General features: G+C 49.3%; 41 protein-coding genes, 2 tRNA genes, 1 other RNA gene and 1 pseudogene (1 of these 45 cut by a window edge). 8 read left to right on the top strand and 37 right to left on the bottom strand.

What is annotated here, in order from left to right; translation table 11 throughout:
- Positions 1-472: 472 nt before the first annotated feature.
- From DXB70_RS10455 to ffs, 8 genes are all read right to left on the bottom strand, one after another.
- Positions 473-1,207: a CvpA family protein gene (locus DXB70_RS10455; protein WP_107001682.1), complete on the bottom strand. Its 735-nt coding sequence runs from the start codon at positions 1,205-1,207 to the stop codon at positions 473-475.
- The gene (locus tag DXB70_RS10450) at positions 1,192-2,016 is read right to left on the bottom strand and encodes an HAD family hydrolase (protein ID WP_118673259.1); all 825 of its coding nucleotides are present in this window, start codon (positions 2,014-2,016) and stop codon (positions 1,192-1,194) included. Before DXB70_RS10450 ends, DXB70_RS10455 begins: the two co-directional genes overlap by 16 nt.
- Before the next feature lie 120 nt (positions 2,017-2,136).
- Positions 2,137-4,383 (bottom strand): hypothetical protein, encoded by a 2,247-nt coding sequence (locus DXB70_RS10445; protein WP_118673258.1) that lies wholly within the window; start codon positions 4,381-4,383, stop codon positions 2,137-2,139.
- Between the two features lie 90 nt (positions 4,384-4,473).
- The gene (gene recR / locus DXB70_RS10440; RefSeq protein WP_022359051.1) at positions 4,474-5,073 is read right to left on the bottom strand and encodes a recombination mediator RecR; all 600 of its coding nucleotides are present in this window, start codon (positions 5,071-5,073) and stop codon (positions 4,474-4,476) included.
- Positions 5,074-5,076: 3 nt separating this feature from the next.
- Entirely contained in the window at positions 5,077-5,430 is a 354-nt protein-coding gene (locus DXB70_RS10435) for a YbaB/EbfC family nucleoid-associated protein (protein WP_118673257.1), read from the bottom strand.
- Positions 5,431-5,587: 157 nt separating this feature from the next.
- Positions 5,588-7,207 (bottom strand): DNA polymerase III subunit gamma/tau, encoded by a 1,620-nt coding sequence (dnaX, locus tag DXB70_RS10430; RefSeq protein ID WP_118673256.1) that lies wholly within the window; start codon positions 7,205-7,207, stop codon positions 5,588-5,590.
- 17 nt (positions 7,208-7,224) lie between these two features.
- Positions 7,225-8,304, bottom strand: a complete 1,080-nt coding sequence (locus tag DXB70_RS10425; RefSeq protein WP_117796688.1) for an ATP-dependent 6-phosphofructokinase — start codon at positions 8,302-8,304, stop codon at positions 7,225-7,227.
- A 336-nt stretch (positions 8,305-8,640) separates the two neighbouring features.
- Positions 8,641-8,903: signal recognition particle sRNA large type (gene ffs, locus DXB70_RS10420), an RNA gene on the bottom strand.
- Between the two features lie 272 nt (positions 8,904-9,175).
- Here ffs and DXB70_RS10415 point away from each other — a divergent pair.
- On the top strand, positions 9,176-10,201 hold the full coding sequence (locus DXB70_RS10415) for a branched-chain amino acid aminotransferase (RefSeq protein WP_118473062.1): 1,026 nt from the start codon (positions 9,176-9,178) through the stop codon (positions 10,199-10,201).
- A gap of 55 nt (positions 10,202-10,256) precedes the next feature.
- Here the strand turns inward: DXB70_RS10415 and tadA are convergent, their stop codons facing one another.
- The 17 genes from tadA to DXB70_RS10330 form a co-directional block, all read right to left on the bottom strand.
- On the bottom strand, positions 10,257-10,745 hold the full coding sequence (gene tadA / locus DXB70_RS10410) for a tRNA adenosine(34) deaminase TadA (RefSeq protein WP_117796687.1): 489 nt from the start codon (positions 10,743-10,745) through the stop codon (positions 10,257-10,259).
- A gap of 217 nt (positions 10,746-10,962) precedes the next feature.
- On the bottom strand, positions 10,963-12,324 hold the full coding sequence (locus tag DXB70_RS10405) for a DUF6128 domain-containing protein (protein ID WP_118673255.1): 1,362 nt from the start codon (positions 12,322-12,324) through the stop codon (positions 10,963-10,965).
- A 139-nt stretch (positions 12,325-12,463) separates the two neighbouring features.
- A tRNA-Leu gene (locus tag DXB70_RS10400) sits at positions 12,464-12,549 on the bottom strand.
- 33 nt (positions 12,550-12,582) lie between these two features.
- Positions 12,583-12,664, bottom strand: a tRNA-Tyr gene (locus tag DXB70_RS10395).
- Positions 12,665-12,820: 156 nt separating this feature from the next.
- Entirely contained in the window at positions 12,821-14,986 is a 2,166-nt protein-coding gene (locus tag DXB70_RS10390; RefSeq protein ID WP_118673254.1) for a glycoside hydrolase family 13 protein, read from the bottom strand.
- 587 nt (positions 14,987-15,573) lie between these two features.
- Positions 15,574-17,382, bottom strand: coding sequence for an ATP-dependent zinc metalloprotease FtsH (ftsH, locus tag DXB70_RS10385; protein WP_333490970.1), 1,809 nt, complete (start codon positions 17,380-17,382; stop codon positions 15,574-15,576).
- 57 nt (positions 17,383-17,439) lie between these two features.
- A complete protein-coding gene (gene hpt / locus DXB70_RS10380) occupies positions 17,440-17,964 on the bottom strand; it encodes a hypoxanthine phosphoribosyltransferase (RefSeq protein ID WP_022360393.1) in 525 nt (174 codons plus the stop codon).
- Positions 17,957-19,300 (bottom strand): tRNA lysidine(34) synthetase TilS, encoded by a 1,344-nt coding sequence (gene tilS / locus DXB70_RS10375; RefSeq protein WP_243099947.1) that lies wholly within the window; start codon positions 19,298-19,300, stop codon positions 17,957-17,959. The genes hpt and tilS overlap by 8 nt, the downstream gene beginning before the upstream one ends.
- A gap of 161 nt (positions 19,301-19,461) precedes the next feature.
- Positions 19,462-20,880 carry a SpoIIE family protein phosphatase gene (locus DXB70_RS10370; protein WP_118473059.1) on the bottom strand — a complete coding sequence of 473 codons (1,419 nt, stop codon included), beginning with the start codon at positions 20,878-20,880 and terminating at the stop codon, positions 19,462-19,464.
- A 165-nt stretch (positions 20,881-21,045) separates the two neighbouring features.
- Positions 21,046-21,390, bottom strand: coding sequence for a septum formation initiator (locus DXB70_RS10365; RefSeq protein ID WP_182426218.1), 345 nt, complete (start codon positions 21,388-21,390; stop codon positions 21,046-21,048).
- A 7-nt stretch (positions 21,391-21,397) separates the two neighbouring features.
- The gene (gene yabQ, locus DXB70_RS10360) at positions 21,398-21,796 is read right to left on the bottom strand and encodes a spore cortex biosynthesis protein YabQ (RefSeq protein ID WP_118570757.1); all 399 of its coding nucleotides are present in this window, start codon (positions 21,794-21,796) and stop codon (positions 21,398-21,400) included.
- Positions 21,797-21,806: 10 nt separating this feature from the next.
- On the bottom strand, positions 21,807-22,091 hold the full coding sequence (gene yabP, locus DXB70_RS10355) for a sporulation protein YabP (RefSeq protein ID WP_022360387.1): 285 nt from the start codon (positions 22,089-22,091) through the stop codon (positions 21,807-21,809).
- Positions 22,092-22,176: 85 nt separating this feature from the next.
- Positions 22,177-29,097: a carboxypeptidase regulatory-like domain-containing protein gene (locus DXB70_RS10350; protein WP_118673253.1), complete on the bottom strand. Its 6,921-nt coding sequence runs from the start codon at positions 29,095-29,097 to the stop codon at positions 22,177-22,179.
- The gene (locus DXB70_RS10345; RefSeq protein ID WP_118556377.1) at positions 29,067-29,333 is read right to left on the bottom strand and encodes a hypothetical protein; all 267 of its coding nucleotides are present in this window, start codon (positions 29,331-29,333) and stop codon (positions 29,067-29,069) included. Before DXB70_RS10345 ends, DXB70_RS10350 begins: the two co-directional genes overlap by 31 nt.
- Before the next feature lie 234 nt (positions 29,334-29,567).
- On the bottom strand, positions 29,568-30,233 hold the full coding sequence (locus DXB70_RS10340; RefSeq protein WP_118673252.1) for a TetR/AcrR family transcriptional regulator: 666 nt from the start codon (positions 30,231-30,233) through the stop codon (positions 29,568-29,570).
- Positions 30,234-30,271: 38 nt separating this feature from the next.
- Positions 30,272-30,511, bottom strand: coding sequence for an RNA-binding S4 domain-containing protein (locus DXB70_RS10335; RefSeq protein ID WP_118673251.1), 240 nt, complete (start codon positions 30,509-30,511; stop codon positions 30,272-30,274).
- Positions 30,512-30,642: 131 nt separating this feature from the next.
- Positions 30,643-30,918 (bottom strand): HU family DNA-binding protein, encoded by a 276-nt coding sequence (locus tag DXB70_RS10330; RefSeq protein WP_022360642.1) that lies wholly within the window; start codon positions 30,916-30,918, stop codon positions 30,643-30,645.
- 571 nt (positions 30,919-31,489) lie between these two features.
- Between DXB70_RS10330 and DXB70_RS10325 the strand changes: the two genes are divergently transcribed.
- Positions 31,490-32,818 (top strand): Na+/H+ antiporter NhaC family protein, encoded by a 1,329-nt coding sequence (locus DXB70_RS10325; protein WP_117796660.1) that lies wholly within the window; start codon positions 31,490-31,492, stop codon positions 32,816-32,818.
- A gap of 424 nt (positions 32,819-33,242) precedes the next feature.
- Here the strand turns inward: DXB70_RS10325 and spoVT are convergent, their stop codons facing one another.
- The 4 genes from spoVT to DXB70_RS10305 all read right to left on the bottom strand — a co-directional run bounded on the left by spoVT (position 33,243) and on the right by DXB70_RS10305 (position 37,286).
- Complete coding sequence (gene spoVT / locus DXB70_RS10320; protein WP_118469437.1) at positions 33,243-33,791, bottom strand: stage V sporulation protein T; 549 nt, start codon at positions 33,789-33,791, stop codon at positions 33,243-33,245.
- A 125-nt stretch (positions 33,792-33,916) separates the two neighbouring features.
- Positions 33,917-35,305 carry a uracil-xanthine permease family protein gene (locus tag DXB70_RS10315; protein ID WP_118673250.1) on the bottom strand — a complete coding sequence of 463 codons (1,389 nt, stop codon included), beginning with the start codon at positions 35,303-35,305 and terminating at the stop codon, positions 33,917-33,919.
- Between the two features lie 866 nt (positions 35,306-36,171).
- Positions 36,172-36,747: a chromate transporter gene (locus DXB70_RS10310; protein ID WP_347559615.1), complete on the bottom strand. Its 576-nt coding sequence runs from the start codon at positions 36,745-36,747 to the stop codon at positions 36,172-36,174.
- Positions 36,744-37,286: a chromate transporter gene (locus tag DXB70_RS10305; RefSeq protein ID WP_118673249.1), complete on the bottom strand. Its 543-nt coding sequence runs from the start codon at positions 37,284-37,286 to the stop codon at positions 36,744-36,746. Before DXB70_RS10305 ends, DXB70_RS10310 begins: the two co-directional genes overlap by 4 nt.
- A gap of 228 nt (positions 37,287-37,514) precedes the next feature.
- Here DXB70_RS10305 and DXB70_RS10300 point away from each other — a divergent pair, with 228 nt between their 5' ends.
- The 6 genes and pseudogenes from DXB70_RS10300 (at position 37,515) to DXB70_RS10275 (ending at position 44,718) form a co-directional block, all read left to right on the top strand.
- Positions 37,515-38,453, top strand: a complete 939-nt coding sequence (locus DXB70_RS10300; RefSeq protein WP_118673248.1) for a LysR family transcriptional regulator — start codon at positions 37,515-37,517, stop codon at positions 38,451-38,453.
- A gap of 148 nt (positions 38,454-38,601) precedes the next feature.
- On the top strand, positions 38,602-39,219 hold the full coding sequence (locus DXB70_RS10295) for a TetR/AcrR family transcriptional regulator (RefSeq protein ID WP_182448448.1): 618 nt from the start codon (positions 38,602-38,604) through the stop codon (positions 39,217-39,219).
- A gap of 301 nt (positions 39,220-39,520) precedes the next feature.
- Complete coding sequence (locus DXB70_RS10290) at positions 39,521-40,789, top strand: amidohydrolase family protein (protein WP_118673246.1); 1,269 nt, start codon at positions 39,521-39,523, stop codon at positions 40,787-40,789.
- Between the two features lie 42 nt (positions 40,790-40,831).
- Positions 40,832-42,250 carry a sodium:solute symporter family protein gene (locus DXB70_RS10285; RefSeq protein WP_182429154.1) on the top strand — a complete coding sequence of 473 codons (1,419 nt, stop codon included), beginning with the start codon at positions 40,832-40,834 and terminating at the stop codon, positions 42,248-42,250.
- A 94-nt stretch (positions 42,251-42,344) separates the two neighbouring features.
- Entirely contained in the window at positions 42,345-43,532 is a 1,188-nt protein-coding gene (locus tag DXB70_RS10280) for an amidohydrolase family protein (protein ID WP_118673245.1), read from the top strand.
- 445 nt (positions 43,533-43,977) lie between these two features.
- Positions 43,978-44,718, top strand: a pseudogene (locus DXB70_RS10275) (ABC transporter substrate-binding protein).
- Positions 44,719-44,779: 61 nt separating this feature from the next.
- Here the strand turns inward: DXB70_RS10275 and DXB70_RS10270 are convergent.
- From DXB70_RS10270 to DXB70_RS10235, 8 genes are all read right to left on the bottom strand, one after another.
- Positions 44,780-46,276: a Na+/H+ antiporter NhaC family protein gene (locus DXB70_RS10270; RefSeq protein WP_107001699.1), complete on the bottom strand. Its 1,497-nt coding sequence runs from the start codon at positions 46,274-46,276 to the stop codon at positions 44,780-44,782.
- A gap of 155 nt (positions 46,277-46,431) precedes the next feature.
- Entirely contained in the window at positions 46,432-46,716 is a 285-nt protein-coding gene (gene spoVG, locus DXB70_RS10265; protein WP_107001781.1) for a septation regulator SpoVG, read from the bottom strand.
- A 36-nt stretch (positions 46,717-46,752) separates the two neighbouring features.
- The gene (gene glgD, locus DXB70_RS10260; RefSeq protein WP_022359575.1) at positions 46,753-47,874 is read right to left on the bottom strand and encodes a glucose-1-phosphate adenylyltransferase subunit GlgD; all 1,122 of its coding nucleotides are present in this window, start codon (positions 47,872-47,874) and stop codon (positions 46,753-46,755) included.
- Positions 47,871-49,145, bottom strand: coding sequence for a glucose-1-phosphate adenylyltransferase (locus tag DXB70_RS10255; RefSeq protein WP_118473001.1), 1,275 nt, complete (start codon positions 49,143-49,145; stop codon positions 47,871-47,873). Before DXB70_RS10255 ends, glgD begins: the two co-directional genes overlap by 4 nt.
- A 257-nt stretch (positions 49,146-49,402) precedes the next feature.
- A complete protein-coding gene (locus tag DXB70_RS10250) occupies positions 49,403-50,377 on the bottom strand; it encodes a LysR family transcriptional regulator (RefSeq protein WP_118524749.1) in 975 nt (324 codons plus the stop codon).
- A gap of 138 nt (positions 50,378-50,515) precedes the next feature.
- Entirely contained in the window at positions 50,516-51,805 is a 1,290-nt protein-coding gene (locus DXB70_RS10245) for a TRAP transporter large permease (RefSeq protein ID WP_207722853.1), read from the bottom strand.
- Positions 51,802-52,302: a TRAP transporter small permease gene (locus tag DXB70_RS10240; protein ID WP_118482238.1), complete on the bottom strand. Its 501-nt coding sequence runs from the start codon at positions 52,300-52,302 to the stop codon at positions 51,802-51,804. The genes DXB70_RS10245 and DXB70_RS10240 overlap by 4 nt, the downstream gene beginning before the upstream one ends.
- A gap of 23 nt (positions 52,303-52,325) precedes the next feature.
- Positions 52,326-52,508, bottom strand: partial view of a TRAP transporter substrate-binding protein gene (locus tag DXB70_RS10235; protein WP_118673244.1) — the final stretch only. It continues 897 nt past the right edge of the window; 183 of the gene's 1,080 nt are visible here — the last part of the coding sequence; its start codon lies off the right edge, out of view; the stop codon is at positions 52,326-52,328.

Raw genomic sequence — 52,508 nt, 5'->3', positions numbered from 1 at the left:
TTTGTCAACAACTTTTTTATTTTATTTTTCGCAACTGAGCTTTCGCTCAACAGCTTGAATATCATATCATAGGCAGTTGTCGTTGTCAACTATTTTTTCTTAATTTTCAAAACATTTTCGCAAATAAGAAAACCTGTGATATTCGATTTTCCCTGCATATGCAGACCAACGTCAAAACACGTTAGAGTTAAAGTCTACCATTTCAGCATTAACTTGTCAAGGGATTTTCACTTGTTTTTTTCGCCTTGTTTTTTCGCTGATATATTCCATACAGAATCATTGCGCATCCTCGCGGAGCATTTATCTCAGTCGGAGACCCAACTCCCACTGAGACAAATTTGCTATTACTCGCCACCTAAAAAGGTGGGAGTCTTCTCGACTGAGATAAAAAATTTGGCACACCTAACTCATCACTAAGTAGCGAGAATGCGGTGTGCCGTTTTTCAATATCACAGTTTTTCTCTATAAGCTTTTAAATAATCCGTTTCACAACACCCATCAGGATGCTTCCAAGCATATTGTGGTCATACAGCCAGGTCAGCCAGATATTGCTTTCTATCTGGTTCAGGAAAAGTTCACCAATCGCCGTTGCCGAGAACAGTGTAATAAGCAGTGCTGCAATCCAGACGAAAAAGATCCCTTCCGCGCCCCCCAGCACGGCACCTGCCAGACGGTTCAGCCCCGATATGATCGGCAGCCGGGAGACCACATTGAGCGATACGGACAGAACACGCAGTCCGCCGAACACGGCTGCAAACAGCAGAAAAAAACTTATAATATTGATCAGGCTGTTTGCCAGATAACGGCTGACGTAGTGGGTAAAGCTGCTTACACCCAGCGCCTCGTAAACTTCGCTGTTATTATTCTCCAGAAGCGCATCCTTTAACTGTTCCGGAAGCTCCATTTCTTCAATAATACTGCGCTGTACGGATGGCGGCGCCGCGTCAGCTGCCTCATTTTCCGCCTCATCGTCCTTTTGGATAAATTTCGTCACGCTGTCCTCCACCGCCTGATAGACCACCTCATTGCTGCGAAGCAGATTCGCGACAGACGGCGCACCAAAATGAACCACCCCCAGCGACAGCACCAGGGAAACGGCTGAGACTGCCAGGCGGACGAATCCGCGGTAATGCCCGTACAGTACCATGGAAACCAGATAGACTGCCACCACCACGAACAGCCAGTTTTCTTTTATATAAGCACCCATTGTCTGATCGCCTCCGCTACGCCCTCTTCCCGGTTCGAAGCGGCAATCCGGTCTGCGCGTTCCTTTAAAAATGGGGCGCCATTTTCCATCGCCACGCCGACTCCTGCTGCCTCCAGCATGGGCCAGTCGTTTTCGCCGTCTCCAAATGCCATCGTCTCCTCCGCTTCAATTCCCAGATACTGACAGAGATTCCGCAGCCCGCTCCCCTTTGTGATGCCCGCCGCGTTGAGTTCCAGATTCCACGGAAGCGAGGAGGTCACCAGAACCTCCGGCATCGCTTCCAGCTTTGCCCGGACTGCCTGTTTGCTCTCCCGGTCCTTAAAATTTAAATTCATCTTCTGCACCGGGCATTTTTTCTCCCGCAGATACTCCACCATGTCAGTAACTGCCCGGCGCGTCGCCCGGATATAGGCGCATTCACGTTCCGGTATCCCGTATTCTTCCAGCTGTGCCAGCAATCGCGTCTCGCTGACGCCGCCCTCCGATACATACATATCGTAAATAACCGGATGCCGGCGCAGCACCTCAATCACCCGGATCGTCTCTTCCCAGCTCAGGCAGCTTTCCGACACCCAGGTATTTTTCCCGAAATCCCGGACGACCGCCCCATTTGTAAATATGCCATAGTGGACGCCCGGCAGGCTCAAAACCTCCTCTGGCACTGCCGGGAGCGCGCGCCCGGTCGCCGGGACAATCTCAATCCCCCGCTGCGCGCACAGTTCCATCACCTGTCTTGTTTTTTCCGACACGTGCATTTTTTCATTTAACAGTGTCCCATCTAAATCGAGGGCTATTAACCGTGTTCCCATCTTTCTCTCCCGTATCTCTTTTTACTGTCCACTACCAGAAAACGCTGCCGGGAAGCATTCCCCCGCAGCGCTCTCTTTTACTAATTAGTTTTAATTTTAAAATTTCTCGAATTGTTTTAATTAATCAAAGAAATGTTTCTCTTTCAGAATCAGAAGTCCATCCTTATCATATTTCGATGAGAACAGTCCGCTGAAGGATTTCTTCTCCGCCTTATCTGCAGCTTCCTCGATCAAATCTTCGGCACTTGTCTTGGTAAGCGGTTCTCCGTCCTCCTCCATCATCTCAGCGCGCTCGTACAGAGCCAGCATGCTCTTTCCCGAAATACTGCAGTCGATCTCCGATGCATATTTGCAGGCGTACTGAACAAACTCCTCAACATCCATATCGCCGGACTTTTTGGACGGTTTCTCTTCCGGCTCATCCTCTGGATAATTGGAATACTCGTCGTCCTCGCGTTCGTCTTTATAGCTGTCTTTGTAATCGTCCTTATAATCATCACGATAGCCGCCACGCGCATAATCATCCTCCGGCTCATACTCGTCCTTCTCGTAGTGATCTTCTTCGTCTTCATACTCTGGCTCGTCATCGCGTCTTGCCTCTTCCTGACGGCGCAGTTCTTCTCTCTGCTGCTCTGCCAGACGGCGATCTTCCTCCGCTTTACGCGCTTCTTCTGCCTCTTTGGCTGCCAGTGCCTGTGCTTCTTCCTTGGCGCGCTCTTCTTCCTCACGGCGGGCTGCTGCTTCCTGCTGTCTGCGTTTTTCCTCTGCCTCTTTTTCTGCCTGACGGCGGATCTCCGCTTCACGCTCTGCCTGGCGTTTTCTGGCTGCTTCTGCTTCCTGCTGCGCCTGCTGGCGTTTCAGCTCTTCCTCGCGCGCCTGTGCCAGCTTCGCTGCATCGTCTTTCTGGTTTTCACAGCCGATATACTGGAAACGCTCTGCTAATGCCGGATATGCGCGGTGCATCTGCTCTAAACGTGCCTGCGTATCAATCAGAACAACGACCATGCCGGTTTCATCCTGTGTCATCAGTTCTTCCAGCTCTTCCACCGTCAAATCGTCCAGATCAGCTGCATGCTCGACCACCAGATCCTTGCCTGCCAGGCGCTCCGCCACCGATGCGATGCCGCGATGGGAAAGGTTTGCACCGCTGATCTTGGCAACCGGATGCTTGGTTCCCAGCTCGCGGTGAATCTTTTTCAGGGAATCAAGTGCCATCGCAAGACCGGCTGCCGGATCTTCCGCCTCGATCATCAGATGATTTGATTCCTTGATCTCCTCTTCTTCCTCTTCCGGTTCGAAATCCCAGTCTTCCACTATGGTTTCTTCTTCCTCTTCAAATTCATGAATCGGAGCTTCCTCGCTCTTTTCCTCTGCCTCTGCCGGTTCCAGGTCGCGGAGATTCCTGAAAACACGTGTCTCCCCTTCGGATGCGCCCTCTTCCTCATCGTAAGGCTTGATCTTGGACACTTCTTTTGCCAGCGCTTCTTCCGCCTGTGCTTCATGAAGGCTTGCTACTACATCCTCGTCCAGCGCAGCCTTTTCTACTTTCTCGTCCGCCGGTTTTGTCTCAGCTTTCGGTTTTCCAGCCTTCTCTTCTGGCTCTGCCTGCTCCGGCTGTCCCTCCGGCTCGTTCTCCGGTTCGTCGTCCAGCTCTGCCTCCGGCTCATCCGTATCCAGATACTCTCCTTCCGGCTCTGGCTTGCGGTATGTACCGTTCTTGTACTCTTCTTCCACCGCACGCAGCTTTTCTTCGTACTTCTCGCGGTTTTCCACCAGATCCATCTGATATTTCGTCAGCGGCGCATACTGAAGTTTCAGTTCCATTGCCTTGTCCACATATTTGCCAAGACCGAACATCAGCATGATCTTGTCGCAGATCCGCACACAGTCGTCCGCCTGGTTCGCCTGATGATAAAGCTCTGCCAGGTGGTACAGCCATTTCTCATCCAGCTCTTCCTGACAATATCTCTCCAGAGAATTGATCTGCTGCTCTAACGGCGCATCCTTCGCCTCCAGAATCAGGAAACGAAGCAGGTACTGGCGCGGGTCATCGCCGGACAGCTCACAGAACTCCCGGTAATATGCCTCTGCCTCCTGAATATTATTTTCACGCAGTGCAAGGTCGGTCAGCTTATATAAAAGCCCCTTTCCAAGCGGCGCTCTCTCATATGCCAGCAATAAAATATCCTTGGCATCCTGATACTCTGCATTTTTCTCATAAATCTGGGAAATCATCGTAAGCAGGCTGGTGCTGCGTACACGACGCCAGTCGATGGTATCGGCGATCTTCATCGCCGTCTCGAAATCTCCCTTGTTAACCAGTTTCTTAATCTGCTCTACCTTGATGTTAAACTCGTATTTATCCATCTTATGCATCTCCTAACTTCCTGCCGCGGCAGAAGTTTTATTGTTACTGTTCACGCATACGTGCCCAGTAACGTTTTATTTGCTCACCGGCTACAGCTCTGTACGCCCATCCAGCGCGCGCAGAAGCGTTACCTCATCAATATATTCCAAGTCGCCCCCGACCGGAACGCCGCTGGCGATTCGCGTCACCCGGATCCCTGTCGGCTTAATCAGCTTGCTCAAATACATCGCGGTCGTCTCGCCCTCCAGGCTTGAGTTGGTTGCGATAATGACCTCACGAACCTCCTCTTTCTGCAAGCGAGTCATCAGCTCCTTGAGCCGGATGTCGCCCGGCCCGATCCCCAGCATCGGGGAGATCGCCCCATGCAGCACATGATAGACCCCGTTGTATTTTCCTGTCTTCTCATATGCCGCCAGATCGCGCGTATTTTCCACCACCATGATCGTCTCATGATCACGCCGGTCGCTGCTGCAGATCGGGCACAGTTCCTTATCAGTCAATGTGCAGCACTCCTTGCAATAACGCACATTCTGCTTGGCTTCCAGAATCGCGCCGGACAAGTGCCTGACCTGTTCTTCCGGCATATTGATGATATGAAATGCAAGACGCTGCGCCGATTTACTTCCGATTCCGGGAAGTTTTGACAATTCTTCGATTAGCTTGCTAATCTGGCTACTGTAATAATCCATCGCTTAAAACGGGAATCCGCCTCCCAGACCGCCAAGGCCACCGGTCAACTGGGACATCATCTGGCTGCTGTCCTCTTCCGCCTGACGGAATGCCTCGTTGGTCGCCGCCACGATCAGATCCTCTAACATCTCGATATCATCCGGATCCACTACTTCCTCAGACAGTTTCACGGAAAGAACCTCTTTTTTACCAGATACGGTCACGGTTACAGCGCCGCCGCCCGCGGATGCGCTGTACTGCTTCTCCTCCAGCTCTCTCTGCTTCTCTTCCATCTGGCGCTGCATTCTCTGCGCCTGCTTCATTAAATTGTTCATATTGCCCGGCATACCGCCTGGGAAACCGCCACGTTTTGCCATGGTGTCATTCCTCTCTTTCACTTCTTTTTATTTATATTCAGACTGGCTGCCGATTGCAGCCGGTTCTATATATCATATAAACCCACTAATATCATTTATCTGCATTTAATCACAGCTTCTTGCATTACAAAACAAGGCTCATCTTTGGCAAGCTCCACTACACAGGATCATCCTCTTCGACAATCACATCGGTATGGATTGCGTTCTTTAAATCCTCATCACTGACATAAACCGTTCTTTGCGGCACAGCAGATGATTCTAAACGGACTTTAAATTGCAGAGTCTTTTTGTATTTTTCTTGCACTACTTCCTGCAAATTCTTAAGCTCAGGCTCCCGATTGATAATTCCAAACGTATTTTCATCTGTACACACAATGCAAAGGCAGCCTTCGCCCGCCGGTTCTACACTTGTCTTGGGAAGACTGAGTCTAATCGAACCCACAAGCTGGCTCAGGGACGCAATCCGTCCCCATTCTTTCCGCATCAGCATCAGATCTTCGTACTGTGCCGGTGGAAGGGATACCTTCTTCGGCTCAGGCGGCGTTTCCACCACAGCCGTTTTGGAGGATGCCGCCTGCCCCGCTGCCGGTGCAAGGGACGCCAGTTTCTGTAGATTGTCCGGCATTTCCTGCATTTTCTGCTCTAATAGCGTAATCCGCTGTAAAATGGAATCAAGATTCTGTTCCATCGACGGCGTCGTCAGCTTGATAAAGGCAATCTCCACCAGAATCCGCTTCTGTGACGCGTAGCGCAGCTGCCCGGAAAGTTCCGAGAAAATACGGATGTAACGCATCAGCGTTTCCGTATCAACGCCTGCCGCCTCTTCCTTTAAAACTGCCAGATTTTCCTCCGACATATCGAGCATATCGCCCGGTTCGTCGGTCGTCTTGGCAATCAGGAGATTTCGCATATACCAGACGAAATCGTTGACAAGCTGCGAAAGATCGCGCCCCTGGATGATCATTTCCTCAATCTCACGGATGCACGCCTTCGTATCACTTGCAAGCACCGCCTGAAACAGCTTGCTGAACACGCGGTTATCGACCGCGCCCAACACCTCGAGCACATTGTCATACGTCAGCTTTTCCCCGAAATGGAACGCCACGCACTGATCGAGAAGACTTAACGCATCTCGCATCGAGCCATCCGCCGCACGTGCCACATACCTAAGTGCCCGATCGTCTACATCGATCTGCTCCGCCTGCGTCAGCTCCGCCAGCCGTCCCGCGATGGTATCGATCGAGATCCGCTTGAAATCATATCTCTGGCACCGGGACAGGATCGTGATCGGGATCTTGTGGACCTCCGTCGTCGCCAAGATAAATATAACGTAGGACGGCGGTTCTTCCAGCGTCTTTAAGAGCGCATTGAACGCGCCGATCGAAAGCATATGAACCTCGTCAATGATGTAGACGCGGTAGCGCCCATCCGTCGGCGGGTACTGCACCTGCTCCCGGATATCACGGATATTTTCCACACCATTGTTGGATGCCGCATCGATCTCCACCACATTGAGGGAAGCTCCTTCCGCAATCTGGCGGCACATACTGCACTCGCCGCAGGGGCTGCCGTCCACCGGATGTTCACAGTTGACTGCCCGTGCAAAGATCTTGGCAATACTCGTCTTACCGGTTCCGCGCGTCCCGCAGAAGAGGTACGCGTGCCCGATCCGCCCGGAGTTGATCTGATTTTTCAGGGTCTTTACGATATGGTCCTGACCCCGGACCTCTTCAAAGGACGTCGGACGCCATTTTCTGTACAGTGCTGTATATGACATAAACCACTACTTCCTTACTATTCGTCGCCGAAGCTGATGCCTACATCCTTAGCTTCCCGGATAATATCGCTCTTCGGATCGACCATCTTTAATTTACCGGCAATGTCCGCGAGCGGAATTTTTTCAATCTTATTGTTGTTTAAAGCGACCATATAGCCGTATTCTTTGCGGCGGATCATCTCTGCTGCCTCCGCGCCGAGGCGCGTCGCAATCACACGGTCATACGGGCATGGCTCGCCTCCGCGCTGCATATGCCCCGGAACCGTCACACGGATCTCCTGTCCCGTCCGCTCGGAAATCTGGGCGCCCAGCTCGTAAGCGACCGACGGATAAACCGGTCCATTTTTCTTCTTTTCTTTTAATTCTTTTTTGGTCAGGGCTGCATTTTCCTTGGAAATCGCGCCCTCTGCGACCGCCAGAATCGTGAAATTCTTGCCATTTTTAGTACGGCTGCGGATCGCATTTACCACCACATCAATATCATACGGGATCTCCGGCAGGAGAATGATGTCAGCTCCGCCCGCGATGCCTGCATAGAGCGCCAGCCATCCCACCTTGTGGCCCATGATCTCCACGATGAAGACTCTGCCATGAGACGCCGCCGTCGTATGAATACAGTCGATGGCATTGGTCGCTACATCAACCGCACTATGGAATCCAAACGTAAGATCGCTGCCCCAGAGATCGTTGTCTATGGTCTTCGGAAGAGAAACGATATTGAGTCCTTCCTCCCGCAGCAGATTTGCCGTCTTCTGGCTGCCGTTGCCGCCTAAAATGACGAGGCATTCCAGTTTCAGCTTGTAATAGGTGTGTTTCATCGCTTCCACTTTATCCAGACCGTTCTCGTCCGGCGTCCGCATCAGCTTGAAAGGCTGTCTGGAAGTTCCCAGAATCGTACCTCCGCGTGTCAGAATCCCGGAAAAATCCGACTGTTTCATAATCCGGTAGTCTGCATACATAAGACCTTTATAGCCGTCTTCAAATCCAACTATCTCTATGTCATCGAACATCTTGTACAGCGATTTTGCCACGCCTCGCATCGTCGCATTTAAGCTCTGGCAGTCGCCGCCGCTGGTTAACATACCGATTCTTCTCATGAGCGCTTTCCCTTTCTTCATAACCGTCCAGTACCTTCACAGTTACCCTTATTCTAAGTTTCCAACAACCCCCATATCAGGATAAACTACACCCATTTTGTAATTATAATACAATCATATCCCGCGGGCAAGAAAAAATTCCTTACAAATATCATAGACATAAAAATACCGGGATACGCGCTTTTAATCTGCTCCGGCACGGTATTCCTACCCCTTGGCAAATCAAATTCCACATATCCCGGCTATATTCACACACCTGCAAAAATGCTTGTTTCTGTATCTATTATTTTCTATTTTTTATTTCATAGGAAGCAATTTCCTATGAAATAAAAAAATCCGCACGCCCGGCTTCGAACGTATGCCATGGACGTTACCCTGACAGTTAACTCGGTCCAGGCTGCCTTGCGGCACACAGAAGCTTCTGCTTAGTGCTGCTGCATTCCTGCCCTGACACGGTTCACAGATTTCTGTTGCGCAAGACCCAGACTTCAACGCCACTTTTCAGGGGCAGCCCCACAGTAAAAACGCCCTCGGTCGGACAACACCCCTGCTATAGCGGATTGCAGGTACAGGGCACCGCTAACTCCCCGGCTGTGCGGAAACTTTATGACTTGATCTTATATGACGGAATGACCTGCAGACCGTCAGCCTGTTTAGTATACATGGCAGCCGCCGTTTTGTCAAGCCGGAGCTTGACTAACAAGCATTGTATAAAAATACACAAGAATACATTTTATTGTTTTTTTATCATTTTTTATCCCAGAATCTTGCAACAGAAGAAAGAAATCATTATAATAGGTATAAATCTAGCGACTGCAAAAAGTCAAACAGTTACTAAATCATAAAATTCTGTAAGATTGGAGCAACGATTATGGAAAAGAAAAATATCGACTGGAGCAACATCGGTTTCGGCTATATGCCAACGGATTACCGCTATGTTTCCATGTACCAGAATGGTTCTTGGGACGAAGGCGCCCTTACCTCCGACCCGAATATTACCCTGAATGAATGTGCCTGTGTTCTGCAGTATGCACAGACCTGCTTCGAGGGTCTGAAAGCGTATACGACCGAGGACGGCCATATCGTTACGTTCCGTCCTGACTTAAACGGTGAGCGTATGGAGAATTCCGCAAAAGGTCTTGAAATGCCGCCATTCCCGAAGGAGCGCTTCGTAGACGCCATCACAAAAGTAGTAGAAGCCAACGCAGCATTCGTACCGCCGTATGGTTCCGGTGCAACCCTGTACATCCGCCCGTATATGTTCGGTTATGATTCCATCATCGGCGTTAAACCGGCAAACATCTATCAGTTCCGCGTATTCTGTACACCGGTTGGCCCGTACTTCAAGGGCGGCGCTAAACCGATTACCATCCGCGTCAGCGATTTCGACCGTGCAGCACCTCACGGAACCGGTCACATCAAAGCCGGATTAAACTACGCGATGAGCCTGCATGCGATCGTCGATGCTCATAAGAACGGTTTCGATGAGAACATCTACCTGGATCCGCAGACACGTACCAAGATCGAGGAGACCGGCGGCGCAAACGTTATCTTTATCACCAAAGACGGCAAGCTGGTAACTCCGAAGTCCAACAGCATCCTTCCGTCTATCACACGCCGTTCTATCCTGCAGGTTGCAAGAGATTACCTTGGCATGGAGACCGAAGAGCGTGAAGTATACTTAGACGAAGTAAAAGATTTCGCAGAGTGCGGTCTGTGCGGTACCGCAGCTGTTATCTCCCCGGTTGGCAAGATCGTTGACCACGGCAAGGAAATCTGTTTCCCGGCAGGTATGGAGAAGATGGGTCCGGTTACCCAGAAACTCTACGAGACACTGACCGGCATCCAGATGGGTCACATCAAAGCTCCGGAGGGCTGGATCCACGTAATCAAATAAGGACTGTATTTTTCGGTTTGAATGGGAAATATGGAATGCAAAAAGCTGGTGGAAATCATTCACCAGCTTTTTCTTCTTTCTTCTTTTTTCTCTTTTCACGCAATTCTTTGAAAAATTCTTTCAACATCATCGAACATTCCTCGCCCAAAAGTCCTTCTTCTGTCTCCACCTGATGATTGAATCCTTTTTCATCCAGAAGATTCAGTACCGAACCGGCGCAACCGGCTTTCGGGTTCATGGAACCGATGTAAACTTTTGGAATCCGCGCCTGCACGATCGCCCCTGCACACATCGGGCACGGTTCCAGCGTCACGTACAGCTCGCATTCTTCCAGGCGCCAGTCGCCCATGCGCTTGCACGCTTTTTTGATTGCCGCGATCTCCGCATGTGCCAGCGCGCTATGATCGACCATCCGGCGGTTGTAACCCCTGCCGATGATTTTGTCCTCATACACGATCACGCAGCCGATCGGCACTTCTCCGAGCGCCCAGGCTTTCTTCGCCTCGCGGATCGCCGCTTTCATATATTTCTCTTCCCGTGTCAATTTTGCTGCCACTGTTTTTTCCTCTTTCTTGTTTTATATATTTCTATCTTTTTCCTCCGTTTAAATTTATCCGCTTCCAACAACAGACATCCTTATCCCAGTTTCCCGGCAAGTTTGCTCCGCTGCCAACCAAACACCTGAAAACATTTGACCCGTGTCCATCCTACCCAGAAAAGCTATCCTTTGTCAAGCGTTCTCTAAAAGGATCGACCGGCTTTTATGTAAAATTCAAATCCGTATACCAATACCCGAACCGGCTGTCGCGCGGCGGCTGGCGGGTGGAACGGACAAAGCGGTCAAAGCCGAACATCGCCGCCATATATTTTTCATTGTTTCCATAATGTCCCGGCACGCCCAGAATGTAGCGCCCCCGTTCGCCGGGTTTCCCCAGTCTCGCCAGAATCAGATATCGGTAGTTGTAATAACCGTGCAGAAGAAAGCTGTTATTTCCATACACCCAGTTTTCCCGCGGCAGAAGCCCGATATCCTGCGGTTTGATTACCAGAATCTCGCAGCCGCCGGCGCATTCGAAGGCGGTTACTTTCGGATAGGTAACGCGCAGGCGGTCCCAGAGAATCTCGGCGGGATCTTCTTTGGGAAATTCCTTGGAAGAATCTGGTTGCGGTTGTTTTTGATTTTGAGAGCCTGGCTGAAATGCTTCTTGATGGTCTGGTGGAGAATCTGGAAGCGCCTCTTTCCGGACCTCCCGGGTGGATTCTTGAGAATCTTTCCGCCGTGCTTCTGTCTGTGCTTCCTGATAGGATTCCTGAAAACTTTCCTTCGGTGTCTCCGTTTGCACTTCTTGAGTGGATTCCTGAAAACTTTCCTGCGGTGTTTCTGTTTGCGCTTCCTGAACAATTTCTGCCTCTTGATGATCGGATGTTTCTGAGATATCTGGAACCGCTTCCATGGTTTCCGTGTCCTCGAAAATCTCCAGGTTTGAATCCTCCAGCTTTTCTGGCTGGGGCTGGCTGATTCCGAAGTCCGTTTCGTTTATATTCACAGCTTCTTTCTTCTCTGTCTCCGTGGATGTGTCCTGACTCTCCATTTCTCCCGACCGGGTAAGTTCTGACGCCTCATCCAATTTTTCTTTCCCTACAGACGCGCTGTTCACTTCCCCAGATACATTCTCTGCCAGTTTCCGCGTTGCCTCTTCCTTCTCCGCTTCCTGCTCCCGCACTTTCTCAGCAGTCACATCCGCCAGCTCAACCTCTGCCGCATGCGCGACAGCATCTTCCCAGATCGTCGTATAGGCACGCCATGCGCTGTCCGTCTCATGAAGAGTCAGACCACAGCACTCTTCCATATTGCAGCCGCTTCCTTCAATATTTTCACAATTGACGACGGCACGAAACTCCCCATTTCCGCCACGGACAAACAGGGTGCCGATACGGATCTCCTCCTGCCCTGCCAGAAGATATACGCCGATCGGGCTGCCGCCCGCAAAGACACGGCGGACGCTGACCTGAATCCGACAGGAAGTTCCCCGCGTCTCCAATTTCGCAAATCCCGTATTTTTCCCTTTGATTCCGCCCTCGTATGCATAGATATATGATATTAACCGATGATATACAGACATGTTTTCACTCCTTTGCTTTGTATTATATGCAAAAGAAGCGCCGGTTTATGACAGGATTTCTATATCCTGATATAAACCAACGCTGCAAATACGTCCGTATAACGCAAAATCGGGAACAGTTAAAAACTGTTCCCGATACTGCCGGCGACCGGAATCGAACCGGTACGAAGTTTAACCCTCGCAGGATTTTAAGTCCTGTGCGTCTGCCAGTTCCGCCACGCCGGCATCATGATTACTCATGACTGGCACAAAGCCAAATGGATGGAGGTGGATTCGAACCACCGAAGCGAGACGCAACAGATTTACAGTCTGCCCCCTTTGGCCACTCGGGAACCCATCCAAAATTGCTCTGACAGTTGAAGATTATAACATGGCTGTCTCAAAAAAGCAAGTGTTTTTATATATTTTATTTAATATTTTTATTTCCATTTTTTCCTGCTTTTGATTCTTCTCGTTCAACTGCCAGAAATCATATATCTTGTCGAAGCCGCATTTCCTACAATGCCGTATCATTTCCCGTCAAAACGATACTTCCGACCGGTGGGATTTTCACCTCGATATAGCCGTCCTTTACCTCATGTTCAACCTGTCCGGCGTTGTAACCGTCCTCATAGGTCATCATTTCCCGGCGCAGAACCGCCCCGTCGCGCGCCCCGATCTGCCAGACCGGAATCTTGAGCGTCAGCCAGTCATCACCTGTATTGGCCGCCGTCACTCCGCAGCACGCGCCGCCAGCTCTCTGAGCACTCTGAAAACGTCCATAGGCAATATAGCCATCTCCCGCCGCCAGCGCTTTCAGGGAACCATTTCTAAATGCCGGACAGCGTTTCCGGATGCCGCTCATGTAGCGGTGGAACTCGATCAGCTCCAGGTTTTCCCCGCCCCACGGGTACGTCCGGCGGCTGTCCGGATCGGTCCATCCACAGACGCCCGCTTCGTCACCGTAATAGATCGTCGGTGCGCCCGGCCAGGTCATCTGCATGACAACACCCTGGCGGAAAATGCCATAGCTGATGCCTTCCTCCGCTGCTTTTGCACCTGCCGACGCAAGACGACCCACCCGGCGGTTTGTCCGCGTCATAAAGCGGGAGTGATCGTGGTTGGACAGCTCGTTCATCGCACACTGCACGGAAGCCGTCGGCATTTCACTCATATGGTAGCGCATCGCCTCAAAAAAGGCGCATCCATCCCCAAACAGCGCCGGATTTTCTTCGTCACTGTGCTTCTCCATCCCGGTCAAAAACCATGACAGCGGCTCCATAAACGCATCATAATTCATGACCGTATCCCACTGATCGCCCTTCAGCCAGTCATACGGGCTGCCATAATGTTCCGCGATCATGACCGCCTCTGGATTTGCCTCCTTGACTGCCGCGCGGAAATCACGCCAGAACTGATGGTTCATCCCGGCGCTCCGACCCAGATCTGCCGCCACATCCAGCCGCCAACCATCTGCTCCAAACGGCGCCGACACCCATTTTTTCGCAATCCCCAGAATGTACTGGTACAATTCCGGCGATTCTTCGTAATTGAGCTTCGGAAGCGTCGCGTGTCCCCACCAGCCGTCGTAGCTGTCATTAAACGGCCAGGCATTTTCATTGTGGAACTGGAAAAAATAGCGATACGGGCTGTCTGCCGAGACATATGCCCCCTGCGGATAGCCGCCCGCGTGCTGGTACAGAAGTTCCGCATCCAGCCATTTATTGAAAGAACCACAATGGTTGAACACACCGTCCACCAGCACCCGGATTCCCCGCTTGTGTGCTTCCTCAATCAGGCGGGCAAAAAAGGCATCGCTCGCCTCCAGGTTCTGCTCATCCGCCGTCCGCGTCATATATTTATGTGCGCGGTCATTGTCCGTATCTTCCGGGCACACCAGCCCGTCTGCGTCCTCCAGAATCACTCCATAATGCGGATCGATATGGTCGTAGTCCTGACAGTCATACTTATGGTTCGACGGTGATACAAATACCGGATTTAAGTAGATTGCTTCTATCTTGAGACTCTTTAAATAATCAAGTTTATCTAAAACACCCTGCAGATCACCGCCGTAAAACCGTCCCACATCGAGTGTACTGATCGGTTCCTTCCAGTCTGTCACCCGGGTGACCGGCTTTTTCAGATAAATATATTCATTGGTTTCCGTATCGTTTGTAGGATCGCCGTTGCAGAACCGATCCACATAGATCTGATACATCAGCGCGCCCTTGCTCCACTCCGGCACATGAAATCCCGGAATCAGGCGGAACGGGTGCGCCGCCGCATCCTCTGTCAGCCCGATCCGGTTGTAAAGACAAACGTTCTCGCCCCAGGTCACCTGAAATACATACGAAAATGTTTTCGCTCCCAGAGTCAGCGCACAGCTGTAGTAATCAAAACGGCTGTCTGACTTGTCAGCCATACCGCTACCATCTATGCCTCGATTTGTATCTGTACCGTTCCCAACGCTGCCAGCACAGCACTCCCACGAAAGCCGTTTCATCTGCCACTCCTGCAAAAGCGCCCCGGTCTCCGGGTCACATTCCAGCAGTACAACCGCATCTGCTCCATTTTTCTCTGTTCTGAAATAAAATGTAACGACTTCACCCGCATCTGCCTCCGAAGGACAACGGTAATCCTCTGTCTCGTCGCAAAATAGCGCGTCGCGATTGATCTGCTCCATCTGTTTCCCTTTCCAGCGGTTTCACCGCTTTCACAATCATGTTATTTTCTGCCCATATTTTACAGGATTTCCCAAAATTACACAAGTTATTTTCACACCCCTAATTTTAGGTAATAAAAAAGAATGTGCCTTGGCACATTCGGGCGTCTCGCGCGGTCGCTTGCGACATGTTTCTGCTTCGCGCGAGTGTGCATCCTCGCGGAGCGTTTTTTGTTTCATAGGACGTAATTTCCTATGAAATAAAAAAGGTCAGCGGGGTAGCTGACCTTTTTAGGAGAAGGTATTTCGTTTTATGGGGTGTAGCAAAAACTATATAATGTATTGGGGGGGTTACGTCTATTATAATAGCATAGGAGCGGAAATAAGTGTGCACAAACATCATTTTATTTCGATTTCTTTTTTGTGCAAATCAACACTCTCTCCCGAAATGTCCAGCAAAATCCGCCTGAAATTTGCATAAAAGAAGGTGCCACCACTGCCATTTCCATCTATCCGATGGCTGTCCGGGATGTCTCCCGCACATTCTGGCAGCTGACTGGCACCTTTTTTCAGGCTTATTTGCAGACCTGTTTCATGCTTTCAACTTTTTATGCTTCTGTCACCGGAGTTTCAGCTTCCCCTGACGGCTTTTCTCCATCCTGGAACAGCGCTTCAAACTCAGCCTGACCGATCTTCTCTTTCTCCATCAGCAGGGCACAGCAGGAATGAAGGACATCCTCGTGATCGAGAATGATCTGTTTTGCCTTGGCATAGCATTCGTCGATGATGCGTTTTACCTCGCTGTCGATCTCGCTCGCCACTTCCTCGCTGTAGGTTCTCGTATGCGCCAGGTCGCGGCCAATAAAGACCTCGTTGTTGTCTCCACCGTAGTTGATCATGCCCAGTTTTTCTGACATACCGTACTCGGTTACCATCGCGCGCGCCATCGAGGTCGCCTGCTTGATATCCTGGGAGGCGCCGGTCGTGATGTCGTCAAAGATAATCTCCTCGGCGATTCGTCCGCCCAGCGAAACCATGATATTTTGAAGCATTCTGCCCTTCGTCATATGAAGCTCATCCTGCTCCGGAAGCGGCATCGTATAGCCTGCCGCACCGACACCGGTCGGAATGATCGAAACGGTGTGAACCGGTCCCACATCCGGGAGGACATGGAACAGAATCGCATGACCCGCCTCATGGTATGCGGTAATCTTCTTATCTTTCTCGGAAATCACCTTGCTGCGCTTCTCAGCACCGATTCCCACTTTAATAAAGGCTTTCTCAATATCCGTCTGGGTCAGGAACTTACGTCCCTCTTTTGCGGTATTGATCGCCGCCTCATTCATCAGGTTTTCCAGATCGGCTCCGGTAAATCCAGCGGTTGTCTGCGCGATGCGGTGTAAATCCACATCCTCGCCCAGCGGTTTTTCCTTCGTATGGACGCCGAGAATCTCCTCGCGACCCTTGACGTCCGGTCGTCCGACTGCCACCTTTCGGTCAAATCTGCCCGGCCGCAGAATCGCCGGGTCGAGAATATCCACGCGGTTCGTCGCCGCCATGACGATGATGCCCTCATTGACTCCGAAACCATCCATCTCAACCAGGAGCTGGTTGAGCGTCTGCTCTCGCTCGTCGTGACCGCCGCCCATGCCGGTACCACGCTGTCTGGCAACCGCATCGATCTCATCGATAAAGACAATACACGGGGCATTTTTCTTGGCTTCCTCAAACAAGTCGCGGACACGGGATGCGCCGACACCGACGAACATTTCAACAAAATCCGAACCGGAAATCGAGAAGAACGGAACGCCTGCCTCACCCGCCACCGCTTTGGCAAGCAGGGTTTTACCGGTTCCTGGAGGTCCGACTAAGATCACGCCCTTCGGGATGCGCGCCCCGACGCCGGTGTATTTCTGCGGATTTTTCAGGAAATCTACGATCTCCTCCAGTTCCTCTTTCTCCTCTTCCAGACCGGCAACTTTGGTAAAGTTGACCTTGCTGGTCGATACCATCCGGGCACGGCTGCGTCCAAAATTCATCATCTTGGCATTTGCCCCGCCGCCGGAACGGGAATTGATAAACATAAACAGGAAGATCAGGACGCCTGCGGACAAAGCGATCGGCAAGATCACCGTCATAAAATAGCTATCCTGGCGGACGCTGGTGGTCGTGTACGGAACCCCCGCCTTGCGCAGCGCCATCTCTACTTCCTTCACATCCAGCACATTGAATTCCTCCCGGTCGCCGGAGGTTGTCTCAAAAACAACCTCACCGGTCGGCACCTCGCGGTTCGGGCGGATCTGTGCGCTCTCTACGGTCTTATTCTCCAGATATACCATGAACTCCGGATAGCTTAATTCCCGCTCCGTCGCCATTCCAGGGACTTTCAACGAGAAAAACATGATAACGAGCAGCATGAGGATCAGAAGCCCCACGCCTCCCATCGACTGACGTTGTTTCAACTGGCTTCCTCCTTATACTTCCACAACACCGATGTACGGCAGGTTGCGGTATTTCTGATCGTAATCCAGGCCGTAACCTACGACAAACTCATCCGGGATTGTAAAGCAGGTATATTTAACCTGAACCTGTTTTTTCACGCGGCGCTCCGGCTTATCAAGCAGGGTGCACAGCTCGATATTTTTCGGATTTCTCTGTTTTAATACCTCGATCAGATATGCCAGGGTGCGTCCGGAATCGATGATGTCCTCCACGATGATGACATTCTTGCCCTCCAGCGGCTCGTCCAGATCCTTGATAATCTTTACCACACCGCTTGACTTGGTGTCGGAACCGTAGCTGGATACGGACATGAAATCCAGGGAAACCGGAATAGTCAGGCGTTTTGCCAGTTCGCAGGTAAAGAATACGCCGCCCTTTAAGATACAGATCAGGTGGACTTCCTTTCCCTCATAATCTTTGTTGATCTGTGCTGCCACCTCACTGATCTTCTTGTTTACTTCTTCTTCCGTTAATAATACACGAATCTTATCAGCCACTGCTTTTTCCTCCGTTAAATTCCACCTCAAGGATGGTTTTTGTCTGTTCTGTTATCTTATAATATGCGCTGATCCGGTGCCCCACTATCCACAGGATATGTTTTTCTTCCGCCAGAAGCCAGATTTGCTCCCGCTCCTGTCTCGGAATTTTCTCATCAATCATCCAGGATTTCAGTGTTTTCCGACCACCGGACGGCAGTGTCAGGTAGTCCCCCGGCTGCCGGTGTCTCAGCGATAAGGTACCTTTTATTTTATCATAGTCAAACCATTTCGTATACTGGTTTTTCGGAAATTCATCCCCATTTTCACAGGGGAAAATATGCATCTGCAAAAGATTCTCATCCTGGCTGCCCGGAAGCAAAACCTCTTTTCTTTCCCCTGGATGACTAAGCGGGCGCACTTCAAGAAATCCATATACATTCACCGCCCGGAACCCATGCGGCAGCGAAATACTCTTTCCGGTTCCCTGATGCAGAAGTTCCCGCACCGCCTGCACATGCGTCTCCGTCACGTCCCGGAGCGGCATTTTGCTCTTTAAAAACAACCGCCGCACGATATAACCCTGCACAATCTCCGCCTGTTCTGCCAGCGCTCCTGCATCCGCTTTTCCGTCCGGTGCATGCTTTTGAAGCCATTCTTCTGCCACCTCTTCCAGATAGGCATCTGCCTGCCGGATGCGTCTGCTCGCCTGGTCGATATGACGGACTGCCTGTGCATTCAGGCGCTCTTTTACCGCCGGAAGCAGTTCATTCCGAAGCCAGTTGCGGCTGTATTCACTCTCCTGGTTCGTCGAGTCCTCGACCCAGTCCTGTCCCTGCTGCAAAAGCCATGCCTGAATCTCACTCCGCTGCGCCCAGAGAAGAGGACGGATGATGCGCCCCCGCACCGGAGCAATGCCGGAAAGCCCGGTCAGACCGCTTCCGCGGAACAGGTTAAAAAGAACCGTTTCCGCATTATCATCCGCATGGTGGGCGGTGGCGATGTGAACCCGCCGAATCTCTTCCTCCCACGCCCGCGCCGTCTCCTCATACAGGCGGTACCGTGCCAGTCGTCCCGCCTCCTCGATGGAACATTTCCGGTCAAGCGCCTCTTTTGCCGCATCGATGCGGAACTCATAAAAAGGAATTTCCAGCCGTTCACACAGCATCCGTGAAAATGCCGCGTCCCGATCCGCCTCCGCGCCGCGCAGCCCGTGATGGACATGGAGCGCCCGCAGGGAAATCTGAAACGTCTCCCGCAGCTTCCAGAGCACCAGCAAAAGACCGACGGAATCCGCTCCCCCGGATAAACCGACCAGAACGCCATCCCCCGGCCTGGTCATATGATTTTGTTTCATATAAATTTCTGTTTGTTTCTGCATTCTTTTATATTTCTTTTTATCCCTCTTAAAAATAAATCCACTCATAACTGTTCAGTACCTTCACAGTATAACGGATCTCCCCCTATTTCTCAACCTGCCAGATTCTACGTTACTGTTCACGCATACGTGCCCAGTAACTACCCACGTTCCAGCACCGTCCCGACCAACACGGTGCAGTCATCCACCACACCCCCGTCCGAAAGCCCGGACGCAAACGCCAGGATCTGTTCTGCCAGTTCCTGCGGGTTGCCGCCGGAAAGGTTTGATACAAATTCCATGAACGTCTCTTCCTTGTGTTCCCCCGGCATCGCTTCGAGAATGCCGTCGCTTATCATAATGATTTTCTCGCCGTCCCACATTTTCCGCGACATCAGAACCGGCTCCGCGTTCTGTACAATTCCCATCGGCAGCCCGCCTGCTTCCAGAAACTCAACACCCTCACGCCCCAAAATAAAGGTCGGCACCGCGCCCAGCTTCATCGCTTCCAGCACACCTGTCCCCAGATCGATACAACATAGATCGATTGTTGCCGGATTCTGCTCCGTGCCCGCCAGCAAAAGCACCGTATTTACCAATTTGAGCGCCGATCGTGCCGAAAATCCCGTCTCCAGCAGGCGCTGGGTCAGCTCAATGACCTTCTCGCTGTCCTCACTGGCGCTTCTGCCGCTTCCCATGCCGTCCGACAGGCTCATAATCACCTGTCCAGGAAGCCCGGTCTGCACCGTACACGTATCGCCTGAAATCGGTTCACCCTCCCTGGGGCTGCACGCCATGCCGTACACCATCCGGTATTTACCTTCTTCCACAAAACGGAAGGTCGCCGCATTGCGGGTGATCAGGCTTTTGCTGTCTTTCGCCACACTCCAGTGGCTTCCGGCGATCGCGCGTCCCAGAAGTTCCGCCACATCCCGCGCCGTCATGCATCGCCCGTTGACGCTGCGGAGTGTGAGAAACGCCTCCTTCTGCTGATTTTCATATTGAAGCACCAGCATGTTGTCCACGCGCAGATGGCTTCTGCGAAGTATCCCCGAAAGCATCTCCTCCCAGGATGCCGTCACATCCGACGCCTGCTCCATCTGGTTGGAAAATTCCTCCAAAATCGCCGCCAGCTCCCGGAACTGGACGATCACCGCATCCCGGCTTTCCAGAAAACGGTTTTTCCACCCCAGATTCATCGTCGCCCGGCCGAGGCTCCGGTTCAATTCCCGCAAATATGCCTCTCTCTGGGAACAAATCTCATGAAACAGGCGCGGCATGTCCTCCAGGTCGATTTTCCCTTTCTGCTCGAACGTCCGAAGCAGATAATAGAGATAATAACTGTCGTCCCGGCGGTTGCCATAATACAGGTTGCACCGTGTACAATCGCCGCATACCGCCGACGCCGCCGTCTGCATTGCCGCCAGTCCGTCCTCCTTCGTCAGATGCCCCTGCCCGCCGATCTCATCCGCAAACGCCTGCGCCAGACCACCCAGTGACAGTGCCATGCTCTTTAAACGTCTTGCCGTGTAGACGTTGACATCCGCCATATCTCTATGTAAAGTTCTCCGTTTAAGCACAAAAATCCCTCCTAACCTGTATAACGCCATTATATACAGGCTGGAGGGAAATATTTGTCAAACGGACGGAGCAAAATCAGGGAAAACTTCGACATTTTCCGACACATCCAGGAATGCCGCTCCCCTGTGTGGCATGCCCCGGACATTCTATGATGCACCGCAAGCCTAATTCGAATTGGACGGTTTGAGCAGGATCTCATTGCGGTTTACAAGTCCCAGCTTCTCCTTCGCTACCTTCTCGATATACTGCTTGGTCTGCACGTATACGCGGTATTCCTCAAGCTGTTTGGCACGTTCTTCTTCTTTCGCAACCTGTGCCTCCAGATTTTCCTCACGAATTGAATAACTCCTATCCTTTTCCTTGAGATCGATGCCCTTGATGTGCACGGCAACCGCCAGACTCAGCACTACCATCGTAACGCCCACAAGCGCCATCCGGTTGTTTAAATTATCCTTTTTCTTTTTCCGCACATTTCCACCCGGTCTGCCTTCCGACATCTGTCTACGCATTCTCATCTCACTTCCTTTCCATGTTTTCTGCCTGTCCCCTTGTTGTACGTTTCTTTCCGGTCTTCTGGCTTTTTTTGCCTCTTCTTTTCATTTTAATCCATCCGCTGCATTTTTTCAATACCGCAAACAAAAGACGGCTGCCCGTCCGGTCATAAAACACCATGCCGCCGAGCACGCCCGCCACCGCATAGCCGCGCAAGACTCCGTCATTCTGCCCGAACAAAAGCCGGAACGTCGCAAAGCTGGCAAAGAGCCAATACGCCGCATCCTCCATGCCTGTCCAAAATGAGCTGTGCCGTACCAGCCACCGGAAGATCCTAAGCCCGTCATACATCATCATCAGCGCGATCCCCGTACACACACTGCCGCCAAGCAGCCATATTTCCCCTCTCACCGTCCCGCTCATCCGCCACCGCCTAACGGAACAGCCGTCCAAAGAACGACTCCTGCGATTTCCGGTGGGACTCGTTGCAGGAATACGAAAAGCTTTCAAACTCGCCCTCAATATCCACTTCGCCCTTTTCCAACGTCAGACGGCTCACATGCAGCGCCTTCCCACGCACCGTCAGAAGCCCCATGTTTGTATCGAGAATCATCTGGTTCTCATCAAATGACACCACATCCTGGATCCCCGTCACACTCCCCTTTTCCCGGTTCAGAAGCTCCAGCTTGTGAGGTCTGGCATCCAATTTTTCTTCCATGCAAAAAACCTCCCAATTTATCTAACTTATAGCCTATAGCTGCCTATTGTTAAATATATTGGGAGGTTTTCAGGTTTATGAATGATTATCTGGCCGGTTCCCAGACACCGTCTGCATTTACATAATAGCCGTCCGGTGTCCACTCAGCCATATAAAGGGAGCCGTATGGACGCCCTGCGCCCTCCATGTAAACCCAGGTTTTTAATGTTTCATCATACGCCCAGGTCGGCTGCGGTGCATACGGATTTAAGTATACATATCCTAAATCCGGAATCAGCTGCCACTCCGTCAGCATCTCTCCTGTTGCCGGATCCAGATAATACCATCTGCCGTCCTGCGGATCCAGATACCAGCCCGTCCGCATGCCTGTGTTTTCATCCACATAGTACCATTCGCCCGCGCTGTAATCATAGACCCAGCCCGTCCGGATATATCCGTCGGCTCCAAACGCCCACCATGCGCCCCGGAGCTGTTTCCACACAACCTGTTCAACCTGCCTGCCAGTCGCCGGATCCAGAACCAGGCTTCCGGACAGATACGTGCCATTTGACAGGCGGTAGCGCCATCCGGCACTCTCTTTTACCCATGTGCTGGTACTTCTGTCGCGGCTGGAAGTGGTCGTTCCCTGCGGATTGCCTGGGGTCGATGGATTCGGGTTCGACGGGTTGGGTTTCGTCGGATTGGACGGGTCAGACGATGCTTTCTTTGTCTGGACCGCGACCGCCTCGCTGGCTGCGGATGCCGTTGTATTGACGCCTTCTTTGAGTCTCACATAGAAATTGTAAGTCGTTTCCGGTGTCAGCCCGGTAAATACCGGTGAATCCTGCCATTCTCCCTGATCCACGCAGTATTCCAGTTCGTATCCCGCTGGAATCGCGGTTCCATCCACAAATGCAGACGGTGCTTCCAGGGTCACGCTGGTGTCTGTCCACGCTGCTGCCTGCGGTGCTTTCGGGGTCTTTGTTGCTATTTTTTTGATCGTCAGGCGCACTGTAATCGGATCACTCATATAACTTACGTTGCTGTCCGGGATCTTAATCTTACAGGAATACGTTCCCGCATTGGTCGGCGGTGTCGTGCTGGAATAAACGGTTCCGTTCACACCTTTATAGTACACCTCATACTGGCCCTGAAACTGTTCCGAAAGATCCTGTCCACCTATCGTTGCCTGAATTTCATCCCCAACAGACTTCGGCGTACCATCGTAATCAACCTCTTTATCCGTACCATTCAGTGTAACCTTATCTTTGTCCCCAAAATACACATGTGTCTCAATATTCTGCGCCGGCATCTGAAAGGATGCTGTCCATTTGCCGCCGGATTCGGTAAATTTCGGCGGGTAAACAACTATAAGTAAACCACCGCTGTATGTAAGGCAAGCATTCTTGTTCAGATTCTCCTTCATCCGTCTGACACCTTCATCTGTCAGGGTCGCCGTTACCTGCTCCCCGGCGTTTGCTGTAATCTTGTCCAGCGTATAATAAGAACTGCTTTCCGGCTTCTTCGTAATTGAAAATACCGCAGTTAGATCATCTTGGACCTCGATATCCACAGCTACCATGCCCGGTCCATCTAAGTATACATAGAGAGTCGGGAGACCGGTTGTATTATCTTTTTCGATGTAATAATCGCCGTTCTTTTTAAGTTCTGCTCTACTATTTACCTTTTTCGGTGTAACTGAACCTTTCTTATACAGCGACATTGATTTTATATTAAATTCTTTAAACAGCTTGCCATTGATAATCTTTGTTACTTCCAGAGAGCCAATATGATCCCCTCCACTCCACTCTTTGGTTTCAAAGGCTGCCGTTGTTCCCCATGTACCCCACTCCTGTCCTACGAACCAGGTATACTGGTACGCGGTTATATCTTCCGCATAGGAAACCTGTACAGAGGCATCTGAACACGGCATCGTAAAGCAATACACCGTCGGATTCTCCAGATTGCAGATTGCCGCATCCTCCTGTGAATCATTCCCATCGGTAATTGTTACCTGGTGTACGACATCTCCCGAATCCAGACCCGTAAATGCAAGGTAAACTGTTTCTCCGGCTTTCCGTGGAAATGTAAATGTACCAGCTTCACTACCTGTCGTAGAAATCGGATTTTTCCCACTTATTGCATCTTCCCGGGATGCATAGGCTTTCACGACTGCATTCTGGGAGTTTATCATATTCTTCTCCCGTTCTACTGTAACTGTGTGCTCTGCCGTATCAACTGTCAGCTGGCATGTTGCCTCCTTGGAAGGATCCGCCGCGCTGGTGGCTGTGATCGTATAGATTCCCGCTTTTGCCACATCCGCAGCAGTTACCCGTCCGTCCTCTACCTTGACTGCCGGATCACTGCTTTTCCACTCCACATCTCTGGACGCTCCGTTTACCACATCGACGGTCGCAGTGAGCCGGACGCTTCCTCTCGGGTAAATCGTCTCATTGGTCTTATCCAGCGTAATTCCGGTAACCGAAGGTGTCAGATCCAGCGTCAGATCCGGACGTAAAGTCTGGTTTTTCAGAATCGGGAAAGCATACTCGCCGGTTGAATCCATCGTCCAGGTAGAATCAAAATTCCAGCCCAGCTTTTTATAAAATTCCGGATCTTTCAGGTCTTCCGCCGTTGCGTCCGCTCCATATAGCTTGTCTGCCCCCATCGTATCTGGATCCGGGGTCAAAATCGTTCCATCTGATTTTCTCGCAACTGTGCCGGCAAAGCCGTAGTTATCCCGGCAGCTTCCCGTTGTTCCGCCAATCCGGTTGAGCGATCGCATCTCCGGGAAAATGCTGACACAAGAGGAAATCGAACCGTTGGCGGAAATGCCTGCCACGGATGCGCCAATGGGATTTTTGGGCAGAGCTTCGCCTGCCGCGTAGCTGTGGGAGATCTTTACTTTACTGTCATTTCCGCATCCTACCAGTCCGCCAATAGAATTTCCCGCTTCAACGTCCATATCCACAACTGCATAGCTGTTGTCAATTGTTGTACTTCCACCGGTCCAACCGACCAAACCACCTGCAAAGCCACTGCTGGCGGTTCCCTTGATTTCAGCATCTGCATAGCAGGACTTAATATTTACCGAATAATTATACTTCCCCCTTACATTTCCAATCAAACCACCTGCCGATTCAATCTTATTCGTTCCATCTGCAGTTTCGATTGTTCCACTGACGTAACAATTTTCTACCGTCAGAGAACCATATACATCACCAACCAGGATGCCGACTCTCGCCCCATCGCGGGAAGCTTTAACCACCGCATTTTCTATGGTCAGATTCTTAATTTCACAATTCGAAGAAATTGCTCGAAACAATCCCACATAAACTTCGCCGACCGCATTCAAGCCTCGAATCATATGTCCGCATCCATCAAATTCAGCTCCGGCATTAGGAATCGAAGTAAACTCGTGACCGCCCATATCAATATCGCACATCAGTTTCGCTTTCCAGTTTGAAATCTTCGTATCTCTAAAATACGCAAGCTCTGCCCCTGTACTAATTTGATAATAACCATGTTCGTCTTTGGTCGGTTCCACAGCCGTTATTCCATCCCACTGATCCTGCACCCATACCGCCTTAAATGCTACATTTCTATTTGGCATTGTATAATCTGCACCGCTGGCATATGTAGTACTTCCGTCACTCCAGCCTTTAAAATTCATGCCATATACCTTAAAGGTATTCTCCGGAAGCGTAATCACAGTTCCGGCTGCGGCATTTCCCAGGGTCGGCGCATCTCCCTGTGAATCCTGGCGTCCGGATGCAAAGGTAATTGCATACTTCGCCGCGATTGGAAGATTTATTTCGATTGTTTCTGTTGACGCGCCCTCAGAGGTATCGCTCAAAACAATCATTCCCGTGATACTTCCGTTTTGTCCCGGTTCTTTGCCATCCGTTGCTGGTGTTAGATGGAACCCTTCTTCAGCGGACCAGTCCGCATGAATTTTTTGATTTGTGATAACGTTCTGTACAACCTGCAAAATTTCATTCGCTGTTGTCGCATTTGTCACTGTCATCGCCTGCAGCGCTGCCCGTGCCGCTGTTTTGACATCCTCTAAGGTCTGCTCTGAAAATTCATAATTTCCACTCTTCGTCTCCTCGCTGTCACCATAGGTTGAACCATCTCCCGTTGCTTGAACTCCAAACGTATAGATTCCGCCCTCTGCAATCTGGGCGGTAAAATCGTAACCAGCTGTATCCGCCCCAAGTGTTACCGGACCCCCCAGTGCTGAACCATCCTTATAGAGCTGTACTTTATAACCCAATGCATTCGTAACCGGACGCCAGACGGCCTTTCCTTTTACTATCTCATCCCATTTGACATTCTCAGGTGCCGCAAGCCGAACAAGGTTTACCTTTTTTTTCAGCACAATCGAACCAATCGAACTTCCCTTGTAATGGACATATAAGGTTATTTCATTCGTATTGCCAAGATTCAGCGATTTAGCAAATTGAATCTTAATACTGCTAGTTCCATTTTCAGTATTCACTGCAAGAAGTGTAACTCCGTCATATGCCGTTCCATCTTCCTCGGATGAAAGTTTAAAATCCTCCAACCGTAAATCTTCATTTCCGGTATACGTAAGCGCAATCTCTCCATCTGCCATGGCGGTGTCCGCATCTGTTGTCTGGAAAGTTCCTGTCACCGTTTGTCCCGAAATCATGGAAACCGGGTTTGTTTCCATGGTGAAATCAAGAGCTTCTGGATCGGCATCCGAAATCGTAACTTTTTTCTTAACCGTAAGATATCCAGTCTTTTTGATCGTTACGTCATAGTCTCCATTGGCAAGATCAATGCAAAAGGTTCCTTCTGAATCCGTTTTCACCTTTTTCTCGCTGCTGCCCTTCTTAAAAGTAATCTCCGCGTCTGCGATTCCGGTTTCTCCAGACTTTACTGAGCCTGTTTTTATCTCGGTTGCCTCAAGATACTCTGGTATGTCTGTGCCGGAGAATATAATTACTTCTTTATTATCTCTTTGCATCTTTAGCGTCGGAAGCTGATTAGCGGCAAATTCCCAGTTTTCCGCATCACTTCCCCAGCCAATCGTGTTTTTCCAGAAATTGGTTGTTAAAAGGTCTGGTTTGAAAACACTCTCGCCACGATGCAACTCTGGCCATTTTCTATCTTTATCATTCTCTTTATCAAGAAGGGTTTCACCACATTTAACCCTCATACCCTGATAGGCGAAATTTCGTCCACCAACTACATGAACTTGATAATCACCGAAATAGCCAAAAATTCTATCTACATAGTATTGCGAACTGTTTGTGGAAATCTCTTCTTGCAATGCTGCGCTCTTATTAATTGTAACTGTTTTTCCTTGTCCACCAACTAATCCACCTGCACCGCGACCTGAATTTGTCGAAACACTTCCCATTGCAATACAGTTCATAATATTCAACTGCGTGCCATTTTTCACTTTAACCGAACCAACCAAGCCTCCAGCTAAAGACTCCCTATTATTATTATCTTTGTTTTCAATCTCTGCATTAACAATACAATTTTGAATTTCCAGCGTCCCCGACTGAACCTGTCCAATTAATCCACCTGCGGCACAATTTCCTGTAGTAGCAAGACTGCCACTGATATAACAATTTTCAATCTGCGAATCAGCACCTACAGTTCTCGCAATCGCTCCTACATGCTTTCCATCTCCCGTAATGGTCACATTGGACAAAATCAAATTTTTAACAGTTCCCGCCAAAACATTAAACAACGGCTGCGAAATTCCACTCAGCTCATATCCATTACCATCTAAACCAGCCGTTAGTGTTCTTGACTCCCACGACTCACCGCTTAGATCGATATCAGCCCCCAATCTAATATATTTACTTACACCAGAGGATTGATTTCCATTATATTGATTCTTTTGGTTTTCACCCATAACAGTAAACCACTGTTTTACATTACAAATCACATAGGGATACTCTTTCGTACCTTTTCCCGTGATTCCTTCATCTGCATACAACGCAATCCCCGCGTCTCCCACCTGCACATGGATCTCCGGCAAAGCAGTGTCTTCCGGTATCTCTTCGCTTTCCGGAATCACCGGAATATAGGTATAGATCGCCCCATTGTATTCTTCATTGGCTTTATCGTAGCCCTCCCAGGTCTTTTCTTCAGTTTCTTCTGGTTCACCGTCCTCATCGAAGCGGTCAAAATAGTCCTCCGGTGCCAGTCCGCCCCGAAATTCAGAATAGTCGCTGTTTTCTGCATCCAGTTTCCACGTGATACCCGACAAAGTCCGCTCGGTGGTTTCTTCTCCCATCGTCTCACGCACGGTAAGAGTCTCCGGGAACTGGATATCGGATTCTTTGCTTCCAAGCGGGAGAATCTGATCGGTGATCGATTCTTCCAACGGTGCAAATTCCAGCGTTGTTTTCACCTGCTCTTCTTCCAGGACCGTGATCTGGATCACCGGAAGTTCGTCCTCATCTACCTCATAATTGCTGCTTTTCAGCTCTGCACGGAACAGGTAGATGCCCGGATTTTCCCCATCATAACGGGATGCCTGGCTCTCTTCTTCATCCAGAACCCAGCGCACCCTTACTTTTCGCCAGAAACCTTCCTTTTCGTCAATCTCTTCCTCGGTTTTCTCATCCGTCTTGACATCTTCCTTCGATTCATCCGTTTTTCCATTCGAAGAATCGGCATCTTCATTCAAATCTGCATTTCCATCCGAAGAACCGGAATCTGTCTTACCGGAATCGTCTTTCTCATCGGATTCACCGTTCCCCGGATTTGCATTTTCATCCTGAGAGTCCCCATTTTCCGCCGAATTTCCATCTTTCCCAGAATCTCCCTGTTCACCTGAACCGGATTCCGCTTTCTCTAAGCCCTCTTCCCCTTCGCTTTTGTCTTTGCTATCCTCTCCGGCATCTTTTCCTTCGGTATCTTTTCCTTCGGTATCTTCTTTTTCTCCATTCTCTTCACTGTCTGTCTTTTCCAGCACGGCATCATCATTTGTGCGGTTAGCAAACGCTGCTACATTCTCATCGCTCCCTGCGTCAGGCACATCTTCGGTTTGCCCCCCCCGCTGACAAAAACGTCTATGCTGTCCGGCATCTCCAGATCCTGATACCGGGTTCCATAGGGAACCTTCTGATACAGAACCTGTTCCGATAAACTTTCGATCTCCCGGATCTGATAAAAATTCGTGTTCGCATAAACTCTAGGCACAGAGCCATATGAACTACACGTTATCACTACCACCATTCCTGCTGCCAGAATTCTTCTTTTTCTCCTTCTCATACGCTTTTTCCTCTCATTCTCGAAATGTTGATTATCCGTCATAAAGTGTGTATACACAAATGAGTCGTCACTATATTTATATTATAATAATCAACTCTCACAAATTCAAGACAGAAGCTGTTCTTTTAAGCGCATAAAGAAAAACGAGACGACCAAAGTCGTCTCGTAAAAGTCTAACTTTGAGGGGTCACCTCATTCTCTTGACTTCTTTTTTTATTTCTGTTCTTTATATGATTATTTCTCCAGGTTCTCCGGGGTTCTGCACCATGTCAGGAGCATTCCTTTTAAAAATTCCAGTTCCTGCGTGTGGTCTTCCTTGTGATCGTCCGCCCACACAATTCCCTGTGCATAGCGCTCAGCCACCGCCAGCATCGCAATCGCAACGCTTGTAAATAACTGCTGCTCCGGGATATCGGTACGGATGCTTTTATCGCTCCTCGCCTGCTCATAGAACTTATGATACAGCGCTCCTGCCGGCTTCAAAACATCCAAATGTTCAGCCAGCGCTTCCCCCTTGACTTTCTCCCGGGAGATAAAGTTTTTATAGTTATTACTGAACCGGAGTATTTCCGGGCGTTCCCGGTAAATCCGGATGATCTGGTCCGTATAAAACTCAATGTACTGATACGCCGTGAATGATTCAAATATCTCCGATCCCTTTTCTTCCAGAATCTCCTTCCAGAGATCGCCCCAGATTTTTCCGCTGATCGCTATCACAAGCTTGACCTTCGTCTGATAATAGTTATATAGGGTCGCAACACCCACTTCCGCAGCGTCCGCCACCCTCTGTAAACTGACATTCTCGATCCCATATTGCGAAAACAGCCTGAACCCAGCTTCCATCAGCTGTTCTTTCCGGCGCATCGCCTCTTTTTCATCCCGCTCTATATTTCTTGGCATTTCGTCCTCCGCGCCTTTTACTGACGTCTCTTGGATTTTTACAGGTATTCAAACATTTCTTTGGCATCTTCCTTGCGGATGGTCTCCTGTACGCTTGTAATGCGGACCTTCACCGATTTATTGCCGAAGGCAATTTCAATCACATCCCCAACCTTAACCTCTGTACTGGCTCTTGCCACTTTATCATTCAGCATCACTCGTCCGCTGTCACAGGCTTCATTCGCCACGGTTCTTCTCTTGATGATGCGGGATACCTTCAAATACTTATCTAATCTCATATCTTCCCTTTCCATAACCCTTGCAGGGCATTTTCATCATAGCGGATTTCCCTCAATCCCCATAATACCAAAAGCCCTCCATGATGTATCATCACGAAGGGCTGTCCGTCACACATATCTGACTGAGATAATTATGCGTTTACCATATCCTTTAATGCTTTACCAGCTTTGAACTTCGGAGTTTTGGAAGCTGCGATCGGCATGGTCTCGCCGGTCTTCGGGTTTCTTCCCTCTCTAGCTGCTCTCTCAGCTACCTCAAAAGTACCAAAGCCAACCAGCTGAATCTTTCCGCCCTTAACCAGTTCCTCGGATACTGCATCTGTGAAAGCCTTGATTGCCTTCTCTGCGTCTTTCTTGGAAAGCTCTGCTTTCTCAGCTACAACTGCGATTAATTCTGTCTTGTTCATCGTATATTCCTCCTAGCTTATATCTTTGCACATGAATCCTCTTAGTTTTCTTCGTACATGCCCGCAAATCTTACTTTACATTTATATACATTTCTCCTTGCTTTGTCAAGGTTTTTTGCACTTTTCCTCACATTCCGAACCGACAATCGTTACGACTCGCAAATAGGAATTTTCTAAACTGAAAATTCCGTACGATGCCGTTTAGGCAGCAGATTTTTCCGATTTTAAATGCGAAGCATCGCCAAAATCATAGTTTGAAGCACACGCAAGCACTTCACACTGTGATTTTTTGGTGAAAACCCGTGTAGTATCTGTGAAATCCCTTGTGCTTTTATATCATTTCCGATATACCTCCATCTTATTCAGCATACTTCTCTTTTCCGATCATGTTTTCTATCGTTTTTGCATGCTTTTCTCCGTCTTTCAGAATATTGTTTTTACAGGCTTTCGTCAACCTTTTCGTTACAGTTACACTGTCTTCTTTACTTGCCTGAATCCCATTCTTATGGTAAGATCAAATAATGTATATCCGGCCTATTACGGCAAACATATAGAAAGGCTGAAAATTATTATGAAAAAGCAAAAACTATCTTCCCTTCTGCCTATCGCTGTATTTCTGATCTTTTATCTGGGGCTAGGAATCTGGTCAGAATATATCATGAAGATCCCGATGGGCTTTTACAACATTCCGATTGTTGTCGCATTTATGCTTGCGATCCTGACGGCCTGTTTCCAGAACCGTTCTCTTTCCTTTGACCGGAAACTGGAGCTGATGGGGCAAGGCATCGGAGATAAGAACATCATCACCATGCTTCTCATCTTCCTGACAGCCGGAACCTTTGTCGGTGTCGTAGGACGAAGCAGTGCTGAAAGCGTTGCTTATCTGATGCTGTCTCTTATCCCGGCCCGTTTTTCCGTTGCTGTTCTCTTTGTGGTAGCGTGCTTTGTCTCTACCTCCATGGGAACCTCCGTTGGAACCATCACCCTGATCGTTCCGATTGCCACTGCCGTATCTGAGACCTCTGGTTTCTCTCTGGCCCTTTGCGTCGCATCTGTCATCGGCGGTGCCATGTTTGGAGATAATCTCTCTTTCATCTCCGATACAACCATCGCAGCCTGCAACGGTCAGGGATGTGCTATGAAGGATAAATTCCGTGAGAACTTCGGCATCGCACTTCCGGCTGCCATCGCTTCCCTGGCACTTATTCTGGTCGTTTCCTTCCATCAGGATCCGGGAGCTGCCATCATAAAACCATACAACCTGATTCAGCTGATCCCCTATCTTCTGGTATTAGCAGGCGGCATTGCCGGTATTCAGGTATTTGTCGTTCTGTTAGTCGGAATCGTATCCGGTGCCATCATTATGCTGGGCTCCGGCCAAACTACTCCCTGGGAAATGCTTACCAACATGGGTTCCGGCACTTCCGGCATGTTTGAGACCAGTATGGTTGCCATCTTAGTTGCAGCTATGTGTGCACTGATCCGTGAAAACGGTGGCTTCGACGTTCTTCTTAACGTTATTCATCGCATCTTCCGTGGAAAACGCGGCGGTCAGTTTGGTGTCGGCCTTTTAGTTACCCTGCTGGATATCGCAACTGCCAATAACACGGTGGCTATCGTTATGGCCAACCCTATTGCAAAGGAAATTTCCGAAGATTATGGCATCAGTGCCAGAAAGACAGCCTCCCTTCTGGATACCTTTTCCTGTATCTCCCAGGGAATCCTGCCTTACGGTGCTCAGATGCTGGTAGCATTATCGGCGGTTCATGAGCTGGGCTATGAACTGTCTGCCTTTGAGGTCATGCCGCTTCTGTTCTACCCAAGCATGCTGTTTATCAGTTCTTTAATCTGTATCTTTCTGCTTCCAGAGCGCGGAGACCGTGTCAAAGCAAAAAAATAACAGCGGAACCCTTTCCACTGCACACATAAACGCATTGAGGCATAAAGAAGAGCTGTCCGACTTTCTCGTCATCAGACAGCTCTTTTATGAAATATCTCAAAATTTCACTATATAACCTCTCTTTCTTAATTTTAACAAAAAAAGGGGCGTGTTCACAATTTATTTACTCATGCGTTTGTCGTGCGCCTTGCTGTGCTTTTTCTGTGAAAAATCATGGAGTATCTGTGAACTCCCTTGCGCTTTCGTCTGTTTTTCGATATATCTGTTATATCAAATACCAGTTTTTATCAAATACAGGACTATCAAAAACAGGATCGATGGACAACCGCCCAGGAGTTTTATCTCTCTTTACGTTTTCCATCGATCCCGTCTTCTTTTTTCTCTCACCGCCTGTTTCCAGGCAGATTTATCTCATTTATCTTTTTTATCCTTCCATCTGACGTCCCAGAAATCCGGCTGCCGTCGCCGCCAACTTCATCTCCGCCCCTCCAAGCGCCTGCTTTGCCTCCCGGCTGAGGAGAATCACCGCCCCGATCGCATCGCCCTCGCTCAAAATCGGCACAATCACCTCGGCGCTGCTCTCCTCCATCTCATCTGAGGTAATCGGGATAAATGCTTTTTCTCCCCGCGCCGCACAGATATTCTGACGTTCGGAGACTGCCAGCTCCAGCGCCCGGCTGATCGTCTTCTGGTAATATTCCTTCTTTGGTCCCCCGGATACCGCGATGATCTGATCTCGGTCCGCGATGCAGACCATCAGCCCCGTGGACTGCGCCATCGCCTCCGCGTACTGCACGGCAAATGCCGCCAGCTCCACCATCGGTGAATATTTTTTCAATATAATCTCGCCCTCGCGGTCCGTGAATATCTCAAGCGGCGTCCCTTCCCGAAGGCGCAGCGTCCGGCGTATCTCTTTCGGGATGACAACGCGCCCCAGATCATCGATTCTTCTCACAATTCCTGTAGCTTTCATGATTCTTCCTCCTGCATACCACGTTTTCCATATCGTGTGTCTTATGGGTAGTATGTGGAAATGCAGGCGGATTATACATCTGAAATGGTTCGTCCTAATTTTAGAACTGAAAATTTTTATGTTTTTTATTCCTGCCGTTTCTTCGGATTCGGATTGATCGCCACACCGCGGTTGATGTCGCCCTGTAAATTCTTGCCGAACTGGTAATCATTACCCGGAAGAATCACGTTGAGCAGAACGCCCGCAATCGCTGCGATCGCAAGACCTGTCAGAGTAACCGAAGTTCCTGCCGCCTCAAAGGTCAGACCGTCGGAGAATCCCAGCCCGCAGACCAGAATCACCGCAGCGATTACCAGGTTCCGGGATTTGGTTAAATCCACCTGGTTTTCGACCACGTTGCGGACACCGATCGCGGAGATCATACCGTATAGCATGAAACTAACGCCGCCGATGATTGCAGACGGCATCGAACCGATGACTTCTGCCATCTTCGGAATAAAGCTCAGAATCACAGCAAAGACAGCTGCAATCCGGATGACACGCGGGTCATGGACACGGCTTAATTCCAGGACGCCCGTATTTTCGCCGTAAGTCGTATTGGCAGGACCGCCAACGAGTGCCGACAGAGATGTTGCGATACCATCGCCGACCAGCGTCCGGTGCAATCCCGGATCCGCAAGGAAATTTTCTCCGACCGTCGCGGAGATCGCCGACATATCGCCGATATGTTCCATCATCGTCGCAAGCGCAATCGGCGCCATTACCATGACCGCCGTCGGGTCAAATTTGCACAGCTGGAACGGAGGAAGTCCGACCCAGGAAGCCGTCGCTACCTCTGAGAAATTCAGGATCGCACTTCCGTCCGGGTTTGTCATTCCCATCATCTGGAAGACTGCTGCCGCTGCATAGGAGATCACAACGCCCATCAGAATCGGAATGATCTTGAACATTCCCTTGCCCCAGATATTAAAAACGATGATGGTTCCCAGCGCGATCAACGCAATCAGCCAGTTTGTCGATGCGTTGGCGATCGCGGACGGCGCCAGTGAAAGACCGATACAGATAATGATCGGACCTGTCACAACCGGCGGCAGATAGTGCATGACGCGCTCCACGCCTGCCAGCTTGATGATCAGCGCCAGAATCAGGTACAGTGCACCCGCTACCACGATACCGCCGCAGGCATATGGCAATTTCTCGCCCATCGTCATATCTGCAAAAATACCGCTGTCCAAGTTTGCCACCGTCGCAAATCCACCGAGGAATGCGAACGAGGAACCGAGGAACGCCGGGACTTTTAACTTAGAGCAGGCATGGAAAAACAGTGTTCCCAGACCCGCACACATCAGCGTTACCTGAATCGAAAGTCCCTCTCCCTCAAAATAGGTATTGACCAGAATCGGTACCAGGATCGTCGCGCCGAACATCGCGAACATATGCTGCAAACCTAAAAGCAGCATCTTCGGCAGACCCAGTGTTCTGGCGTCTTTAATGACCATGTTGTTTTCATTCATTTTAAATAGATACCTCCAACAATTCCCTTCATTTTATAATGTACATCATTTTCATTTTCCAGAATATCCTTTTTGACTTCATTCGTCAACCTTTCTGCCGCGCTTGCTTCGATTTTCTGTAAACAAAACAAAGGATGTGCCTTTTTGTGTAATGGGGAATTCCAAGGAATTTCCTATTGCACAAAAAAAGAGCTGTCCGACTTTCTCGTCATCAGACAGCTCTTTTATGAAATATCCCGAAGTTTCACTATATAACCTCTCTTCCTTTTATATTTTGTTTTAAATGTGCTATGGACCTCTTCCTTTCATATGAATCTCCTCCTTTGATTACATGTATCTATGTAAACTCTTTTAGAGATTGTATGATGATGGATTCCATCAATACCGATTTTTATCTTTTTATTTATTTGATAAATTCGGTTTTTAAAACCATGATCATGTTTTTTAGTAACTAACTATCCCATTGGACTGTCCTCCTTGTTCCTTATTTCGTCCTAGAAACTATGGTAACCGTTTGTTGGGGTTATCTCTGTTTCTTTTGATGGTTTTATTTTACTAGATAATTTCCATTTTGTCAAGTATTGTTTCTAATTATTTTTCATATTTTTCTTTATTTATCTGACTATATTTTTGTAATTGTTGTGTAATTCAGTTTTATTCATTCTGTTTCTAATCATTATTTCACTTTATTGTCATGCTTTCTTATAAAGAAAGTCCCATAAGCAAAGCATGTGCCTTGGCGCATCCCACGGAGCATTTTTTGTCATAGGTCGAAGCCTCCTATGACAAAAAAAGAACCACCCCAAAAGAGTATACAGATACTGCACTCCCCCTTCTGGAAATGGTTCTATTTTCTTCTATCTTCCCTAGTGGAACTGGAACACGATTCCAGTCACAGCCGCTACCACGATGTAGAGGATCGGGTGCTTTTTCCATTTGACTAAGCCGTACCAGATCGCAAGTGCCAGTACGATCGCCTTCCAGTTGATGATGGAAAACAGCTTGGAAAGCACCAGGCTGCCATCCTCGCCGACATGGAGGAACGCTATCTTTGCCACGCCGATACCGGCTGCCGCAATCAGGGCGGTGGATGCCGCGCGAAGTCCATAGAGGGCATTCTGTACGATCGCGGATGTTTTAAACCTATCGAGAATCTTCGAGATGATTATGATGATAATCACGGACGGAAGCACCAGCGAAAGCGGTGCCGCCAGGCCGCCGAGAATCCCCTTGATATGGAAGCCGACGTAGGTCGCCATGTTGACGCCCATTGGTCCCGGCGTGGACTCGGAGACAGCAATCATGTTGGAAATATCACTAAAGGTATACCATCCTGTCTCCTTGGAAATATTGTAAAGGAATGGCAGAGTCGCCAGTCCACCGCCAATCGCAAACAGTCCGCAGCAGAAGAAACGGAAGCATAATTCAAGTATCAGCATCATTTCTTCTCCCCCTTTCCGCCCTTCAGTACAATCCCGATCACACCCGCCACGACAACAAGAAGCGCCGGAGAAACCGATGTAAACAGTGACAGTACAAACACAACCGCCGCAATCGCGATCGCACCTTTATCAACCAGCGATTTCTTCGCCAGCTTGACAACCGCACTGCCGATCAGCACACAGACGCAGGCGCGGATGCCTGCAAAGGCACTGCTCACAAAGCTAAGTTCAATAAAGTTCGAGATAAATGCCGCGATAATCATAATGATGATAAGCGACGGCGCAATGACTCCCAGCGTCGCCGCAATTGCCCCCGGAATCCCCCGATTTTTATAACCGACAAACGTCGCCGTGTTGACCGCGATGATACCCGGTGTACACTGACCAATCGCGTAGTAATCCATCAATTCTTCATCCGTCGCCCAATGGCGTCCATTGACTACCTCTTTCTGCAGCATCGGCAGCATCGCATATCCGCCGCCGAAGGTAAACCCTCCGATTCTGGCAAACGTCAGAAACATATCCAGCAGTTCTTTCATTTCTGCCCACTCCCTTCCGTATTATCCCTACACTTTTATTTCTCTGGAATTTCCAGTATATATCTGCTTATGTATCATACCAGAATTCAAGGAGCCTGAAAAATACCATTCGGATATAGAATATATATCGAAAAAATATAGTTAGCCTGTTATTCTATCGGATTTTGTTATATAATATATCTGCCGTATACACAGTTTTACAACGAATCCGAACAGGAAGGAGCATTTATGGAACTTCGCCAGTTATCCTACTTCACCACCATCGTCAACGAGGGAAATATTTCCCAGGCAGCCAAAAAACTGAATATCTCACAACCGCCGCTCAGCCACCAGATGAAGCTTCTGGAGGCAGAACTGGGTGTGACGCTGTTTGAGCGCGGTTCCCGCCGCATCCGACTGACACCTGCTGGAAAGACGTTCTACGACCGGGCGCTTGCGATCCTCGATCTGAGCCAGGCTGCCCGCACGGAGCTGACTGCACAGAAACAGGAGATTCAGGGCGTTGTGCGCCTTGGCATCATCTCCTCCGCCGTCGAATTTGTGACCCGGCATTATCTTGCCCCATTTCGGCGATCCTATCCCAAAGCCCTGTTTGAACTCCATGAGTCCAATTCCTACCACCTGCTCGATCTGCTTCACTCCAACCAGATCGACCTCGCCGTGATCCGGACGCCATTTGCCAAAGCCGGGCTGGAGATGCATACACTGCCGCCGGAGGCATTTCTGGCGATCGGGCGCGAAATGATCTGGAGCCATTACAAGGAATGCCCGAATGCCCTTCTGACTGATATTCCTGCTTCCGAACCACAAAAAAGCCATACACCCGCGTCTCTCCCTCTCTCCGCCCTCACCCGCGCGCCGCTCATCCTTTACCGCCGCTGGCAGCCGCTGATTCTGGGATATTTTGAGGAACAGGCACTGGAACCGAACATCGTCTGCATTGCCGACGATGCCAGAACCGCCCTTTTATGGGCGTCCGAAGGGCTGGGCATCGCGCTCGCGCCTGAATCTGCCCTCTGTTTAAATTCCGATCCTGCCCTGATCCGCCGGATCATCACCCAGCCGCAGATCCATTCAAGTATCTGTCTGGTCAAACGGAAAGAACGGAGTTTATCGCTGGTGGGGGATGCGTTTTTCCAAAGTTTCCATGCCACCGCTATTTCATAAATATGAATTTTATCCTATAAATTCAATTGACTTTACACTTTTTTCATTGGCATATTTACACAAAATCCGATATAATAAAATCAGGATACTTATTTACCATGAATTTCAGGAAGGGGGCAGAAGACGGTGCGCTTCTGCATGGACATATATGAGCGAAAATTTAACCAAACGAAAACAGCAGGCGCTGGAAACGCGGAAACGCATCCTGACCTGTGCGCTTGATCTCTTTGAAACAAAGGGATTTGAGGATGTCACCATCCAGGATATTGCGGATGCGGCTCAGACCTCGGTCGGCTCCATCTACCGCTATTTTAAAAATAAAGAAGAGATGGCGGCGCAGAATGCGGAACCGTTGGACGATCTCTACGTCAACTTCTATGAGCAGCTGAGTACCCATGCAAAATACAGGGATCTGTCCGCCATGGACAAGCTTGCCCGCTTTTATTTCTTCGTCCAGAAAGCCGTTTCCAGCTACAGCAACCTGCGGAGCCTCTATATCTACAACCTCCGGAATCAGCAGGAGGAATCCACCCTGACGGATGGAAGCCGCGCTCTCTACCAGATTTATCATTCCCTGTTTGAAGCCTGCCAGAAGGAAGATTCCATCCGGGCAGATTTAGACGAATATGATTTCTATGATCTGATGCTCCAGTCGAGCCGCGGAATGCTTCTGGACTGGCTGCTGCGGCGCAGACAGTTTGATATCGACACCCAGACATTAAAATGGTGGGAAATCATCTTTTCATATATTAGAAAACCGATTTAATTTCGTGAAATTTCTTTTTAGATACCGGAATGGAACTGTTGGGCATTCATCACAATTCCATTCCGGTGTTTTGTCTATAAACTATCGTTCAGACTTCTGTACATCCTGTATTCTGTCTATATTGATTCATATATTACATTTTCTTTCAACTATTTCTGTTATAATAAATGAAATTAGCAAATTATCAGATTAATTATTGACTTTTGCTCTGAACCTGTGGTATTTTTTTTAGTGAACATATTCAGTGAGTGCATTCATCTAAAAATTGTTTTACAAAATTGAACACACAGGAGGTAGGTACATGTCGGATAAATGGATTAAAATTCTATGCGGAAAATTATATACCGGACTGGAAGCTCGTTTTCTTGAACACGCAGAAATTCTGGTCCACGGCCAATACATTGAAGAAGTCGGCAGCAACCTCCCATGTCCGGAGGGAACTGAAATCTTGGATTTAAGCCACCTGACCGTGACTCCCGGCATGATCGACGCTCATATGCACCCGGAATTTTTCAACTGGCGCGATGTCTACAGCGATACCATCTACAACTCCGACGGTTACCGCACACTCGCCACCTATTGCACCGCCGAACGTGCCCTGCACGGCGGTTTCACAACTATCCGCTCAATGGGATGGTTCCGGGAATCCTATGAACTCGACGTCAAACGGGCAATCAACGAGGGATATCTCCCTGGCGCCCGCCTGGTTGTTGCCCCGCATCTTCTCGGTACAACCGGAAGCCATGCGGACATGACGCAGACCGTCCGGAGCAACCCTGTTCTCTGCGATTTCATGGAACACCAGTATTCCGGGCTTGGAAATGGACCGGATTTCTTCACGGCAGCGGTCCGGCGGGAGAAAAAGCTCGGCGCCGATTTTATCAAAATCATGGCAACCGGCGGATTTGCCACTCCGTATGATGATCCGGACGACATCCAGTTAAATGATGCGGAATTTAAAGCGATTTTCGATACCGCCAGAGAACTCCGGATTCCGGTCACGGCTCACGCCTACGGACCGCGCCTCATGAAAAAACTGATAGGCTTCGGTATCACGGGAATCGAGCACGGCTCCCTCATGGATGAAGAATCCGCCGAAATGTTTGAACAGACCGGAACCTATCTGGTTCCTACCTTCAGCCCGTTCCATGAAGCGATTTATCCGGATCCGAAAAAAATGGCACAGAAGTCCCCGGAATTTCAGCGCAAGCTGGGAATTTATCAGGAACGAATGCAGAAAGGTCGGAAAATCATCGTGGACAGCCACATCAAGCTGGGCTACGGCACCGATTTCGTCGCTGCCTACCAGAATTATGAAAGCGGCATGGAATTCCGCTGCATGATGGAGAGCGGCATGGATGCTTTCCGTATCTTACAGGCTGCCACGAAAAATAACGCAGAAATCTGTGAAATTGACTCCATCACCGGCACTATCGAAAAAGGCAAATACGCCGATATCGCCGGATGGAAGCGGGATCTTCTCACCGACAAGGATGCCTTGCGCGACTGCTCCTTTGTCATGAAAGAGGGCACCGTCTATGAAGCGAAAAGTTATCTGAATGTAGAATAAATAAAACGCATTCTGAACCATTACAGCAAGGAGGAAATGACTATGACATTTATGGAACTTAAAACTGCCCCTCACCTGTTGATTTTCGTTATTGTTTATTTTGGTGTTATGATTGGAATCGGCGCCTGGGCATCAAAAAAAATAAAAAGCAGTGAAGATTATGCACTCGCCGGTCGAAGCTTAGGTCCGTTCGTCTTAATGGGAACACTGCTCGCGACTTCCGTCGGAAGCGGAACCATCACCGGCGGCGGCAACTCGCTCGCTTACAACTACGGCTACTGGGCTGGTATCCAGTGGGTTATCCCGTTCATCGTTTTCTGTATCATCTATATGTGTGTATACAAGCAGATTCGAAAGAGCAATTGTTTTACCGTACCGCAGATTCTCCAGCAGAAATACGGCGCTGAGACCCGGATCCTAGGTTCTGTCATCAACCTCTTCGGTATGGCTGGTATCATTGCTTCACAGTACAAAGGATTTGGATACGTTTTAAATATTACAACCGGTATTGATCCGAAAACCTCTACCGTGATCGCAACTATTATCATTATTATCCTCTCTGTTACCGGCGGTCTTTTCTCCGTTGCATGGACAGATGCAGTCAGCGCATTCCTAATCGTTGCCTGTTGTATCGTCGGTGTTCCGTTTGTCCTCAAAGCCGGAGGCGGCTGGGAGTCCATCACCGCCACCGCAGCTGCAATCGACCCGAATAAGCTTTCCTTCTTCGGCGGACGCAACATCATCATCTGGATCGGTTCTTTCCTGCCGCTTATCCTTCTTGAGACCGGCGACCAGAACTTCTATACCCGTCTGACCGCTGCCAAGACTGATAAGACAGCCAGAAACGCCATCATCGGATGGGGCGTTATGGCGCTCATCGTTATGCCGTGCGTCGGCATCATCGCCTTCACCGGAAGCGTTTTATTTGGTACCAACATTGACGCAGGTATGTCCTTCCTGTCTACCACGACGATTATTCCGGCATTCATCGGCGGCATGCTGTTAGCAGCTTCCACCGCATTCATCATCACAACCGGTACTTCTTACCTGCTGACCTGTGGAACCAGTGTTACGTATGACTTCTACAAACAGTATATCAATAAAACTCCGGACGACTCCCAGACACTCTGGGTAAACCGGATCGGTACTGCTTTAATCGGTATCATCGCCCTGATTATTTTAAACTTCTTCCCGACAATTCTGGCGCTTCAGAACTGGTCCTACACCATGATCGGCGCCAGCATCACACCAGCAGTCCTCGGCTCCATGTTCTCTAAGAAAGTAACCCGTCCGGCTGGCTTCCTGTCCATGCTTTGCGGCGCGATTGCAACACTTACCTGGGAACTCCTCGGATGCCCGGGCGGATATCAGAGTGCTCTGATTGCAGCTCCTATCTCTATCCTAGTACTCGTTATCGTATCTGCCTGCACACAGAAAACACTGGCAGGCGAAGCTGCATAAATAATACTCATTGTGTTTAACCGGCAGTCCCGGCGCGACTGCAATTTTCCACCGCGTTTGGAACTGCCGTTTCCATTAAGAAAGAAGGGATTTCATGGCTTTTTATCTGAAAAATGCACACGTGCTGGATGTAGAAAAAGGAACCTTTTTCTCAGCTGATGTTAAAATTGAAAACAAAAAAATCGTTTCACTGGACGAAAAAGCCCCGGACGAAGCGGACGCGGTAGACTGTACCGGCAAATATCTGACTCCTGGCGTCATGGACGCCCATGTCCACCTTGTCTGGGATGGTACTTCCCCGGATCCGATGGGGGATACCATCAAAGACGGCAACTATGTCTGCTTTGCAAAGGGTGTCCGCGGCGCAATGGATTCCCTGAAAGCGGGCGTTACCACCGTCCGAGATGTCGGCTCCCACGATGACGCCTCCATTCCGCTGGCAAGCGCGATCAACCGTGGAATTATCCAGGGCGCCAATATTCTCCCTGCCGGAAGCGCCATCCAGGGTTCCTACGGACACTGCCCGATGATTGGTTTTATCGCAAATACGGAGGCACAGCTGATCGATCGCATCAAGCGCTTAAAGGGCTATGATATCGAAATGTCAATCCCGCCGATCCACTGGGCAAAAATCATGGCGAGCGGCGGAGCTGCCGGTCTGGAAGATGTCGGTCCGTGTATGTATTCGCCGAAAGAACTGGAAACACTGGTGTATGAGGCGCACCGCCTGAATATGAAGGTAGCCGCCCATGCGCTCTCCTATGACGCCATCTCCAAATGCGTGGACGCTGGCATCGATACGATCGAGCACGGCGCTGAAATGACCGAAGAAATCCTTCTAAAAATGAAGGAACAGGGACAGTGCTGGGTACCGACGGTAGCCGTTTACAAGAGTCTTGTAGAGAGCGAGGGCATCATCGCTGATGTGATTGTAGAAAAAGCAAAGGTAGTCGCTGAAAACCAGCGGAAATCCTTTAAAAAGGCAATGGAAATCGGTGTGAAAATCATTCTCGGAAGTGACGCCGGCTCTGCCAACTTTGGTCCGCACCCGTCCGCCTACCTGGAAATGTTTACCATGCACGAATACGGCATGCCAAACGCAGATGTCATCCGGTGTGCGACCATCGCAGCTGCCAACGAACTCGGCATCGGCACACAGCGCGGCTCGATCGAGGCTGGCAAACTGGCGGATATCCTGATTCTGGATGCTAACCCGCTCGATGACCTGCACGCGTTTACCGACCATCTGTGCAGTGTCTACAAAGAGGGTGTTCTTATTTGACATTTATCCAATTCCTATAGCGGATAACTGCGTGCGTATTTCGTTCCCCCTAATACGCGCGCAGTTTTTTCATTTTAGCGAAAAATCGCCTCGTTTATTTATCGTATATTGAATATTTTTTTCATATATTACCGCATTCCGTTTAATTTTTCCAGTAAATTACTTTCAATATCGTTTTTTAATATAAATTACACAAAATTTTTAATATATAACACAAATGGCAGATTTTTCAGTTGACATATCGAAAAACCGCACGTATAATTGGCATCAATTCAGGAAAAGCAGAATAAACATAACAGAAAATAATTGCAAGGGCGCATCTCTTTTACGATGAATGCGTCCTTGTTTTTATTTATATGGCAACTGATCACGTGCCGGCTTACCGCGGGCACAGCTGAAAAAGAGGAGGAACCATTATGAAAAAAAGGTGATAACAGCAACGGCAATGATGGCTTTAGCAGCTATGGCAATGGCAGGATGCGGACAGTCTTCTGCTCCGGCAGAAACAACCGCAGCTGCTACCGATGCCCCAGCGGAAGATACGACCGCTTCCTCCGATGAAACGAAAGAAACCAGCGCTGGCGCCAAGGACGCGCTGAAAGGCGTAAAGCTTAAATTCGGTACCACCGCACTGTTCGCGCCGTTTACTTACTACGACACAGACGGAACCACATTGATTGGGTTTGATATCGATATGATGAACGCCCTGAAAGATTATCTGGGATTTGAGCTGGACGGTGATATCCAGGTTATGGATTATTCCGCACTGACTGCCTCCCTGGCAGAGGGAAAGCTGGATATAGGCATGGCTGCCCTGTGTGCAACCGACCAGAGAAAAGAGGTCATGAACTTCTCCAAGACATATTATGACGCAGGCTAGGTTGTCATGGTCAATACCGAAAGCAGTCCGAAAGAGATTACCGGCGAAGAAGCACTCCGAAGCGGTGACTACAAGGTAGCAGTTGAAAAAGGAACCGCCTCCCACATGTACGCACAGGCAAATTTCCCGGAATCCTGCATCGAGGTACACGATACCATCACTACCTGTTATGAATCCCTGGAACAGGGTAAGGTAGATGCCTGCTTACAGGATCTCGCCGGGCAGGAGGACAGCATGGATATCAAGTTATTCAGCAAAGAACGCTACAAAACCGGCAAGCTCCTCCTGGAGCCGGCGGTTGTATAGATATAGCATAAACGCAAAAATCGGCAGTAAACGAACCAATTTTCGTTTACTGCCGATGCTTTTACGCCTCTTTCGTCCCTTTATTCTTTCGATCCAGAATAACCAGAACCACAATCAGCGCTGCGAATCCCACGCCGGTTCCCACCCAGCCATTGGCGGTAATTCCGGCTGCCAGATAACCGAGGAAACAGCACGCCGCTACGCACAGCACATACGGGATCTGGGTCGATACGTGGTTGATGTGGTGGCACTGGGCGCCAGCCGACGCAAGGATGGTCGTATCCGAGATCGGGGAAACATGGTCGCCGCAGACCGCACCTGCCAGAATCGAAGCCGTCACAATCGTAAGGCTGTTCATATTTTCAGCGCCAACCACCGCAAATGCAATCGGAAGCAGAATACCGAAGGTACCCCAGGACGTACCGGTCGAAAACGCCAGCCCCGCCGCGATGACGAACATCAGGGCCGGCATCAGGGAGCCGACCAGCGCATTGCCGCCCACTACCTCTTTGACATAGCCGCCGATGTTTAAGTAATCCGCACTGCAGATACCAGACAGAGTCCAGGCAAGGCACAGAATCATGATCGCCGGGATCATCGCCTTGACGCCGATCGTGAAGGATTCACAGAACTCATTGAACCGGATGACACGGCGGATCATGTAAAATGCAAAGATAAACACCAGTGTGAAGAAGGAACCAAGCACCAGGCTCAGTGCCGAATCACAGTTGGCGAACGCCTCGACCAGACCAACGCCGTCCAGGATGCCGCCTGTATACAGCATACCGCTGACGCAGAACGCAATCAGAACCAGGATCGGAAGAATCAGATCGATAACCTTTCCGTTGCCGGAGATCTCCATCGCCTCCGCCTCGACCGTCGTCTCTTTTCCGGTCTTTTTCACCTGTTCTTCATAGCGTTTCATCGCCGCGAAATCAAAATCGCCTGCTACCAAAAAGAGCATGAAGCAGATCGTGAGAAGCGCATACAGATTAAACGGAATCGTGTGAAGGAACAGACTGAAGCCGTCCACTCCGCTGTCCTCCGGAAGCGAAGAACCGACCGCTGCCGCCCAGCTTGAGATCGGCGCGATGATACAGATCGGCGCCGCCGTCGCATCGATGATGTAGGCTAACTTCGCACGTGTGATCTTGTGCTTGTCCGTCACCGGACGCATAACCGTGCCGACGGTCAGGCAGTTAAAATAGTCATCCACGAAAATCAGCATTCCGAGGAACATGGTTGCAAACAGCGCGCCCTTCTTCGTGCGGATCGCGTGGGACGCCCACTCACCATAAGCCTTCGACGCACCAGACTTTGTGATCAGTGCTACCACGATGCCGAGAAATGCCAGGAAAAGCAGAATGTTGACATTGCCCCCGATCTTCTCGCCCATGATCGCGATCATTGTTTCCACCGCATGAAGCGGATTTGGACCCGTAAATAAAAACGCGCCCGACATAATACCTATCAGCAGAGACAGGTACACCTCTTTCGTAATCAATGCAAGCGCAATGGCTACGATAGGCGGTATTAAAGAAAAAATCGTACCGCTCATAATTACCCCCTTATGGATTATCTGTACACATTCGGGCAAATTCTGCCCGTTTTTGAGCACACTATATCTACATAATAAATGTCCCCGGGCACTTTGTCCAGCGTCCGGGGACATTTTTTCATATTTTCTCTCTTTTTACTTTCTTTTCCTGCTTTTTACTCTGCTTTCTCCAGCTCTGCCAGTTCCAGAGCTGTCGCCTCGTATTTGGCAAGAATGACATTTTGAATCATGTCTCTGGTTTCCGAATTAATCGGGTGGGCAATATCCCGGTATTCTCCATCCGCAGCCTTACGGCTCGGCATAGCAATAAAAAGTCCTTTCTCTCCCTCAATAACCTTGATATCATGAACCACAAATTCATTGTCAAGTGTGATGGATACGATGGCTTTCATCTTACCTTCCTTCTCTATCCGCCGCACTCTTACGTCTGTAATCTGCATACCCATTTACCCCTTCCGTCTGTTCTTTGATGTACCCTATAATGTAAACCGCTCGTTCTTCTCAATGACAATCTTTACATCTTCCGGCGTACCGATGTGCGTCGTGTTGGCGCGGATCGTATCACGGCTCTCTACAATACAATTCTCAATCACTGTATTGTCCCCGATATAAACATCATTTAAAATAACAGAATTCCGGATGATACAGTTATTGCCTACATATACCTTCTTAAACAGAACCGAGTTCTCCACCGTACCATTTAAGATACAGCCGCTGGATACCAGGCTGTTCTTGACATTTGCACCCGGATTGTATTTTGCCGGCGGAAGATCATCTACCTTGGAGTAGATCTCCGGGTATTCCTTGAAGAAATAGTGGCGTACATCCGGTTTTAGGAAATCCATGTTCGTCTTGTAGTACGAATCAACCGAAGCGATGTTGCTCCAGTAAGTTCCTAACTTATACGCGTAAATGCGTTTGAGGTTCTTATATCTGACTAAAATATCGGTAACAAAATCATACCGATCCTCTGCTGCACAGCGCTCCAGAAGTTCGATGAGCTGACGGCGGCGGATTACATAGATACCGCAGGAGATCATGCTGGAGGTCGCCAGCATCGGTTTTTCCTCAAAATCTGTGATACGTCCGTCATCATTTAACTTCACCAGACCGAAGCGGGTAACGTCCTCCTCCGGAGGCATCTCCTTGCATACTACGGTAATATCCGCTTTCTTTTCAATATGATACTCCAGTACCTTGCCGTAATCCAATTTATAGACACAGTCGCCGCCTGCAATGACCACATACGGCTCATGACTTTTCTTTAAGAAATCGAGGTTCTGATACAGCGCATCTGCGGTACCGCGGTACCAGTCGCTGCTCTCTGCCGTGATCGTCGGTGTGAATACATACATGCCGCCCTGCTTACGTCCGAAATCCCACCACTTGGAAGAACTCAAGTGCTCATTCAGGGAACGGGAGTTGTACTGCGTCAGTACCGCCACACTCTGGATGTGGGAATTGCTCATATTGCTCAGAGCAAAATCGACACTGCGGTAGCTGCCTGCGATAGGCATCGCTGCGATGGCTCTCTTATTGGATAATTCTCTCATTCTCTTGCTGTTGCCGCCAGCTAAAACAATCCCGATCGCTCTCATTGTATTCCACCTGCCTTTATGATATAATCGCCGCTCTCCAGCTCGCCGCCGTGATAATCGTCTGCCGTCGTCACACCGGAAATCGCTGTGTTCCGTCCTATCTTCACTCCATCCGGTATCACGGAGCGCTCTCCGATCGTTACCAGATCGAACTGATATACCTTCTTGTCGTACTTGCTCTCGGCATATTCTCCGACGCCGACCTCGGCATTCTCACCGATGGTAACGTCCTCCGCCACGATCGCCTTATCCACAACCGTGCCAGCGCCGATCGTCGTGCCCTTCATGATGATCGAATCACGGATCACCGCACCTTCTCCGATCGTAACGCCTGCTCCGATGACCGAGTTAATGACTTCGCCGTATACCTCGGTGCCCTCGCCGATGATACTGCGCTCTATCTTGGACTGCTCCGATATAAATTGTGGGGGAATAATATCGCTCTTCGTGTAAATCTTCCAGTATTCTTCATACAGGTTGAACTCCGGAATGATGTCGATCAGTTCCATGTTTGCCTCCCAGTAGGAGCCAAGGGTTCCGACATCTTTCCAGTAGCCGTTGTACTCGTATGCGAAGATACGTTTTCCAGCTGCATGGCAATACGGGATAATGTGCTTTCCAAAATCACATCCAGGCTCGTCCGAGAGCTTGATGAGCGCTTCCTTGAGCACCTTCCAGCTGAATATGTAAATACCCATGGAAGCTAAATTGCTGCGCGGATTCGCCGGTTTCTCCTCAAACTCCGTAATGCGGTTGTTGTCATCGGTTATAACGATACCGAAACGGCTTGCCTCCTCCATCGGAACCTGCATCGCCGCAATCGTCACATCCGCATTGTTTGCTTTGTGGTATTCCAGCATTACCTCGTAGTCCATCTTGTAGATGTGGTCGCCGGACAAAATCAGCACATACTCTGGATTGTACGTTTCCATGTATTCCAGATTCTGGTAGATCGCGTTCGCCGTACCGGTGTACCAATCGCTTCCTTTGCTCCGCTCATACGGCGGAAGTACCGTCACACCACCTACGTTGCGGTCCAGATCCCACGGAATACCGATTCCAATATGTGCATTCAGCCGCAGCGGCTGATACTGGGTCAGAACGCCTACCGTGTCCACTCCCGAATTGATACAGTTACTTAACGGAAAATCGATGATTCGATACTTTCCTCCGAAAGAAACCGCAGGTTTTGCTACTTTTTGAGTTAAGACACCCAGACGACTGCCCTGTCCGCCTGCCAACAGCATAGCTATCATTTCCTTTTTAATCACGATATCACCCCTCGATGCTCACATATAATGTGTATTTTAAACCTGTTTTTATTATAACATACTTCACGAAAATAGTGAACAAATTTTTAATAGAATTTGTCCCAATTTTGTACATTTTCCGACATTTTTCGTTCCTTTTACATAATATTTTCGTAATTCCGGGATGTGGAATCTGAGAGTGAACCTCCCGTGAACTGAAAAAAAGCCCTGAATCTGAGACACTTTTGACTCAAAAGCATTTCCGATTCAAGGCTTTTTTACTGTATACTCTTTCTCAATTCTTCCAGACTCATCGAATCTGCAATCCGCGGCAACTCTTCCTGTAAGATATGGACAAAGTCCTGTATATACATCGGATGCATCGCATTCCGATGGCTGACCAGCTCGATCTTTAACTCCCGTCCCAAGTTCCGGATCGGGAACATATAGAGTTCATCCTCCGGTTTACAGGTCTGATTGTGACGGTACGCGGCTGCCAGCAGCATTTTCGGGCACAGCGCCGCACAGATGCCGGACGCGCAGAGCAGAATCTGCGTCTCACTATCACTGATGTTATAGATGACATTAAGCTTTACATTATAACTGTCCAGATATTCCTGAATCGCATGGTTGACTTTTCCGGTCTTGAAACTCTGCGTAAACGGAATGTTGGAAAACCGTTTCAGATCAATCCCATCCTCCATCTGCCGGATCTCCTGCTTGCTAAATTCCCGCCTCAAAAGCTTGGCGGAGATAACCAGGATGATCTCATCCGTCGTCAGGGTCTGGATTTTATAATCCGGATGCGGTGACGTATTGACCCCGATAAATAAATCTACCTGTCCGTTCAACAGGCGTTCCTCCAGAATCTGTGTGTCCTCCTCCGTAAAGGATATATTTACCTTCGGGTAACACTGGTAATATCGCGGCAGCACACGGGGCAGTATGATCGGCGCGCGGGATGTACTGATTCCCAAGGTAAAACCGCCCACCGTCCCCTCCGCTATCCCCGCTAGACTCCGGCTCATACTCGTCTCCATAATCTGGATATTTAACAGGTTATGAAGCATGATCTCGCCAGCCTGCGTCAGACGGAATTTGGGCCGCCGCTCAAACAACACGACATTATACTCTTTTTCCAGCCTCTTTATATGATCGCTGGCGCACTGCTGTGTAATATGAAGCTCATTTGCAGCTTTTGTAATACTCATTTCTCTGGCTACCACCAAAAAAACTTCGAATCCTATTTTCATTGTTTCCTCCGCCAGTTCTCAGTTCTATCTATTTTCTTATTCTAACCAAAAGGAGCCGTAAAAAAACAGCGCATTGACCTTTCAAGTCTCTTCTGCTGTCTTTTCATAGCCCCTTTTTCTTACGTATTTTTCTAATACTTAGTATCCGTACCCCATTAGTCTCGGAAGCCATGTGATGATTCCCGGTACATATGCAAATACAAACAGAAGCAATATTTCCGTCAAAAGGAACGGAAGCGCTCCCTTTACAATCTGTTTGAAATTCAAGCCTGAAATCGAAACCGCCGTAAACAGATTATATCCAAACGGAGGTGTTACGAATCCAACTACCAGGCAAATACAGAACAGCATACCGATGTGGAGTTCATTACATCCGAGTGCAATTCCAACCGGAATTAAAATTGGTGCCAGAATCAGAGTTGCCGCTACGTTATCCATCAGACAGCCTACAATTAAGAGCACTACAACTAGTACGAAGAGATAAAGTGCCTGGCTGCCACCTACGAAGCTGATAAATGCATTGGAAATCACGATTCCGATCTGGGATTTCGATACAACCCAGGAGAACAGGGACGCCGCCGCGATGATGAAATTGACCATTGTCGATGTTTTCAGGGAATTGATCAGGATCTTCGGTAAATCTTTTACTTTCAGTTCTTTCAATGCAAAACCCAGAATCAGCGCATAAACAATGCCGACCGCTGCGGATTCGGTTGGTGTAAAGATACCGCCATAAATACCGCCTAGAATCAGAACCGGAAGTCCCAGAGCGCCCAGCGCTTTCCAGAACAATTTCATGGATTCTTTAAAATCAAACTTCATCGTCTTCGCATGTTTCAGAACCTCCGGATTCCTGTATGCGAATACGACATTGACTAACGATAACGCCAGTGCGATAACAAGTCCCGGGACAACCCCTGCCATAAACATTGCCGGAATTGAAAGATTCATTGTAACTCCATAAATAATCATGGGAATACTCGGAGGAATGATTGGTCCCAATGCACCTGCCGATGCAACTAACCCCGCACTCGTTTCTCTGGAATAACCTGCCTTCAGCATGGAAGGAAGCATAATTGAACCAATCGCTGCTACCGTCGCCGGACCAGAGCCCGTCAGCGCTGCAAAGATCGCACAACTGAATACGGTTACAATTCCAAGTCCGCCCGGAAGCCAGCCTAAAATACTCTTCGCCCAATCGGTCAGACGTTTGGAAATACCACCGAAATCCATCAGGTTTCCTACCAAGATAAACAGTGGGACTGCAAGCAGTGTGAAGGAGTTAAGACCGTAAATCAGCCGCTGTGCGACTACCAGCATACTTCCTCCCGTTGTCGCCAGATATGCCATTCCGGCAGAAAGGATTGCAAATGCAACCGGAATGCCTAAAAGCATCAGACCAAATAATACTACTAATACAAGTGTCATAATACCGGTTTATCCTCCTTTCTCTCTGTCGCTGATACGATCATCGCAATCGCTACAAATGCCTGGAACATCAGAAGGATTCCGCCGACTGCCACGGAGGAATTGATACACCACATCGGGACAGAAAGCGCGGTACTCAAGTTAGTTCTGGAGCTGTACGCAAGCTTTAAGCCTGCATACAGCATTACGGTTCCATCAAAAAAGATAACTAATTCAATGATAATATCGACAATTTTTCGAAGTGTTCCATGCATCAGATCCAGGATTGCTGTTACTGTAGCATGTCCGCTTCCCTCAATCAACAAGGAAGCACCCAGCATATGCATCCAGATAAAGCAGTACCGGGCAAGTTCTTCGCTCCAGGACAGTGAATTATTCAGAATGAAGCGGAAAAACACCTGTGCCACACAGGCAACAATCAGGATAATAAAAATCACCATTCCTATGTAACTGACGCACTTATTAATTATGTCTGAAACCTGCTGTAATTTTTTCATGCTGTCAAACCCTCTTTCTGCAATCACCTCTCCGTGCCGGTCAGGGATTTAATCTGATCCACCCACTCAGAACCGATGTAGGATTCCATCTCGTCATAGCACGGCTGTACGGCACTCTGGAATGCCTCTGTATCTACATCCTCAGAAGATACGATCGTCATGCCCTGAGACGTCAGATCCGACTCCATCTTTTCAGCGGTTGCATC

The sequence above is a fragment of the Clostridium sp. OM05-5BH genome, from assembly GCF_003481505.1.
GTDB lineage: Bacteria > Bacillota > Clostridia > Lachnospirales > Lachnospiraceae > Otoolea > Otoolea fessa.
The sequence above is the reverse complement of the archived record's forward strand: the minus strand, read 5'-3'. Positions and strand labels throughout refer to the sequence as shown.

What these genes read in the sequence shown, in the direction of transcription:
- DXB70_RS10455 (WP_107001682.1), bottom strand. Translation starts at nt 1,207, where the DNA reads ATGGGTGCTTATATAAAAGAAAACTGGCTGTTCGTGGTGGTGGCAGTC.
- DXB70_RS10450 (WP_118673259.1), bottom strand. Translation starts at nt 2,016, where the DNA reads ATGGGAACACGGTTAATAGCCCTCGATTTAGATGGGACACTGTTAAAT.
- DXB70_RS10445 (WP_118673258.1), bottom strand. Translation starts at nt 4,383, where the DNA reads ATGGATAAATACGAGTTTAACATCAAGGTAGAGCAGATTAAGAAACTG.
- recR (WP_022359051.1), bottom strand. Translation starts at nt 5,073, where the DNA reads ATGGATTATTACAGTAGCCAGATTAGCAAGCTAATCGAAGAATTGTCA.
- DXB70_RS10435 (WP_118673257.1), bottom strand. Translation starts at nt 5,430, where the DNA reads ATGGCAAAACGTGGCGGTTTCCCAGGCGGTATGCCGGGCAATATGAAC.
- dnaX (WP_118673256.1), bottom strand. Translation starts at nt 7,207, where the DNA reads ATGTCATATACAGCACTGTACAGAAAATGGCGTCCGACGTCCTTTGAA.
- DXB70_RS10425 (WP_117796688.1), bottom strand. Translation starts at nt 8,304, where the DNA reads ATGAGAAGAATCGGTATGTTAACCAGCGGCGGCGACTGCCAGAGCTTA.
- DXB70_RS10415 (WP_118473062.1), top strand. Translation starts at nt 9,176, where the DNA reads ATGGAAAAGAAAAATATCGACTGGAGCAACATCGGTTTCGGCTATATG.
- DXB70_RS10405 (WP_118673255.1), bottom strand. Translation starts at nt 12,324, where the DNA reads ATGTCTGTATATCATCGGTTAATATCATATATCTATGCATACGAGGGC.
- DXB70_RS10390 (WP_118673254.1), bottom strand. Translation starts at nt 14,986, where the DNA reads ATGGAGCAGATCAATCGCGACGCGCTATTTTGCGACGAGACAGAGGAT.
- ftsH (WP_333490970.1), bottom strand. Translation starts at nt 17,382, where the DNA reads ATGCTGCTCGTTATCATGTTTTTCTCGTTGAAAGTCCCTGGAATGGCG.
- tilS (WP_243099947.1), bottom strand. Translation starts at nt 19,300, where the DNA reads ATGAAACAAAATCATATGACCAGGCCGGGGGATGGCGTTCTGGTCGGT.
- DXB70_RS10365 (WP_182426218.1), bottom strand. Translation starts at nt 21,390, where the DNA reads ATGCGTAGACAGATGTCGGAAGGCAGACCGGGTGGAAATGTGCGGAAA.
- yabQ (WP_118570757.1), bottom strand. Translation starts at nt 21,796, where the DNA reads ATGAGCGGGACGGTGAGAGGGGAAATATGGCTGCTTGGCGGCAGTGTG.
- yabP (WP_022360387.1), bottom strand. Translation starts at nt 22,091, where the DNA reads ATGGAAGAAAAATTGGATGCCAGACCTCACAAGCTGGAGCTTCTGAAC.
- DXB70_RS10345 (WP_118556377.1), bottom strand. Translation starts at nt 29,333, where the DNA reads ATGAGAAGGAGAAAAAGAAGAATTCTGGCAGCAGGAATGGTGGTAGTG.
- DXB70_RS10340 (WP_118673252.1), bottom strand. Translation starts at nt 30,233, where the DNA reads ATGCCAAGAAATATAGAGCGGGATGAAAAAGAGGCGATGCGCCGGAAA.
- DXB70_RS10335 (WP_118673251.1), bottom strand. Translation starts at nt 30,511, where the DNA reads ATGAGATTAGATAAGTATTTGAAGGTATCCCGCATCATCAAGAGAAGA.
- DXB70_RS10330 (WP_022360642.1), bottom strand. Translation starts at nt 30,918, where the DNA reads ATGAACAAGACAGAATTAATCGCAGTTGTAGCTGAGAAAGCAGAGCTT.
- DXB70_RS10325 (WP_117796660.1), top strand. Translation starts at nt 31,490, where the DNA reads ATGAAAAAGCAAAAACTATCTTCCCTTCTGCCTATCGCTGTATTTCTG.
- spoVT (WP_118469437.1), bottom strand. Translation starts at nt 33,791, where the DNA reads ATGAAAGCTACAGGAATTGTGAGAAGAATCGATGATCTGGGGCGCGTT.
- DXB70_RS10315 (WP_118673250.1), bottom strand. Translation starts at nt 35,305, where the DNA reads ATGAATGAAAACAACATGGTCATTAAAGACGCCAGAACACTGGGTCTG.
- DXB70_RS10310 (WP_347559615.1), bottom strand. Translation starts at nt 36,747, where the DNA reads ATGATGCTGATACTTGAATTATGCTTCCGTTTCTTCTGCTGCGGACTG.
- DXB70_RS10305 (WP_118673249.1), bottom strand. Translation starts at nt 37,286, where the DNA reads ATGAAAGAACTGCTGGATATGTTTCTGACGTTTGCCAGAATCGGAGGG.
- DXB70_RS10300 (WP_118673248.1), top strand. Translation starts at nt 37,515, where the DNA reads ATGGAACTTCGCCAGTTATCCTACTTCACCACCATCGTCAACGAGGGA.
- DXB70_RS10295 (WP_182448448.1), top strand. Translation starts at nt 38,602, where the DNA reads ATGAGCGAAAATTTAACCAAACGAAAACAGCAGGCGCTGGAAACGCGG.
- DXB70_RS10290 (WP_118673246.1), top strand. Translation starts at nt 39,521, where the DNA reads ATGTCGGATAAATGGATTAAAATTCTATGCGGAAAATTATATACCGGA.
- DXB70_RS10285 (WP_182429154.1), top strand. Translation starts at nt 40,832, where the DNA reads ATGACATTTATGGAACTTAAAACTGCCCCTCACCTGTTGATTTTCGTT.
- DXB70_RS10280 (WP_118673245.1), top strand. Translation starts at nt 42,345, where the DNA reads ATGGCTTTTTATCTGAAAAATGCACACGTGCTGGATGTAGAAAAAGGA.
- DXB70_RS10270 (WP_107001699.1), bottom strand. Translation starts at nt 46,276, where the DNA reads ATGAGCGGTACGATTTTTTCTTTAATACCGCCTATCGTAGCCATTGCG.
- spoVG (WP_107001781.1), bottom strand. Translation starts at nt 46,716, where the DNA reads ATGCAGATTACAGACGTAAGAGTGCGGCGGATAGAGAAGGAAGGTAAG.
- glgD (WP_022359575.1), bottom strand. Translation starts at nt 47,874, where the DNA reads ATGAGAGCGATCGGGATTGTTTTAGCTGGCGGCAACAGCAAGAGAATG.
- DXB70_RS10250 (WP_118524749.1), bottom strand. Translation starts at nt 50,377, where the DNA reads ATGAAAATAGGATTCGAAGTTTTTTTGGTGGTAGCCAGAGAAATGAGT.
- DXB70_RS10245 (WP_207722853.1), bottom strand. Translation starts at nt 51,805, where the DNA reads ATGACACTTGTATTAGTAGTATTATTTGGTCTGATGCTTTTAGGCATT.
- DXB70_RS10240 (WP_118482238.1), bottom strand. Translation starts at nt 52,302, where the DNA reads ATGAAAAAATTACAGCAGGTTTCAGACATAATTAATAAGTGCGTCAGT.